The sequence below is a fragment of the Gordonia sp. UCD-TK1 genome, from assembly GCF_001691435.1.
Taxonomy (GTDB): domain Bacteria; phylum Actinomycetota; class Actinomycetes; order Mycobacteriales; family Mycobacteriaceae; genus Gordonia; species Gordonia hongkongensis.
This window is the reverse complement of sequence record NZ_LZMP01000005.1, coordinates 1-57,671: the sequence shown is the minus strand read 5'-3', so window position 1 is coordinate 57,671 and position 57,671 is coordinate 1. Positions and strand designations below refer to the sequence as shown.

At 68.3% G+C, this 57,671-nt stretch carries 51 protein-coding genes (1 of these 51 running past the window's edge); 24 read left to right on the top strand and 27 right to left on the bottom strand.

The features are described 5' to 3' along the window. Positions 1 to 107, top strand: the end of a protein-coding gene (locus A9310_RS04580; protein ID WP_083207257.1) for a hypothetical protein. Its footprint begins 1,687 nt before the window's first position; 107 of the gene's 1,794 nt are visible here — the last part of the coding sequence; the start codon falls outside the window, past its left edge; its stop codon occupies positions 105 to 107. Next, positions 104 to 394, top strand: a complete 291-nt coding sequence (locus tag A9310_RS04575; protein WP_226514028.1) for a hypothetical protein — start codon at positions 104 to 106, stop codon at positions 392 to 394. Before A9310_RS04580 ends, A9310_RS04575 begins: the two co-directional genes overlap by 4 nt. 90 nt (positions 395 to 484) lie before the next feature. Here the strand turns inward: A9310_RS04575 and fbaA are convergent, their stop codons facing one another. Further along, the gene (gene fbaA, locus A9310_RS04570; protein WP_065629627.1) at positions 485 to 1,522 is read right to left on the bottom strand and encodes a class II fructose-bisphosphate aldolase; all 1,038 of its coding nucleotides are present in this window, start codon (positions 1,520 to 1,522) and stop codon (positions 485 to 487) included. Between the two features lie 227 nt (positions 1,523 to 1,749). Here fbaA and A9310_RS04565 point away from each other — a divergent pair, with 227 nt between their 5' ends. Further along, complete coding sequence (locus tag A9310_RS04565; protein ID WP_065629569.1) at positions 1,750 to 2,484, top strand: VTT domain-containing protein; 735 nt, start codon at positions 1,750 to 1,752, stop codon at positions 2,482 to 2,484. Positions 2,485 to 2,490: 6 nt separating this feature from the next. Here the strand turns inward: A9310_RS04565 and A9310_RS04560 are convergent, their stop codons facing one another. The 6 genes from A9310_RS04560 to A9310_RS04535 are packed head-to-tail and all read right to left on the bottom strand — an operon-like array spanning position 2,491 to position 7,414. Continuing rightward, entirely contained in the window at positions 2,491 to 3,204 is a 714-nt protein-coding gene (locus tag A9310_RS04560) for an RNA methyltransferase (RefSeq protein ID WP_254661173.1), read from the bottom strand. Beyond that, positions 3,185 to 3,763: an orotate phosphoribosyltransferase gene (gene pyrE / locus A9310_RS04555; protein WP_065629568.1), complete on the bottom strand. Its 579-nt coding sequence runs from the start codon at positions 3,761 to 3,763 to the stop codon at positions 3,185 to 3,187. Before pyrE ends, A9310_RS04560 begins: the two co-directional genes overlap by 20 nt. 38 nt (positions 3,764 to 3,801) lie before the next feature. Beyond that, positions 3,802 to 4,713: a hypothetical protein gene (locus tag A9310_RS04550; protein ID WP_065629567.1), complete on the bottom strand. Its 912-nt coding sequence runs from the start codon at positions 4,711 to 4,713 to the stop codon at positions 3,802 to 3,804. 37 nt (positions 4,714 to 4,750) lie between these two features. Continuing rightward, a complete protein-coding gene (locus A9310_RS04545) occupies positions 4,751 to 5,752 on the bottom strand; it encodes a D-2-hydroxyacid dehydrogenase (RefSeq protein ID WP_065629566.1) in 1,002 nt (333 codons plus the stop codon). Then, a complete protein-coding gene (locus A9310_RS04540) occupies positions 5,749 to 6,426 on the bottom strand; it encodes a YoaK family protein (protein ID WP_065629565.1) in 678 nt (225 codons plus the stop codon). Before A9310_RS04540 ends, A9310_RS04545 begins: the two co-directional genes overlap by 4 nt. A 1-nt stretch (position 6,427) precedes the next feature. Then, positions 6,428 to 7,414 carry an Lrp/AsnC family transcriptional regulator gene (locus A9310_RS04535; RefSeq protein ID WP_065629564.1) on the bottom strand — a complete coding sequence of 329 codons (987 nt, stop codon included), beginning with the start codon at positions 7,412 to 7,414 and terminating at the stop codon, positions 6,428 to 6,430. A gap of 134 nt (positions 7,415 to 7,548) precedes the next feature. Here A9310_RS04535 and A9310_RS04530 point away from each other — a divergent pair, with 134 nt between their 5' ends. From A9310_RS04530 to A9310_RS04480, 11 genes are all read left to right on the top strand, one after another. Continuing rightward, positions 7,549 to 8,658 carry an NAD/NADP-dependent octopine/nopaline dehydrogenase family protein gene (locus tag A9310_RS04530; protein WP_065629563.1) on the top strand — a complete coding sequence of 370 codons (1,110 nt, stop codon included), beginning with the start codon at positions 7,549 to 7,551 and terminating at the stop codon, positions 8,656 to 8,658. Continuing rightward, positions 8,655 to 9,644 (top strand): 3-hydroxybutyryl-CoA dehydrogenase, encoded by a 990-nt coding sequence (locus tag A9310_RS04525; RefSeq protein WP_065629562.1) that lies wholly within the window; start codon positions 8,655 to 8,657, stop codon positions 9,642 to 9,644. Before A9310_RS04530 ends, A9310_RS04525 begins: the two co-directional genes overlap by 4 nt. 204 nt (positions 9,645 to 9,848) lie before the next feature. After that, complete coding sequence (locus A9310_RS04520; RefSeq protein WP_065629561.1) at positions 9,849 to 11,210, top strand: MFS transporter; 1,362 nt, start codon at positions 9,849 to 9,851, stop codon at positions 11,208 to 11,210. 74 nt (positions 11,211 to 11,284) lie between these two features. Then, a complete protein-coding gene (locus A9310_RS04515) occupies positions 11,285 to 11,890 on the top strand; it encodes a DJ-1/PfpI family protein (RefSeq protein ID WP_065629560.1) in 606 nt (201 codons plus the stop codon). After that, positions 11,887 to 12,333: a MarR family winged helix-turn-helix transcriptional regulator gene (locus tag A9310_RS04510; RefSeq protein ID WP_065629559.1), complete on the top strand. Its 447-nt coding sequence runs from the start codon at positions 11,887 to 11,889 to the stop codon at positions 12,331 to 12,333. Before A9310_RS04515 ends, A9310_RS04510 begins: the two co-directional genes overlap by 4 nt. Positions 12,334 to 12,378: 45 nt before the next feature. Further along, positions 12,379 to 13,701: an aspartate aminotransferase family protein gene (locus tag A9310_RS04505; protein ID WP_065629558.1), complete on the top strand. Its 1,323-nt coding sequence runs from the start codon at positions 12,379 to 12,381 to the stop codon at positions 13,699 to 13,701. 20 nt (positions 13,702 to 13,721) lie between these two features. After that, the gene (locus tag A9310_RS04500) at positions 13,722 to 16,706 is read left to right on the top strand and encodes an FAD-binding and (Fe-S)-binding domain-containing protein (protein WP_065629557.1); all 2,985 of its coding nucleotides are present in this window, start codon (positions 13,722 to 13,724) and stop codon (positions 16,704 to 16,706) included. After that, complete coding sequence (locus A9310_RS04495; RefSeq protein ID WP_065629556.1) at positions 16,703 to 18,211, top strand: NAD-dependent succinate-semialdehyde dehydrogenase; 1,509 nt, start codon at positions 16,703 to 16,705, stop codon at positions 18,209 to 18,211. Before A9310_RS04500 ends, A9310_RS04495 begins: the two co-directional genes overlap by 4 nt. A 45-nt stretch (positions 18,212 to 18,256) precedes the next feature. Further along, a complete protein-coding gene (locus tag A9310_RS04490) occupies positions 18,257 to 19,450 on the top strand; it encodes a M24 family metallopeptidase (RefSeq protein ID WP_058249840.1) in 1,194 nt (397 codons plus the stop codon). 231 nt (positions 19,451 to 19,681) lie between these two features. After that, positions 19,682 to 20,920, top strand: a complete 1,239-nt coding sequence (locus tag A9310_RS04485) for a PLP-dependent aminotransferase family protein (protein ID WP_065629625.1) — start codon at positions 19,682 to 19,684, stop codon at positions 20,918 to 20,920. After that, a complete protein-coding gene (locus A9310_RS04480) occupies positions 20,917 to 22,125 on the top strand; it encodes a M20 family metallopeptidase (protein WP_065629555.1) in 1,209 nt (402 codons plus the stop codon). The genes A9310_RS04485 and A9310_RS04480 overlap by 4 nt, the downstream gene beginning before the upstream one ends. Here the strand turns inward: A9310_RS04480 and A9310_RS04475 are convergent. The 4 genes from A9310_RS04475 to A9310_RS04460 all read right to left on the bottom strand — a co-directional run bounded on the left by A9310_RS04475 (position 22,122) and on the right by A9310_RS04460 (position 26,321). Continuing rightward, the gene (locus tag A9310_RS04475; RefSeq protein WP_065629554.1) at positions 22,122 to 23,507 is read right to left on the bottom strand and encodes an MFS transporter; all 1,386 of its coding nucleotides are present in this window, start codon (positions 23,505 to 23,507) and stop codon (positions 22,122 to 22,124) included. The genes A9310_RS04480 and A9310_RS04475 overlap by 4 nt on opposite strands. Positions 23,508 to 23,582: 75 nt before the next feature. Beyond that, the gene (locus tag A9310_RS04470; RefSeq protein ID WP_065629553.1) at positions 23,583 to 24,371 is read right to left on the bottom strand and encodes a GntR family transcriptional regulator; all 789 of its coding nucleotides are present in this window, start codon (positions 24,369 to 24,371) and stop codon (positions 23,583 to 23,585) included. A gap of 10 nt (positions 24,372 to 24,381) precedes the next feature. Further along, on the bottom strand, positions 24,382 to 24,918 hold the full coding sequence (locus A9310_RS04465) for a DUF3830 family protein (protein WP_065629552.1): 537 nt from the start codon (positions 24,916 to 24,918) through the stop codon (positions 24,382 to 24,384). After that, on the bottom strand, positions 24,915 to 26,321 hold the full coding sequence (locus A9310_RS04460; protein WP_065629551.1) for an amidase: 1,407 nt from the start codon (positions 26,319 to 26,321) through the stop codon (positions 24,915 to 24,917). The genes A9310_RS04465 and A9310_RS04460 overlap by 4 nt, the downstream gene beginning before the upstream one ends. A gap of 54 nt (positions 26,322 to 26,375) precedes the next feature. Here A9310_RS04460 and A9310_RS04455 point away from each other — a divergent pair, with 54 nt between their 5' ends. After that, entirely contained in the window at positions 26,376 to 27,128 is a 753-nt protein-coding gene (locus A9310_RS04455; RefSeq protein ID WP_065629624.1) for a maleate cis-trans isomerase, read from the top strand. Positions 27,129 to 27,848: 720 nt separating this feature from the next. Here A9310_RS04455 and A9310_RS04450 read toward each other — a convergent pair. From A9310_RS04450 to A9310_RS04405, 10 genes are all read right to left on the bottom strand, one after another. Next, entirely contained in the window at positions 27,849 to 28,778 is a 930-nt protein-coding gene (locus A9310_RS04450) for an aminoglycoside phosphotransferase family protein (RefSeq protein WP_065629550.1), read from the bottom strand. Next, positions 28,775 to 29,479, bottom strand: coding sequence for a response regulator (locus tag A9310_RS04445; protein WP_065629549.1), 705 nt, complete (start codon positions 29,477 to 29,479; stop codon positions 28,775 to 28,777). The genes A9310_RS04450 and A9310_RS04445 overlap by 4 nt, the downstream gene beginning before the upstream one ends. Next, a complete protein-coding gene (locus A9310_RS04440; RefSeq protein ID WP_065629548.1) occupies positions 29,476 to 32,025 on the bottom strand; it encodes a sensor histidine kinase KdpD in 2,550 nt (849 codons plus the stop codon). Before A9310_RS04440 ends, A9310_RS04445 begins: the two co-directional genes overlap by 4 nt. A gap of 19 nt (positions 32,026 to 32,044) precedes the next feature. Next, complete coding sequence (locus A9310_RS04435; protein WP_065629547.1) at positions 32,045 to 32,680, bottom strand: potassium-transporting ATPase subunit C; 636 nt, start codon at positions 32,678 to 32,680, stop codon at positions 32,045 to 32,047. Positions 32,681 to 32,684: 4 nt separating this feature from the next. Then, positions 32,685 to 34,799 (bottom strand): potassium-transporting ATPase subunit KdpB, encoded by a 2,115-nt coding sequence (gene kdpB, locus A9310_RS04430; protein WP_065629623.1) that lies wholly within the window; start codon positions 34,797 to 34,799, stop codon positions 32,685 to 32,687. A 44-nt stretch (positions 34,800 to 34,843) separates the two neighbouring features. Next, positions 34,844 to 36,649, bottom strand: coding sequence for a potassium-transporting ATPase subunit KdpA (kdpA, locus tag A9310_RS04425; RefSeq protein ID WP_065629546.1), 1,806 nt, complete (start codon positions 36,647 to 36,649; stop codon positions 34,844 to 34,846). 4 nt (positions 36,650 to 36,653) lie between these two features. Beyond that, positions 36,654 to 36,752 (bottom strand): potassium-transporting ATPase subunit F, encoded by a 99-nt coding sequence (locus A9310_RS04420; protein ID WP_083207256.1) that lies wholly within the window; start codon positions 36,750 to 36,752, stop codon positions 36,654 to 36,656. 241 nt (positions 36,753 to 36,993) lie between these two features. Beyond that, entirely contained in the window at positions 36,994 to 37,389 is a 396-nt protein-coding gene (locus A9310_RS04415) for a PPOX class F420-dependent oxidoreductase (RefSeq protein ID WP_065629544.1), read from the bottom strand. Beyond that, a complete protein-coding gene (locus A9310_RS04410; protein WP_065629543.1) occupies positions 37,386 to 38,132 on the bottom strand; it encodes an Asp/Glu/hydantoin racemase in 747 nt (248 codons plus the stop codon). Before A9310_RS04410 ends, A9310_RS04415 begins: the two co-directional genes overlap by 4 nt. A gap of 29 nt (positions 38,133 to 38,161) precedes the next feature. Then, positions 38,162 to 38,767 carry a DNA-3-methyladenine glycosylase I gene (locus A9310_RS04405; protein ID WP_065629542.1) on the bottom strand — a complete coding sequence of 202 codons (606 nt, stop codon included), beginning with the start codon at positions 38,765 to 38,767 and terminating at the stop codon, positions 38,162 to 38,164. 255 nt (positions 38,768 to 39,022) lie between these two features. On the opposite strand from A9310_RS04405, the gene sigK reads away from it, so the two are divergent. Then, on the top strand, positions 39,023 to 39,577 hold the full coding sequence (sigK, locus tag A9310_RS04400; protein ID WP_065629541.1) for an ECF RNA polymerase sigma factor SigK: 555 nt from the start codon (positions 39,023 to 39,025) through the stop codon (positions 39,575 to 39,577). 328 nt (positions 39,578 to 39,905) lie between these two features. Continuing rightward, positions 39,906 to 42,143 carry an NADP-dependent isocitrate dehydrogenase gene (locus A9310_RS04395; RefSeq protein WP_065629540.1) on the top strand — a complete coding sequence of 746 codons (2,238 nt, stop codon included), beginning with the start codon at positions 39,906 to 39,908 and terminating at the stop codon, positions 42,141 to 42,143. Between the two features lie 326 nt (positions 42,144 to 42,469). On the opposite strand, the gene A9310_RS04390 is transcribed toward A9310_RS04395, so the two are convergent. Further along, positions 42,470 to 43,423: an adenylate/guanylate cyclase domain-containing protein gene (locus A9310_RS04390; protein ID WP_065629539.1), complete on the bottom strand. Its 954-nt coding sequence runs from the start codon at positions 43,421 to 43,423 to the stop codon at positions 42,470 to 42,472. A gap of 131 nt (positions 43,424 to 43,554) precedes the next feature. On the opposite strand from A9310_RS04390, the gene A9310_RS25525 reads away from it, so the two are divergent. Beyond that, entirely contained in the window at positions 43,555 to 44,106 is a 552-nt protein-coding gene (locus A9310_RS25525; RefSeq protein ID WP_175401075.1) for a hypothetical protein, read from the top strand. Positions 44,107 to 44,206: 100 nt separating this feature from the next. On the opposite strand, the gene A9310_RS04385 is transcribed toward A9310_RS25525, so the two are convergent. Then, the gene (locus tag A9310_RS04385; RefSeq protein ID WP_223258926.1) at positions 44,207 to 44,710 is read right to left on the bottom strand and encodes a hypothetical protein; all 504 of its coding nucleotides are present in this window, start codon (positions 44,708 to 44,710) and stop codon (positions 44,207 to 44,209) included. Positions 44,711 to 44,728: 18 nt separating this feature from the next. Continuing rightward, complete coding sequence (locus tag A9310_RS04380; RefSeq protein WP_139104537.1) at positions 44,729 to 45,262, bottom strand: hypothetical protein; 534 nt, start codon at positions 45,260 to 45,262, stop codon at positions 44,729 to 44,731. Positions 45,263 to 45,646: 384 nt separating this feature from the next. Between A9310_RS04380 and A9310_RS04375 the strand changes: the two genes are divergently transcribed. Further along, on the top strand, positions 45,647 to 46,369 hold the full coding sequence (locus A9310_RS04375; protein ID WP_065629537.1) for a hypothetical protein: 723 nt from the start codon (positions 45,647 to 45,649) through the stop codon (positions 46,367 to 46,369). Positions 46,370 to 46,382: 13 nt separating this feature from the next. Here A9310_RS04375 and A9310_RS04370 read toward each other — a convergent pair whose 3' ends face one another. Both A9310_RS04370 and A9310_RS04365 read right to left on the bottom strand, forming a co-directional pair. Next, on the bottom strand, positions 46,383 to 47,198 hold the full coding sequence (locus A9310_RS04370; RefSeq protein WP_065629536.1) for an SDR family oxidoreductase: 816 nt from the start codon (positions 47,196 to 47,198) through the stop codon (positions 46,383 to 46,385). A 96-nt stretch (positions 47,199 to 47,294) separates the two neighbouring features. Next, positions 47,295 to 48,392 carry a GIY-YIG nuclease family protein gene (locus tag A9310_RS04365; RefSeq protein WP_065629621.1) on the bottom strand — a complete coding sequence of 366 codons (1,098 nt, stop codon included), beginning with the start codon at positions 48,390 to 48,392 and terminating at the stop codon, positions 47,295 to 47,297. A 108-nt stretch (positions 48,393 to 48,500) separates the two neighbouring features. Between A9310_RS04365 and A9310_RS04360 the strand changes: the two genes are divergently transcribed. Both A9310_RS04360 and A9310_RS04355 read left to right on the top strand, forming a co-directional pair. Then, complete coding sequence (locus A9310_RS04360) at positions 48,501 to 49,085, top strand: TetR/AcrR family transcriptional regulator (RefSeq protein WP_065629535.1); 585 nt, start codon at positions 48,501 to 48,503, stop codon at positions 49,083 to 49,085. Next, positions 49,082 to 50,629: an MFS transporter gene (locus A9310_RS04355; protein WP_065629534.1), complete on the top strand. Its 1,548-nt coding sequence runs from the start codon at positions 49,082 to 49,084 to the stop codon at positions 50,627 to 50,629. The genes A9310_RS04360 and A9310_RS04355 overlap by 4 nt, the downstream gene beginning before the upstream one ends. A gap of 14 nt (positions 50,630 to 50,643) precedes the next feature. On the opposite strand, the gene A9310_RS04350 is transcribed toward A9310_RS04355, so the two are convergent. Further along, on the bottom strand, positions 50,644 to 51,531 hold the full coding sequence (locus A9310_RS04350) for an alpha/beta fold hydrolase (protein WP_065629620.1): 888 nt from the start codon (positions 51,529 to 51,531) through the stop codon (positions 50,644 to 50,646). Between the two features lie 165 nt (positions 51,532 to 51,696). Between A9310_RS04350 and fdh the strand changes: the two genes are divergently transcribed. From fdh to nrfD, 3 genes are read left to right on the top strand one after another with little or no spacing between them, the layout of a single operon-like run. Then, on the top strand, positions 51,697 to 55,026 hold the full coding sequence (fdh, locus tag A9310_RS04340; protein ID WP_175401074.1) for a formate dehydrogenase: 3,330 nt from the start codon (positions 51,697 to 51,699) through the stop codon (positions 55,024 to 55,026). After that, complete coding sequence (locus tag A9310_RS04335) at positions 55,027 to 56,076, top strand: 4Fe-4S dicluster domain-containing protein (protein ID WP_065629531.1); 1,050 nt, start codon at positions 55,027 to 55,029, stop codon at positions 56,074 to 56,076. It begins immediately after the preceding gene. Next, a complete protein-coding gene (nrfD, locus tag A9310_RS04330; RefSeq protein ID WP_065629530.1) occupies positions 56,073 to 57,185 on the top strand; it encodes an NrfD/PsrC family molybdoenzyme membrane anchor subunit in 1,113 nt (370 codons plus the stop codon). The genes A9310_RS04335 and nrfD overlap by 4 nt, the downstream gene beginning before the upstream one ends. The last annotated feature ends 486 nt before the right edge of the window (positions 57,186 to 57,671 follow it).

Genomic DNA, 57,671 nt, shown 5'->3' with positions numbered 1-57,671 from the left:
TCGTCGAAGTCGTCGCGGTGCACACCAACGCCCCGGACCAGCCCGAAACCGTCACGCTGAACCTGCAGCGCGACGGCGACGACTGGAAGGTGTGCAACCCCACGTGACGAGCGGACACCGGCCGGGCCCGCCGCCCGGACCGGGTGGCCGCTCCACGCCGGGTTTCTACACCCCGCCGTCCCGTCCGGTGGCACCCGCCGCATCGGCGCCGCGGCCGCGTCCCGCCGCGGACAACCGTCTCGGGGAGAACCGGGTACCGAGCACCCGGATCCGGCCCTATCCGGTCGAACCGCCGCGGCGATCGCGGTCGCGTGTCGACCCGGCCGTCGTGATCGCGGCGCTCGTGATGATCGCTCTCGCGGGTGCGGTCGTCGTCGGACTCGCCATCACCTGAACCCGGCCGCCGCGGGGACCGGGCCTTCCAAGTCTGAAAACAGTTCTGCCCGCACCCTTTTCAGGGTGCGGGCAGAATGCTGTGCGTCCGTCAAGCGGTCAGGGACTTGCCGTTGGACTTGAGGTCGTTGCACGCCTCGACGACGCGCTCGCTCATGCTGGTCTCGGCCTTCTTGGACCAGCTACGCGGGTCGTAGACCTTCTTGTTGCCGACGTCGCCGTCGACCTTCAGCACACCGTCGTAGTTGCTGAACATGTGGCCGGCGACCGGGCGACTGTAGGCGTACTGCGTGTCGGTGTCGACGTTCATCTTCACGACGCCGTAGCTCAGGGCCTCGTCGATCTCGCTCTTCAGCGAGCCCGAACCGCCGTGGAACACGAAGTCGAAGGGCTTGGCGGCGTCGCCGAGGCCGAGCTTCTTGGCCGCGACCTCCTGGCCGGTGTTGAGGACGTCGGGACGCAGCTTGACGTTGCCCGGCTTGTAGACGCCGTGCACGTTGCCGAAGGTTGCCGCGAGCAGGTAGCGGTTGCCGGAGTCGCTGGCACCGAGCGCCTCGATCGTCTTCTCGAAGTCCTCGGGGGTGGTGAACAACTTGTCGTTGATCTCGTTCTCGACGCCGTCTTCCTCGCCGCCGACCACGCCGATCTCGATCTCCAGGATGATGTTGGCCGCTCCCGCCTTGGCCAGCAGTTCTTTGGCGATCTCCAGGTTCTCGTCGAGCGGTACGGCGCTGCCGTCCCACATGTGCGACTGGAAAAGCGGGTTGCGACCGGCGTCGACGCGCTCCTGTGAGATCTGCAGCAGCGGCCGGACGTAGGTGTCGAGCTTGTCCTTGGGGCAGTGATCGGTGTGCAGACCGATCAGGACGTCGTATTTGGCCGCGACGACGTGCGCGAACTCGGCGAGGGCGACCGCTCCGGTCACCATGTCCTTGACACCCTGGCCGGACCCGAACTCGGCGCCACCGGTCGAGAACTGGATGATCCCGTCACTGCCGGCATCGGCGAAACCCTTGATCGCGGCGTTGATCGTCGACGACGAGGTGCAGTTGATCGCGGGGAATGCGTAACCGCCCTTCTTCGCCTTGTCGAACATCTCGGCGTACTGCTCCGGGGTTGCAATGGGCATCGACGAATCCTCCAGGGTGTTGATGTGCTCTGGTGTTCGGGTTCTCTCGCCGTCGACTGATGTTTCGGTGGCGAGCAGCCGGACTTCCCGCGGCCGGACTTCTCCCAGTATGGCAGGTGCCACATCGCCCGGCGCGGGCACCATTCGTGCCCGGACCTGCTGGAAAACGGCGGTGGCGGACCCGTGAGATTCTGTCCTCGACGGACGCGCAGGTACTCTGGCTCCCCGTGATCGACTCCGCGCTTGCCACCACGACCACCAACCTGGCGCTGCTACCGGGATTCCTGGATCCGGTGAACCTGCTGAATTCGTTCGGCACGTGGATGCTGGCCGGTCTGCTGCTGGTCGTGTTCATCGAGTCGGGTCTGCTCTTCCCGCTGCTCCCCGGCGACTCGCTGCTCTTCACCGCGGGCCTCATCGTCGCGGCGAAGTCGGCGGAGATCGAGCCCTTCGCCCCGCTGTGGGTGCTGCTCGTCCTGATCCCCATCGCGGCGTTCCTGGGCGACCAGGTCGGCTACTGGATCGGTAAGAAGGCGGGGTACTCGCTGTTCCGGCCGGACGCGAAGGTCCTGAAGCAGGTCTACATCGAGGAAGCGCACGAGTTCTTCGAGAAGCACGGCCCGGTGACGATCATCCTTGCGCGTTTCGTCCCGATCGTGCGCACCTATGCGCCGCTCGTCGCCGGCGCCGCGAAGATGCGGTACCCGATCTTCCTCACGTACAACATCGTCGGCGCGATCGCCTGGGGTGCGGGTGTCACCCTGCTCGGCTACTTCCTGGGCCAGATCGAGTTCATCCGCGACAACATCGACTACATCTTCCTGTTCATCGTCTTCATCTCGGTGCTGCCGATCATCTCCGAGATCGTCAAGCGCATCCTGCGCTCGCGGAAGAAGGTCGTCGAGGAGGAGCCCCTCCCCGCCTCCGACGAGGCCAACAACTCCGCCCCTCCCGCCAACTGAGTCCCGTCACCACGCGTCGTCGAGGTCCGCGTGCTGACGGACCCACGCGTGCATGGCGATCCCGGCCGCGACTCCCGCGTTGATACTGCGCGTCGAGCCGAATTGCGCAATCGACACGGTGAGGTCGGCCGCGCGCTGCGCGTCGTCACTGACCCCCGGACCCTCCTGCCCGAAGACCAGCACGCAGTCGCGCGGTAGATCCGCCGTCTCGAGCGGCAGGGCTCCCGGCGTGTTGTCGACCGCCACCACGGTCAGACCGGCCTCGCGGGCCCAGGCGAGGAGATCGAAGACCGTGTCGTGGTGCATCAGATGCTGGTAGCGGTCGGTCACCATCGCTCCGCGGCGATTCCAGCGGCGTCGCCCGACGATGTGGACGGCGGCCACCGCGAAGGCGTTGGCGGTGCGCACCACGGTGCCGATGTTGGCGTCGTGGGCGAAGTTCTCGATGGCGACGTGCAGCGGATGTCGTCGGGCATCGATGTCGGCGACGATCGCCTCGCGCGACCAGTACCGATAGGCGTCGGCGACGTTGCGGGTGTCGCCGTGGGCGAGCAACTCGGCGTCGAGGCGCGGGTCGGCGGGTACGGGTTGATCGGGATGTTCGTCGGCCCAGGGCCCGACTCCCACGGCCGGCCCGGTCTGCCATTCGGTGGGACCGGGTACCGCGCCGGTCTCGTCGGCGGAGCCCGCCGGGCCGGCCTCAGGCAAGCCCGAGGTCACCGAGATCGAGGAGCGAGCGGTACGGCACGCCCAGACCGGTGATGACCGCGTCCGCGCCGGTCGCGCGGTCGACGACAGTGGCCACCCCGACGACGTTGCCGCCGATACCGCGGACGGCTTCGACAGCCGTGGACGGTGAGGCGCCGGTCGTGCTGGTGTCCTCGACGACGAGCACGTCGCGGCCGACGATGTCGGGACCCTCGATCTGGCGTTGCATGCCGTGTGCCTTGGCGGCCTTCCGGACGACGAAGGCGTCGATCGGCCTCCCGTCGGCGTGCATGATCGACGTCGCCACCGGGTCCGCGCCGAGGGTGAGGCCGCCCACGGCGACGTAGTCCCAGTCCGCGGTCAGTTCCCGCATCAACCGGCCGATGAGGCGGGAGGCCTCGTGGTGCAGCGTCGCGCGGCGCAGGTCGACGTAGTAATCGGCCTCCTTGCCCGACGACAGCGTCACCTTGCCGTGGACCACGGCGAGGTCGCGGACGAGCGCGGCGAGCCGCGCCTTCGCGGTCGGGTCGACCTGCGGGGTCTCGGCGGGAACCGGGGCGGACGAGGACATGCGGCTTCCCTCTCGGTCGAACATGGAGCGTTTCGCGATCAGTTGCGGTGCCGGTTGGGCCGCTCGCCGGTGTCGCGGCGGGGTGCGCCGTCGGAGGTCCCGGCGGACCCGCGGACGGGCATCGGCGACATCCGGCGGCCCCCGGTTGAAGGGGCCGGGGGCTTGCGGGCCGCAGCCGGGCTCTCGGGATCTCCGGACGCGCCGGTCTGGGACGCCGCTGCCGTCGAGGTGCCGGCGGCCTGTCGACGGCGCTTGTCGCGGAGGGATTCGGTCTTCTCGTCGGCGAGCTCGGCCCGCGTGGGTCCGTGCGGGTCGCGCGGATCGGGTGAATCCTCCGGCTCTCGCATCGGCGGCAGCACCCGAAGCAGATCGGCGAACCGGCGGACGACCTCCAGGCCGGTGTTCAGCTTGGCCGGGTCGTTGGTCACCGGCATCGAGCCGAGCGCCCAGTTGCCCTCGTTCCACAGGACCTCGACGAACGCGGGCGCCTTGTTGGCGAGGGCCACCATGCGGCGGTCGCAGACCCGGCGGGCGACGTCGAGGTTGTTGGAGAACATGACGCGCGGGCCCATCGCGCCCAGCAGTTCCACGTCTTCCTCCGCGGGCGCGAGGACGTCCTCGTGCCGGAGGTCGACGACGACGTGCGAGGGCGAGGAGCGTCGGACGGCGATCACGGTCGCGGTCTCGGACAGGTCGAAGACCACGGCCTCCACCCCGGCGTAGTGGCCGTAGGCGACGTCCTGGACCGGGATGTGGTCGCCGACGTTCATCGTGGCGCGCCGAAAGACCTTGCGCAGCTTGGTGTCCGACTCGCGGAACTTGAACTCGTGCTCATCGCCCCAGACCGCACGCTGGTGCCGTGCGACGCTCGACCGCTGGCGGTCGAGCCACAACAGGACACCCGCACCCAGTAGGGCCACGGCGGCGATCAGGAAATAGACGGTGGTCATCGCGCTACAGCCTACTATCGGCGGGCCCGCGGTGAGGTCATCCGCCTACCCGGATGTACCCGCGTTCCTTGTCGACGACGTTGACCAGCATCTCGGCCGGGTCCGCGGTACCCGCCGCAAAGTAGCGCCGCAGGTTGTCGAGGACCTGCTCGGCCAGCGCCTCGCGCCATCCGACGGCATCTCCGCTCATGTGCGCCGAGATCGCGACCCCGGGCAGATCCCAGAGCGCGCTGTCGGCGGGCAGCGGCTCGGTCACGAAGACGTCGAGGGTGGCCGCGCCGAGGTGGCCCGAGCGGAGCGACTCGACGAGGGCCGCCTCGTCGACGAGTTCGCCGCGGCCGACGTTGACGAGGTGGGCGCCGGGTTTCATCGCCGCCAGCACCGTCGCGTCGATCATCCCGGCGGTCTGCTCGGTCAGCGGCGCGATTGCGACTACGGTGTCGAATCCGCCGACCTGTGCGGCGAGATCGTCGGTGGCCACGACATGCCCGAAGTCCGGATCCGAGTCGCGAGCGGTCCGGCCGGCCCCGACCACCCGGACACCCACCGCGCGAAGCAGTTTCGCGATCGCGCGGCCGATCCCGCCGGTCCCGATCACCAGAGCGGAGGTGCGGTGGGTCGCCACGGTCTCGCGGTGTCGCCATTCATGATCGCGCTGCAGCGCCATCGATTCGTGTAAACCCTTGTGCCGCGCGAGGACTGCGGCGAGGACGAACTCCGCGATCGGCCGGTCGAAGACGCCGTGGGCGTTGGTCACCACGACGTCGGAGGCCCGTAGCCCGTCGAAGAGCAACGAGTCGACGCCCGCCGCACACACATGAACCCAGCGCAACGATGCCGTGGCCTCGCCCCAGTGGTCGGCGAGGCCACGGGAGAAGAAGTCCCACAACACGAGAACGTCCGCACCCGGCAGGGCCGCGCCGAGATCGTCGGCCGTGCAGAGCCGTACCGTCGCGAGCTCCTCGAGCTCGGCGAGGTTGCCCGGCGGGGGATCGTCGGGCGAGATCAGCAGGGCGACCACGGGCGCGTGTGGGGTCATGACCCCACCGTAGGTGACGGGTCGGTGCGTTCGTCGATGACGAAGAGCAGCAGCGTCACCGCGAGGAAACCCGCCGGCACCCAGGCGGCGCGGCCACCCATCACCTGGGTGCAGACCGCCCCGACGAGTGCGCCGCCGGCGAACACCCCGACCACGCGGCTGTAGACCGTGAGGGCCTTGCGCGCGTCCGGGGCCCGGTCGACGGTGACGCCGTACCCGGCCTCCACGAGGCGCATCAGATTCCCGGTCGTGGCCACCGCGATGTAGTTGAGATCGCCGATGTTGCGGAACAACTCGATCTGCATGGCGGTGATGAACGAGATGGGGATGGTGACGAACGAGTGCGGGACGGAGGTGGGGACGAAGCCGATCACGACGAGGATGGACACCTGCAGCGCCATCGTCACGCGGATCGGGTACACGAGGAGATGGTCGAAGCGGCCGGCCTTCACGTGCACCGCCAGCACGACGCCGACGAGGAACGCGAGGATCGGCCAGAGATGACCCGAGGCCTGATACCAGTGCTGCTCCGACAGATTCAACGCGAGCAGGATGACGTTCCCGGTCTGGGCGTTGGCGAACACCCCGCCCCGGGACAGATACGTGTAGCTGTCGAGGAAGCCACAGGCCGCGGTGATCAGCAGGGCGAAGCGCAGCGAGGTCGACGTGGTCATCTCACAGCACCACCGGAACCGAGCCCGTGCGACAGCCCGACCGGTCCAGCAGTGAGCCGAGGCGCTTCGGGGTCTCCAGGGTGACCGACCGGTCGGCGACGACGAGTCCCGGCACCCGGCTCTCGAGCTGCTGCTCGAACTCGGACAGTTCGCCGACGGTGTGCAACCAGACAGCCATCAGGATGTTCGCGGTACCGGTGACCTCACAGCAGACCCGTACCTGGGGCAGTTCGTCGAGCGCGTCGACGAGCGCCGCGATCGACCTCGACGACGCCCGCGCCCACACGTTCGCCGTGACGGGCCATCCGCTGATCACGTGCGACACCTCGCATCTGATCGACAGGACGCGTTCGGCGACGAGTGCGGTCAGCCGACGCCGAACGGTCGGTGCGCTCAGACCACTCGCGGCGGCCAGGTCGACCGCCGAGCGTCGACCGTCCTCGGCCAGGGCGGCGATGAGTCGCAGATCCATCTCATCGGGTTCGTGCGCCAGCGGGCGGTGCTCGGGTCGGTGCTCGGCGAGTACCGACTCGTCGGCGTCGGACAGCGTGTGCACCCGCCAGCGTTCGCTCTCGCCGAAGACACGCATCACCACCCTCGTCCGGGTCCGGGCGACCCCCTCGAGGTCGGCGAGTCGCTGCACCCAGTCGCCGAGGAAGCCGAGATCCGGGACCATCACGGTCAGCAGCAGGTCGCCGTCGCCCGCGGTGCGCTGGATGGTGGCCACGTGCCGGTCCGCCGACAACCGCTCGACGAGCGCCGCACGCCGTGACGAGGCCTGGACCTCGACGAACGCGCTGCAGCGGGTGTTCAGGTACGCGGCCCCGGGATAGGTCACGATCCAGGCGAGACCGCTGTCGACGAGCCGCTCCCAGCGTCGGGCCGCGGTCGCCGCGCTCACGCCCACGACGTCGCCGACGACGCCCCACGGCGCCCTCGGCGCGACCTGCAGAGCGTGAACGATCTGATAATCGAGGTCGTCCGGCACGCAACAATCCTGCATCACGAGGTGAACTTTTTTCGGTTTCGGCAGACGCCGGGACAGTCCGCGGCAGCGCTCCTACGTTTCCTCCCAACACCCCAGTGGCCGCTCGAGCGGCCCGAGATCGAGGAGGACGATTCGTGAAGGTCTGCGTCATCGGCGGAGGTCACGGCTCTTATGCGGCCGCGGCCGAGCTCAGCGAGAAGGACCACCATGTCACCTGGTGGCGACGGGACGGCGCAGCGTTCTCGTCCCTGGTCGAGCGCGGCACGCTCGAGATCGACGACCACCGCGGCCGGCGGCAGATCGGCGTCGACGGCGGAGCGGGCGGCGGGATCTCGATCGTCGCCGACCTCGCCGAGGCGGTGTCCAACGCCGAGGTCATCGTCGCGCCGGTCCCGGCGTTCGCCCACGAGTCGCTCGCTCGGCAGCTCGCCCCGCACCTGCGCGACGGCCAGGTCGTCTACCTGCCGCCGGGCAGCTTCGGGTCGTTCGTGTTCGCGCGGGCGGTGCGCGCGGCCGGCAATCCCGCGGACGTCGCGTTCGCCGAGACCGGGACCCTGCCCTACCTCGCACGCAAGCACGGCGACACCCGGGTCGTCGTCAGCGGGTACGCCACCCGTCTGCCCACCGGAGTGTTCCCGGCCCGGCACACCGATCGGGCGCTGGCGGTCCTCGGTGAGGTCTATCCCGCCGTCGAACGCAGCGAGGACGCCCTCAGCGGCGCGCTCATGAACGCCGGCCCGATCATCCACCCGCCGCTGATCCTGATGAATGCCGGTCCGCTGGAACACTTCCCGTCGTGGGACATCCACAACGAGGGCACCCAGGACGCCATCCGGCGGGTCACCTCCGCGCTCGACGCCGAGCGCATCGCGGTCCGGGAGGCGCTCGGCTACGGCGCACCGCACTTCCCGCTCGCCGACCACTACACCGCCGACGGCGACGAGTGGATGTACGGCAACGCCGCCCACGAGAAGCTCACCGACAGCGGCGACTGGCGCGAGAACATCGACCTGCACACCCACCGCTACATGACCGAGGACGTCGAGATCGGGCTGGCGCTGCTGAGCTCGGTGGGGCGGTGGGCGTCGGTACCGACGCCGGTGGCCGACGGCCTGCTCGCCCTCGCCGGCGCGGTCACCGGACGTCCGGCCGCAACCGGCGGCCGGACCCTGGAGAATCTGGGACTGGCCGACCTCGACCGGTCCGGCATGCAGGCACTGCTCCACGACGGACCGGCGCAGTGACGGGTCGCCACGTCGCCGTCGTCGGCGCCGGCCGGATGGGTCAGGGCATCGCCGCCGCGCTGGCCTTCGGGAACGTGTCGGTCACCGTCGTCGACCTCCGCGACCGCGGTGCCGACGCCGCGGCCTACCTCGACGGGGTTCGCACCGCGGTCCGTCAGGCACTGGCGCACAAGGTCACGCTCGGCCTGCTGGCGATCGAGGACCTCGACGACGTCGCGGCGCTGGTCACCGTCGTCGGCGAGGTCGACGCCCTGGGTCCGATGGCCGGCGCCGATCTGGTGTTCGAGGCGGTACCCGAGGTCGCCGAGATCAAGCGCGACGCGCTCGCGTGGATCGAGGCGATGGTCGGCGACACCGTCCCCATCGCGTCGACCACCTCGAGCTTCCTCGTCGACGAGCTCGCCGGGGCGTTGTCGGCCCCGGAGCGATTCCTCAACGCGCACTGGCTGAATCCGGCTGACCTCATGCCGCTCGTCGAGGTCGCGCCGGGCACCGCCACCGGCCGCGGGGTCGTCGACGCCACCCGCGACCTGCTCGTCGCGGTCGGCAAGGTACCCGTCGTGTGCGCCCCGTCGCCCGGGTACATCGTGCCCCGGCTGCAGGCGCTCGTGATGAACGAGGCGGCCCGGATGGTCGACGAGGGGGTGGCCAGCGCCGAGGACATCGACACCGCGGTGCGCATCGGGTTCGGCTCGCGCTTCGCGGTTCTCGGCCTGCTCGAGTTCATCGACTGGGGTGGTTGCGACACCTTGTTCCACGCGTCGAACTACCTGCGTGGTGAACTCGGCGAGCGGTTCGCGCCCGCCCCGCTGGTCGAGTCCAACATGACCTCCGGGCGTCGTGGGATTTCCGACGGCGCAGGCTTTTACGAGTTCGACCCGGCCACCGTGGCCGACTACCGCGCCCAGCGGATCGCCGACTTCGCCCGCGTACTCGACGCGGTCGGGCGTCTCGCCCGCCACGAGGAATTCAGCACGGCCGACTGACGGATCGGGCGACGACCTCACCCGCCACCGGACCCGGTTCCGGTGGCGCGGTGAAGCGTGCCCGAACGCGGCCAATAGCTCGGCGCGGTAAAGCTTTTCCCGATTCCCCCCGCCTCGCGGGTTCGACACAATCGATCCATCCACGAGTACAGCCAACGAACGACGGCCTCGAGGGTCCGTTCGCCCACCGATGAGGAGTGATCCGTGGTAACTCTCGACAATTCTGCACCACCCGACCCCTCGGCCACCGGCACCGGCCGGCCGCGCCGGGAACGGACCACCCGCGTCGCCGTCGCGTCCGGTGTCGGCACGATCATGGAGTTCTACGACTTCGCGATCTACGGCACCGCGACGGCACTGGTCTTCAACAAGATCTTCTTCAACGTCGACGATCCCTGGTTCGGCACCTTCCTGGGCTTCGCGACCTTCGCGGTCGGTTTCGTGATGGCGCCGATCGGCGCCCTGATCTTCGGACACTTCGGGGACAAATTCGGTCGACGCAAGGCGCTGACCGCCGCCTTCCTGCTCATGGGCGGATCGACCCTGGCCATGGGCGTCCTCCCCGACTACCAGGCCATCGGGATCGTGGCACCGATCATCCTGGTCTTCCTGCGCATGGTGCACGGCATCTCGCGCGGCGGTGAGATCGGCGGCGCCGCCCTGCTCGCCGCCGAACACGCGCCGACGCACCGGCGCGGTCTGTACGGCTGCTTCGTCACCCTCGGTTCGCCGGTCGGCGGCATCCTGGCCAACCTGTCGTTCGCCCTCGTCCTGCTGATGCCGATGGAACAGGTCCTGGCCTGGGGCTGGCGGATCCCGTTCCTCATCGGCGGTGTCGTGCTGGCGATCGGGGTGTGGACCCGGTCCCGCGTCAGCGAGACTCCGGACTTCGTCGAGTCCAAGCAGGCCGAGGAGAAGTCGCCGCCGGCCTTCGCCGTGCTCCGCCAGAACTGGCGTCGCGTCGCGCTGGCCGCCGGTATCAACGTCGGACAGAACTGTTACGCCTTCCTGCTGTTCACGTTCATGCTCTCCTTCCTGACCGAGACCGATCCGGGACGCGGCTTCGACCGGTCCCCGGTGGTCTTCGGCAGCACGCTGGCGCTCGCCTGCCACGCCGCGACGGTCGTGCTGGGCAGCTACCTGTCCGACCGACTGGGCCGCAAGACGGTGATCGGCTTCGGGATGATCACGTCGCTGCTGTTCGCTCCGATCCTGTTCTCCGTCACCGCATCCGGGTCGTTGGCCGCCTGCATCACGGTCATCTCCATCGGCTTCGCACTGACCGGGTTCGTCTATGGTCCGATGCTCACCACCTTCGCCGAGCTGTTCCCGATCACGCAGCGCTACAGCGGCATCGGGATCGGTTTCCAGGTCGGCGCGGTGCTGGGCGGCGGCCTGGCGCCGATGATCGCGAACCGGATCGTCAGCGCCACCGGCAGCGTGATCCCCGTCGGCTTCTATGCGGCGGCCCTGATGGCGATCAGCCTCTGCTGCCTGATGGTCATCCGCGAGACGGCTCCCGCGCTCGCCGGGCGACCCACGTTGCGACAACGTCTGCGCAGCTGACCTCGCGGGCCAACCATTGACAGCATCCTGTCATTAATGACAGGATGCTGTCATAGTCGTCCGAAGGAGGCACCATGAAGACCGTCCATCTCGCCCTGTACCCGACGCTCGCCGATTGGGAGTTCGGGTACGTCGCGTCCGGCATCAACAATCCCGAGTACCAGGCCGAGCCGGGAACGTTCCGGATCGTGACCGTCGGCGCGACGACCGAGCCGGTCCGCACCATCGGCGGGGTCACGATGGTGCCCGACACGACGCTCGACGCGATCACGCCTGAGGACAGCGCGATGCTCGTCCTGCCCGGCGCCCAGATCTGGGAGACCAACGACGCCTTCGTCGACGCCGCGCGGCGCTGGTCCGAAGCCGGCACCCCGGTTGCCGGGATCTGTGGCGCGACAATGGGTCTCGCGCGGGCCGGACTACTCGACGACCGACGCCACACCAGCAACGCGCCGGAGCAGTTGTCGCCCACCGGTTATGCCGGGGCCGCCCACTACGTCGACGCCCCCGCCGTCACCGATCGCGGTGTCATCACCGCAGCGGCGATCGCCCCGGTCGACTTCGCACGGGAGGTCTTCGCGTTGCTCGGCGTCTACACGCCGCCGGTGCTCGACGCCTGGTATCAGCTCTACGGCCTCCAGGATCCCAGCGGCTTCTACGCGCTGGCCGGCGAGCAGTGAGAGACCCGCAGGACCTGCTGTCAGCCTCCGCGCTGACAGCGTTCCGGCTGAACGGGCAGTTTCTCGCACTCGCCGAGCGTCTCGCCGAACCCGCCGGGCTGACCGCCACGCGGTGGCAGGTGCTCGGCGCGGTGCTCGACGAACCGCTGCCGGTCGCGGGCATCGCACGGGCGATGGGGATCACGCGCCAGAGCGTGCAGCGCACCGCCGACCTCCTCGTCGCCGACGGACTGGCCGAGTACCGCGACAATCCGGCCCACCGTCGCGCCAAGCTCGTCGCCCCCACCGCGGCCGGCCTCGCGGCCGTCCGGGCGATCAACCCGGGCCATCGCACGGCGGCCATCCGGTTGGCGGCCGCACTCGACCCGGCCCGGTGGGAGCACGCCTTGACCGCACTCCGCGATCTCAGCGCTGCCCTCGACGAACTCGACGACCAGCGTTGATGTCTAATTGTTGACAATCGTACGATCGAGCGTCACCGTGTAGCCATGACTGCCGGCGTCGAGTCCCAGATCCACAGTTCCCAGGTCCGCACCGACCGGACCGCGTCGTTGAGCCCCGCCCTGAAACAGGCGACTCCCGTCGTCGTCGACACTGCGGCCGGTTCGTGGATTCGGGGCACCGACGGTCGCGACTACCTCGACTTCACCACCGGTATCGGCGTGACCAGTACCGGCCATTGCCACCCGCACGTCGTCGCGGCCGCGCAGGCGCAGTGCGCGAAGATCATCCACGCGCAGTACACCACCGTGATGCACACCCCGCTCCTCGAGCTCACCGCCCGACTCGGGGCGGTACTGCCCACGGGCCTCGACTCCGTCTTCTACGCGAACTCCGGTTCCGAAGCCGTGGAGGCCGCCGTCCGTCTCGCCCGGATGGCCACCGCGAAGCCCAACATCATCGTGTTCCAGGGCGGCTTCCACGGCCGGACCGTCGCCGCGGCCAGCCTGACGACGGCCGGCACCCGCTTCTCCGCCGGCTTCTCGCCCCTGATGAGTGGCGTGCACATGGCTCCGTTCCCCTACGCCTACCGCTATGGCTGGGACACCGACACCGCGGTCGACTTCGCACTCCGTGAACTCGACTACCTGCTGCAGTCGCGCGTCGCACCCAACGACACCGCGGCCTTCCTCATCGAGCCGGTGCTGGGCGACGGCGGCTACCTGCCCACCCCGCCGCGCTTCCTGCAGGGCCTGCGCGAGCGCGCCGACCGCCACGGCATCCTCCTCGTCCTCGACGAGGTACAGGCGGGGTTCGGTCGCACCGGCAGGTTCTGGGGTCACCAGCACGCGGCGGGCCTGACCCCCGACATCCTGATCACCGCCAAGGGCCTGGCGTCGGGATTCCCGATCTCGGCGATCGCGGCGCCGACGGAACTGATGAGCAAGGCGTGGCCGGGGTCGCAGGGCGGCACGTACGGCGGCAACGCCGTCGCGGCCGCCGCCGCGATCGCGACCCTCGATGTGATCGAGTCAGAGGGCCTCGTCGAGAACGCGCGCGTCCGCGGTGAGCAGCTGCTCGCCGGTCTGCGGCAGGTATGTGCACCGTTCCCGGGCGTCGGCGACGTCCGCGGGCTGGGGCTGATGGCCGGCATCGAGTTCATCACGACCGATGCCGCCGGGAACACGACGCCCGACGCGGCGGCCGCGCTCGCCGTTCAGCAGGCCACCACCACCCAGGGGTTGCTCTCGCTCACGTGCGGGCCGTCGGCCAACGTCGTGCGCCTCATCCCCGCCCTGGTCGTCACCGCCGAGGAGATCGACCTCGGCGTCGCCCGCTTCGGTGCCGCGCTCGCCGCGGCCCTGGGCTAGACCTGACAGCCCGGTCTCACATGCCACGGGTGGACATCGCAGCCGAACTCACCGCTCTCGGTGTCGATGCGGACGCCTCGACACGTCGCCTGGCCGAATACTCCTACGACGCCTCGAATTACCGTGTCCCGCCCCTGGCGGTCACCTTCCCGCGCAGCGCCCGCGACGTCGCGACGGTGGTCGGGTGGTGTCATGACCACCGCGTCCCGGTGATTCCCCGCGGCGGTGGGACCTCCATGGGCGGCAACGCGATCGGACCCGGCGTCGTGCTCGACCTGTCCCGGCATCTCGACCACGTCCTGTCCGTCGACGCCGAATCCGCGACCGCGGTCGCGGGCGCCGGGATCGTCCTGACCACACTGGCCGCCGACACACGAGCCGCCACCGGCGGCAGGCTCACCTTTGCGCCGGACCCGTCCTCGGCCTCGCGCGCGACCCTCGGCGGCGCGATCGGCAACGACGCCTGCGGCAATCACTCGGTTCGGTACGGCCGTACCAGCGACCACATCGTCGAACTGCACCTCGTCACCGCCGACGGCCTGATGCTCACCGCAACTCGTGACGGGCTCCGCGCCACCGAGGCCGCCGATGCCGCGGCAGCGGAGCGCGCGGCCGAGATCACCGCGTCGCTGCGGGAGCTGACCACCGCGAACCTGGCGATCCTGCGCACCCAGCTCGAGACCATCCCGCGTCAGGTGTCCGGTTATCATCTCGCGAAGCTGCTCCCGGAGAACGGTTTCGATGTGGCACGCGCTCTCGTAGGCAGTGAGGGAACGTGCGCGATCGTCGTGTCGGCGACAGTGGCGTTGGTGCCGGTCCCGACCTCGCAGCTGCTGCTGTGCGTCGGCTACCACTCACCCGCCGACGCCGCCCGGGACGTGCCCGCGATCCTTCCGTTCGCGCCGTCGGCCATCGAGGGCATCGACCGCAAGATCGTCGCCACGATGGCGGCGCGGCGTGGCCACGACGCCGTCGCCGGCCTGCCCGACGGATCCGCGTGGTTGTTCATCGACGTCGACGAGGACAGCGCTGCCGCGCAATCCGAGTCGGATGTGCCGGCGACCGCCAAGCGGTTGCTCGACCACCTGCGTGCGCAGGGACGGATGACCGACGCCACGGTGGTCGACGACCCCGCCCGCCGCCGGGCGCTGTGGCGGGTCCGCGAGGACGGCGCGGGTCTGTCGTCGCGCCTCGCCGACCCCGACGACGAGAGCATCGGCGCGGGTTACGAGTCTTGGCCCGGATGGGAGGACGCGGCCGTCGCACCCGAGCGGCTCGCCGACTACCTCGACGAGTTCGCCGGCCTGCTCGACCGGCACGGCCTCACCGGGGTCATGTACGGCCACTTCGGCGCCGGGTGCATGCACGTGCGCATCACGTTCGACCTGCGCTCCGCCGAGGGGCGCGCGGTGATGGCACGCTTCTGCACCGAGGCCGCCGAACTCGTGGTGCGGCACGGTGGTTCACTGTCCGGTGAACACGGCGACGGGCGAGCCCGGTCGGCGCTGCTGCCGCTCATGTACAGCCCGGCGATGATGTCGGCCTTCACCCGCTTCAAGGCGATCTGGGACCCGCACGGAATCCTCAACCCGGGCAGCATCGTCGATCCGCCCCCGATCACCGCCGACCTCGCCCTCGCCGACGTGCCGCGTCGCCACTGGCCCACCGCTTTCGACCTGGGGCACGAACTCCCGCTCGTCGACCCGTTCGTCCACGCGGTACAGGGATGCATCGGCGTCGGACGGTGCCGGGCGGACTCCGGCGGAGTGATGTGTCCGAGCTACAAGGCCACCCGCGACGAGAAGGACTCCACCCGCGGGCGCGCCCGTGTGCTGCAGGACATGGTCCGCACCGCGCCGAGCGTCGACGAGGGATGGCGGTCCACCGATGTCGCCGAGGCGCTCGAACTGTGCCTGTCATGCAAGGCGTGTTCCACCGATTGCCCAACCGGCGTCGACATGGCCACCTACAAGTCGGAGTTCCTCGACCACCACTATCGACGTCGGCTCCGCCCGCTGTCGCACTACTCCCTCGGCTGGATGCCCGCGTGGTTGTCGGCGGCGGGGCTCGCGGCACCGGTGCTCAACCGAGCACTGCGATCCAGGCTGAGCGGTTTCGCCGCGCGCGCCGGCGGACTCGACCCCCGGCGGACGATCCCCGCCTTTGCGACACAGCGTGCGCGGCGCACCCATCTCGGTGCACTCTCACCGGTCGACGCGTCGTCCACGGTCGTGCTGTTCGTCGACTCCTTCACCCGCGCCTTCCGGCCGCAGGTGGCCACCGCGGTCGCCGAGATCCTCCGAGCCGCCGACCCCGTCGACCGTGCGTCGGATCCCGTCGACCGTGCATCAGCTTCCGTCGGCTGTGCGGCCGACAACTGCTGCGGTCTCACGTGGATCTCGACGGGACAGCTTGACCGCGCCCGAAAGGTGCTGCGCCGTACCGTCGCCGACCTCGACGACGGTACGGACCGGCCGATCGTCGTTGTCGAACCCAGTTGCGCCGCGGCGCTCGCGAAGGACCTGCCCGAACTCGTGCCGACCGACGCCGCCCGTCGCGTGGCTGCACGCGTGCGAAGTTTCGCCGCATATGTGCCCACTCTGCTCGATGCCGGCTGGCGACCACCACCACTGCCCGACGAGGTGACGTTGCAGACCCATTGCCACGAGTACGCGGTGTTCGGCGCCCGGGTCGGCATCACCGCCCTGGAGGCCCTGGGGGTCACCGTGCACACCGCGGACGGTTGTTGCGGCGTGGCAGGCAACTTCGGTTTCGAGAAGGGTCACTACGAGGTGAGCATGGCCGTCGCCGAGAACGGACTCGCACCGGCGCTGCGGAACGCGCCGCAGCGGGCCGTCGTCACCGACGGGTTCAGCTGCGCGATGGCCGTCGAACACCTCGCCGCCGTCGACGACGCCCTCGCCCCCGCGCGGGTACGCGGACTCCATCTCGCCGAACTGCTCAGGGCATCACCCGATACCGATACTCCAGGAGTACAACCATGACGACCATCGCGCCCCAGACCGCTCCCGAAGCAGTGTCCCGCGTCCACACCGACCTGTTCGTCGACGGCGAGTGGGCTCCGGCCGCGTCGGGCAAGCGCTTCGACGTCGTGAACCCGGCCACGGAAGAGGTACTCGCCCAGGTGGCCGACGCCGACGCCGTCGACGCTCGGCGCGCGCTCGAGACCGCGGCCGCGCACCAGGCCGAGTGGGCCACGACCTCACCGCGGTTCCGCAGTGAGATCCTCTATCGCGCACATCAACTCATCATGACGCGCGCGGACGAGATCGCCGCGGTGATGACCGCGGAGATGGGCAAGCCCCTCGCTGAGGCCAAGGGCGAGGTCGCCTACGGCGCCGAGTTCTTCCGCTGGTTCGCCGAGGAAGCCGTGCGCATCGGTGGCGACTCCACCACCACCGGCGACGGATCGCACCGGGTCGTGGTGACCAGGCAGCCCGTCGGCCCGTGCATCCTCATCACGCCGTGGAACTTCCCGCTGGCCATGGCGACCCGCAAGATCGGGCCGGCCGTCGCAGCCGGTTGCACCATGGTCTTCAAGCCCGCCGAACTCACCCCGCTCACCTCCCTGCTGCTGGCCGACATCCTCGTCGAGGCCGGTCTGCCCGCGGGGGTGCTGAACATCGTCACGACCAGCGACCCGTCGACCGTCGTCACCGAGTGGATGGAGAGCGGACTCGCCCGCAAGGTCAGCTTCACCGGGTCGACCGAGGTCGGGAAACTACTCCTGCGTCAGGCGGCGGGCACGGTCATGCGGACGTCGATGGAGCTGGGCGGCAACGCGCCGTTCATCGTCTGCGCCGACGCGGACATCCCGCGGGCCGTCGACGGCCTGATGTTCGCCAAGATGCGCAACATCGGTCAGGCCTGCACGGCCGCCAATCGAGTCTTCGTGCACCGCAGCGTGATCGACGAATTCACCGACGCCTTCGCCGCGAGAATGTCCAGTTTGCGCGTCGGTGACGGTGCGGCCGAGGGCGTCCAGGTCGGGCCCCTCGTCGAACGCAAGGCCGTCGAGAAGGTCTCGGCGCTCGTCTCCGATGCCGTGGCCAAAGGCGCCACGGTCGTCTGCGGGGGCGAGAACCCGGACGGCCCGGGCTTCTTCTATCCGCCGACCGTCCTGACCGACGTCGGGCTCGACGCGGATCTCACTCGTACCGAGATCTTTGGGCCCGTCGCCGCGATCATCCCGTTCGGAAACGCCGACGACGCGGACGATCCCGCGGCCGACGACGAGGTCATCGCACTGGCCAACGACACCCCGTGGGGGTTGGTCAGCTACTTGTTCAGCCAGGACGTCGACCGCTGCGCCAGACTGTCGGCCGCGCTGGAAACCGGTATGGTCGGGGTCAACACCGGCGCCGTGTCCAATCCCGCAGCCCCGTTCGGGGGCGTCAAGGAATCGGGACTCGGCCGCGAGGGCGGACGCGTGGGTATCGAGGAATTCCTCGACATGAAGTACACCGCCACGCCGATTCCCCGTCGCTGACAGGGGTTCCGTTATCCATCCCGTTCAGACAGGAGCGAGAAGACCATGTACCTGGGTGCTCAGCTGTTCACCGACAGCGAGTACGAACAGCGCCTGACACGGGTCCGCGAACTCATGGACCGTCAGGGGCTCTCGGCCATCATCGTCACCGATCCAGCGAACATCTTCTATCTGATCGGCTACAACGCGTGGTCGTTCTACACCCCGCAGATGCTGTTCGTGCCGATCGACGGCGAGATGATCTTCTACGCCCGGGAGATGGATGCGCATGGCGCACATCGCACGTCGTGGTTGCCTGCCGACCAGATCGTCGGCTACCCGGAGAGTTACGTGCAGCGCCCACATCTGCACCCGTTCGACTGGGTCGCCTGGTCACTGCGACAGCGCCACCAGATCGCACCGGCGTCCAAGGCCGGCTCGGTGGGGCTGGAGATGGACTCGCATTTCTTCTCTCCCAAAGCCTATCGGGCGCTGTTCAACGCGATCCCGGAGTGGAAACTCGTCGACAACTTCGAACTCGTCAACTGGGTGCGGTCGGTGAAGTCCGACGCCGAGATTCAGCTGATGCGGCAAGCCGGGATGGTGTGCTCGGAGGCCATGCGCGCCGCCATCGACACCATCGACATCGGGGTCCGGCAATGCGATGCGGCCGCGGCCATCTCGCAGGCGCAGATCACGGGCACCCCGGAGTACGGCGGCGACTACCCGGCCATCGTCCCGATGATGCCCACCGGCGCGGCGGCCGACACCCCGCACCTCACCTGGCACCAGGGCACTTTCGTCGAGGACGAGGCGGTCGTCATCGAATTGACCGGTGCGCACAACCGATACCACTGTCCGCTTGCCCGGACGGTGTCCCTCGGCACCCCGAGCAAAGACCTGGACTACGTCGCCAAGGCAACCGCCGAGGGCCTGAACAACGTGCTGGAGGCCATCAAGCCGGGCGTGGCCACGCGCGAGCTCGCCTCGACGTGGAACTGGACACTTGCGAAGTACGGCCTCGAGAAACCCTCGCGCCTGGGCTATTCGATCGGCATCGGCTACCCGCCCGACTGGGGCGAGCGCACGATCAGCATCCGCAGCGAGGACGAGTCGGTACTGGAGACCAACATGACCTTCCACATCGTCTGCGGAATGTGGATGGACAACTACGGTTTCGAGCTGTCCGAGTCGGTCCGGGTCAGCCCGACCGGCGTCGAATGCTTCACCGACTTCCCGCGCGAACTGATCCAGAAGTAGCCACACAACCTGATCGACACCAGCACGACGACCACACAATCTGATCCCTTAGGTGCGAAACCAACACGACGACCACACAATCTGATCCCTGAGGTCCGAAACCAACACGAACGACCACACCACCTGATCCCTGAGGTCCGAAACCAACACGACGACCACACAATCTGATCCCTGAGGTGCGAGGAGCGCAAGCGACGAGCCACGAAGGGCTGCCGAGACGAGGTGAAGAAAGTGACCACAACCGAAACCGCCTATCAGACCCGACATTCGGCACCAACACTGCCGTTGGCGGGCCGCGCCAAGGACCTCGTCGGTTCGATGATCGACTCGTCGACCTCGCTGCTCGCCGCGCAGTCCCACGACATCGTGCGGTTCGCGATGGGCTCCCCCGCGGACGAGGCCGTACCGGCCGACGAGTTCCGTCAGATCGCCGGTGAGATCCTCGATCACACCTCATTCACCTACGGGGCCACGGAAGGCGAGCCCCGGCTGCTGCAACTGCTCGTCGACTATCTCGCCACGACCCCCGACCCGTCGTCCCTCGACCGGTTGGTCATCACCACCGGCGGGATGCAGGGACTCGACCTCGCCTGCAAGCTGTTCGTCGATCCCGGGGATCTGGTCATCGTCGAGTCCCCCACGTACACCAATGGCAGTGCGACTGCGCTGTCCTACGGCGCGCAGTTGCTCGAGGTTCCCGTCGACGACGACGGCATGCAGGTCGATCAGCTCGAAGCGCTCGTCGCACGCACCCGTCAGACGCCGAAAGCGATCTACACGATCCCGACATTCCAGAATCCCTCCGGCGTCACCATGTCCGAGGAGCGCCGCCGCGAACTGCTGCGGCTGGCGCACACCTGGGGGTCGGTCATCATCGACGACGACCCGTACGGGCTGTTGCGGTTCGCCGGCACCGACATCCCGACCTTCCAGACGCTCAGCCCCGGCGACCCGCTGATCTTCTCGGTGCGCACGTTCTCCAAGATCCTCGCGCCGGGCTGGCGTGTCGGCTGGGTCGACGCCGATCCCTCCCTACGCCAGCTGCTGATCAACGGCAAGCAGGCGATGGACACCTGCGCCAACGTGCCCAACCAGCACATCGTCGCCGAGTACATCGCCCGCGGCGGACTCGAGGACCATCTCGCCGGGATTCGCCTGCTGTACCGCGAGCGCAAAGAGGCCATGCTCGACGCCATCAGACGTCATCTCGGCGATCGGGTGGTGACCACGGACCCCGAGGGCGGCTTCTTCCTGTGGGTCACGTTGCGCGACGAGTTCGCCGAGATCGACACGCGAGAACTCTTCGAGGTCGCGCTCGCGGACGGGGTGGCGTTCATTCCCGGCCCCGCGCTGTCGCCCGGTGGACGCTTCCGCAACTCGATGCGTCTCTGCTTCGCGTCGAGCACCCCGGAACGGATCGACGAGGGTGTCCGACGTCTCACGGCCAGTCTTGAGAAGATGGCCGGGTGAGTCGTGAACCAGACCTGACCGCCGCCGAGACCGCGGTGCTCGGCTTCATCGACGAGGCCGCGATCACCTCGCTCACCTCGGCACTGGTCGAGACGCCCAGCGAGAACCCGGGCGGTACCGAGGAAGCCGCGGTCGACGTGCTCGAGAGTGCCTGCCGCGCGCTCGGTTTCGACGTCGTGACCCACGAAGTGGCACCGGGGCGGCCCAACCTCGTCGCCACCGTGCCTGCCGGCACCGGACCGGGACTGATGTTCCTCGGACATTCGGACGTGGTCCCGGCCGGTCCCGGCTGGTCAGCGGACCCGTACACGGTCCGCATCCGCGACGGCCGCATCTACGGCCGCGGTGCCACCGACATGAAAGGCGGACTCGCCGCCGTCGTCGCGGCGATGACCGCGCTACGCCGGGCCGCCGAGGTCGGGGTCGAACTCTCCGGACCGGTCCGCCTGGTGTGCACCGTCGACGAGGAGGAACACGGGACCGGGGTGCGGGACTTCGTGGGCCGCCCCGCCGACCTCGAGTTCCGCGGCTGCGTGGTCGCCGAACCCACCGACATGCAGGTGGTCCGGGGTTGCCGCGGTGCGTCGTACATCGAGGTCGAGGTGACCGGTCGCGCGGCTCATTCCGGACGTCCCACCGATGGTCGCAGCGCCATCGACGCCGCGGCCGCCGTCGTCGACATCATCCGCGCCGACGGTGAACGGCTGGCCGAGACGGCCGACGACCTGCTCGGTCACGGCACCTGGAATGTCGGCACCATCACAGGCGGACAGGGCATCTCGGTGGTGGCACCGGGTTGTTCGCTCGGCATCGACCGGCGCCTGATGCCCGATGAGGACCCGCACCGGATCGCCGACGATCTGCGAAGAGCGATCAGCGACAGAGGAATCGACACCGACGGCATCAGCGTCGACGTCCGGGTGACCATGGAGATGCCCGGTTTCGCGACGGAAGCCACGCACCCGCTCGTCACCACAGCGGTCGGTGCGGTCACCGATGCCGGGGCGGACACCTCGGTCGGCGGCTGGACTGCGGCCTGCGACGGTGGCTTCGTCAGCCGCGACCTCGGTGTCCCGTCGATCGTCCTCGGTCCGGGAAACATCAACACCGACGCCCACCAACCGGACGAGTCGGTGGCCATCGCCGACCTGGCCACCGCGGCGAAAGCCTACGCCCTCGCCGCGATGCGGCTGCTGGGCCCCTAGTTCACCTTCTGCTTCTGCAGACTCGTGAAATCGTTTTCCAGACTCGGGATCTCGGTACCGCGCAGCGAGGCGCCCGCGGTCTCCTTCAGGAAGACCAGGGCGACCATGCCGATGGCGCAGGCACCCATCATGTAGACCGCGGGGAACAGGCTCCAGTCGGTGCTCTCGACCACCGCATCGTTGACCAGCGGCGCGGTTCCGCCGAATGCCGCGGTCGCGACGTTGTAGGAGATCGCGAAACCGGCATAGCGGACCTGGGTCGGGAACATCGCCGGGAAGGTGGCCGAGATGGTCGCCAGCTGGGGGATGTACAGCACACCCAGGATGACGAATGCCACTATGGCCCAGGCGAATCCCTGCCCCATCAGCCAGTAGAGCGGCAGCGCGAGGACGAACAGGCCGATCAGCGAACCCCACCACATGGGTTTGCGGCCGGTCGAGTCCGACCACCATCCGAAGAACGGGATCAGCAGCATCATCACGAGCTGGCCGATGAGGTTGACGACGCTGGCCGAGGTCTCGGACAGATCGATGGTGTTCTGCAGGTAGGTCGGCTGGTAGGCCAGCAGGGTGTAGTTGGCCACGTTGAGCGCGATCACCAGACCGAACATGGTGATGATCGGACGCCGGTAGTTGACCAGCAGATCCTTGAACCGGGTCCAGGCCGAGCCCTTGATCTCGTTGTCCTGCTCGAGTTCCTGGAACACCGGCGTGTCTTCCATCTGCGACCGCAGGTACAGCCCGATCAGGCCCATCGGCAGCGCGAGCAGGAACGGGAYGCGCCATCCCCACTGATCCATCTGGCTGTCGGACAACGCCAATTGCAGCAGGAGGACGAAGAGTGTGCCGCCGCAGAAACCGGCCAGGGTGCCGAATTCGAGGAACGAGCCGTACTTTCCGCGCTTGTTGTCGGGCGCGTACTCGGCCATGAACGTTGCGGCACCACCGTATTCGCCGCCGGTCGAGAAACCCTGGATGACACGGAGCAGGATGAGCAGGACGGGCGCCCAGAACCCGATCGACGCATGCGTCGGCAACAGGCCGATCAGTGCGGTCGCGCCGGAGATGAGCAGGATCGTCATCGCCAGAACCGATTTGCGGCCGATGCGGTCGCCGATCGGTCCCCAGACCATACCGCCGAGGGGCCGCAAGACGAAGGAGATCGCGAAACCCAGCATGGTGCCGACGGTTCCGAACTCCCCCGGGAAAAACGCCTGCGTCAGGTAGACCGAGGCCGCGGCGTAGACGCCGTAGTCATACCACTCGGTCGCGTTGCCGATCGCCGAGGCGCCGATGGCCTTGCGGAGAAGTCTCTTGCCCTCTGGTGAGTTCGGGTCTGGTGCGAGCTGCTCGTAACTGTCTGCTGTCGTCGTGTCGCTCATCTGCGCTTCCTGAGTCGTGGGGCCGCTGAGGGTCGATCTTGTAGCTGCGATCGGTGGACCCGGGGCCGCGGGCGATCAGCCCCTCGCCACCTGCAGGTTCGCGGCGTCCTCGCCGTCCCCGAGCAGGCGACGCAACCCGTCGGCCATGTGCTCGATCATCAGAGCATCGGCCGCCGCGGCGTCTCCCGCGGCAATGGCGTCCACCAACGCCTGGTGTTCGTCGATCCGGTCCTTTCCCGAGGAGTACGTCCCTCGCATGGCTCGCAGACACATTCGCGTCTCCACGAGGATCGTCTCGTGCAACCGCGAAAGTCGTTGACTTCCGGCATATTCCACCAAGGTCTGGTGGAAGGCCATGTCGGCCTCGGCCATCCCCGCGCCGTTCGGCTCGTCGACGAACACGCGCATCGCGTCGACCGCGCCGCCCAGTGCCTCCACCGCCTCCTGCTCGCGGTGCGCGATCACCTGTTGCACAGCAGCGCGTTCCACCGCAGTGCGCGCGACGTACATGTCCCGGATGTCGTCCTCTTCCATCGAGACGACGAACAAGCCGCGGTTACGGTGGCTGACCAGCAGTCCTTCCGCGGTCAGGCGCTGCATGGCCTCGCGCAGCGGACCACGACTGACGCCCAGATCGGCCGCCAGCCCCGACTCCGTCAACTGCGAGCCGGGCGCGAAGTCCCCGTTTGCGATCGCATCGTGCAACTTACGCGCGATGATCGCCGGTGTCGATTCCTGAACCAGCGGCGACAGCACCCGCCGACGTGGCGATTTATCCTGTATCGCCTGGTCGACGACGGTTCGATTCGTCCCCGGGTCCTGTGGACCCGGCGTCTTCGCCCCCACCTTCATGGTCACCGTCATTCCCTCTTTCTTACCGTGAATGGCGCGCGTAAGTCAGTGTTTCCCCGCGCGCGCCGCCCATCCAGACGTCATTGCAGGCTGCGGCGAAGTCGTCCAGACCCTCGATGATCGTGGCGAACACATTGCCCGGCACCCATCCGACGTCACCGTTGACCAGCAGATTGTTGCGGCCGTAGAACACTGCGAGGTCGATGAGGAGCCGGTGCTCGGCGGGGGCCGAGCCGAGCTCGTAGCCATACGCCGGGTTCTCGAGCACCCCGTCGAAGGTGAAGTAACACAGGTCGCCCGGGATGGGCGTGATGGTGGTGTTCTCCATGCCCGGTTCGGCCGTGGAGAAGGCCGGCAGTAGGGTGTAGATCTCGTTGCGGGCGAACTTTCCGTGAAACACCTGACCGCCCAGCGGCAATGCGTCCCAGACCGCAGCTGCGGTGCGAGGCGCCTCGGCATCGAGCATCCGGGCGACCGCCGTGACCCCGCGCTTCTCCAATGTCACGGTGATGAACCGGTCATGTCGGGCCGCGGGGCCGGTTCGCTGTTCGTCGGTCACGCGCGGTCTCCCAACATCGTGAAGCCGGCGGCCGCCTCGTACGCTGCCGCGACGCGCAACACCGTCGCGTCGTGATGCCGGGCGCCGACGAACTGTGCGCCGGTCGGCAGACCATCGGCGAATCCACTCGGCACGGTGATCGCCGGCTGACCGGTGAGATTGAACGGGTAGCTGTAGGGAGTCCAGGATGTCCAGTCGGGCGACCCCACCCCGTCCGGGACGATACGACCGGCCTCGAACGCCACCGTCGGCATCGACGGCGTCAGCAGGACGTCGAATTCCTCATGGAGCAGGCTCATCTGGGTACCCATCTCCATCCGTAGCGCGGTTGCGCTGACGAAATCGGTTGCAGTGAAACCGGAATGCCGTTCCACCGCGTCGATCAGCAGCGGGTCCACGTGTTCGGCCGCGTGCGGTCCGAGCCCGCGGACAACGACGTCGGCACCCGCGAACCAGATGACGTGGTAGGCCCAGGCCGGGTCCTCCCATCCGAGATCGACCTTCTCCACGGTCGCCCCGAGCTGTTCCAGTACCGACGCCACCCGGTCGGTGTTGGCCTGTACGCCTGGGTCGTTGGTGCCGAAGCCGAGATCGGCGCTGTAGCCGACACGCAGATCGGCGAGGTCGCGAACGTCGGCGACCGCGGTGACCGCACTGGTTGTCGGCGACGGCAGTGCGGACCAGTCACGGGGATCGAACCCGCTCAGGACATCCAGCAGCGCAGCGCAATCCGACACCGTCCGCGTCATCGGACCGACGTGGGCCACCGGCGCGAACGGGCTCGGCGGATACATGGGCACCCGGCCGAGTGTCGGCTTGAACCCGACGACGCCGCAGTAGGCGGCCGGTATCCGGATGGAACCGCCACCATCGGTGCCGACCGACAGCGGACCCAAGCCGGCCGCGAGCGCCGCGGCACTGCCTCCGCTCGACCCGCCCGACGTACGCGAGGTGTCCCACGGATTGCGGGTGACGCCCGTGCGCGGACTGTCGGTGACGCCTTTCCATCCGAATTCCGGTGTGGTGACCTTTCCGAGCAGGACCGCACCAGCCTCACGCAGACGTGCCACCGCGGGAGCGTCGATGTCCCACACCATCTGATCGGGCTCGATCATCAGCGAGCCGCGCAACGTCGGCCATCCGGCGGTCAGCAACAGGTCCTTGATCGAGACCGGAACGCCGTCGAGCGGGCCACGGGGTGTCCCGGCGGCGAATCGCTCAGTGGACTCCCGGGCCTCGGCGCACGTGCGTTCGCGGTCGATGAGGCAGAACGCATTGATGGACGGGTCGACTTCGTCAATGGCGTCGAGCAGTTCCGCCGCCACCGAATCCGGCGTCAGCTCGCCGGTACGGTAGGCCTCGGCCAGTTCCGTGGCGCTGAGCCACCGCGTGGCGTCCGTCATGCGCCCCCTCGGAAGATTGGTAGATTGTTGACAATCTACCTTGGAGGTGTGGGCGTGACAACCACCGTCGCAATGCTCTACCCCGGCCACGCAGCCGAGGACGATTTCGAACTGATCGAGGCCGCGATCGGCGCTGCCGAGCCCCACTCCGAGGTCCGATTGCCGGTCGTGATCACCGAGGTGGACTCCGACGACCACACCGTCGAGGCCATGGCTGCGGTCGGCGAGCAGGACCGCCTCTTCGACGGCGTGCGGCGAGCGCAGGCCCACCACCCATCGGCGCTGATGTGGGCGTGCACCTCGGGCAGCTTCGTCTACGGTTTCGACGGTGCCCGACGCCAGGCCGCCGAGGTCGCCGACAAGTCCGGCCGTCCGTCGTCGTCGACGTCACTGGCCTTCGTCGCGGCCTGCCGGCATCTCGGTCTGTCACGGGTCGCGATCGCCGCCACCTATCCGGAACCACTGGCTAGTCGCTTCACCGGGTTCCTCGCCGACGCGGGTGTCGAGGTGGTGGCCCTGCGCGCCAACGACATCGGGACGGCGACCGAGGCCGGGATGTTCGACGGCGACGGACTGTTCGAGATGCTGTCGGTCGCCGATTCCGACTCGGCACAGGCAATCCTGGTCCCCGACACCGCGTTACACACCGCGATGTGGGTCGTCGACCTCGAGGCCAAGTTCGGCAAACCCGTGCTGACCGCGAATCAGGTCACCGCGTGGGAGGGGCTCCGACTCACCGGGCTCACGGTCGACGTTCCCCGACTCGGGAGCTTGTTCACCTCTCCGCCCGGCCCACTCGCTGGTTGAGGGGTGTCCCCACCCGCTGGTTGAGGGTGTCCCCACCCGCTGGTTGAGCCGGCCCCGAGCGGAGCGAAGCGCCGAGTCGAAACCACTCACCGGTCTCGTCAGAGTGTGTCCCCTACCCCTTGGTTGAGGGATGCCCCTACCCGCTGGTTGAGGGGTGTCCCCGCCCGCTGGTTGAGCCGGCCCCGAGCGGAGCGAGGCGCCGTGTCGAAACCACCTGGTAACCAGACAAACCCATATGGATCTCGGCCCTTATTCGACCAACCCGATAGCGCCGCAAGTGCGTACGTCGAGTCGATGTCGTCGCGGAGGCGTAGCCAGGCGTGCTGGCGTGTCACGCCGGCAGGCCGAAATCCTGAGACAGTCCGGAATGACGCCGGCCTGATTGTCGGCAGTTGAGTTTCTCGGGTCACCAGGTGGTTTCGACACGGCGACTCGCCTAGCGGCTCGTTGCCGGCTCAACCAGCGGAGGGGGGGTGCCGCCTCAACCAGCGGAGGGGGGGTGCCGGCTCAACCAGCGGAGGGAGGTGCCGGCTCAACCAGCGGAGGGAGGTGCCGGCTCAACCAGCGGAGGGAGGTGCCGGCTCAACCAGCGGAGGGAGCTGCCGGCTCAACCAGCGGAGGGGGGTGCCGCCTCAACCAGCGGGACGTGCCGGCTCAACCAGCGGAGGGAGGGCTCCTCGACCTCGACGCGCTGTCAACAATCGGCGCACGGTCGACGGGTCAGTCGATGACCGCTTTCGCGACGGTGATGCAGGTGGTGATCCACTCCCGGTCGGCCGGTCGGAGCGGGCGCGATGCGCGGTCGGCGTCCTCGATCGCCCAGTGCGCGTTGAGGATCATCCGGACGATGACCCAGTCGCGGGCCCGGTCCGGATCGAGGTCCGCCGCATCGGTGATGGAGTAGAAGCGGCGGCGGATGTCGTACCGGACGTCGGACACGCGCGGGCCGAGGCGATTCCACAGCATGGGGGCGAGTTCGTAGTGCGCATCCCCCGACATCGGGCTGGGGTCGATGGCGACCCATCGGCCGTCGGCATCGGCGAGGACGTTCTCGTGGTGCAGGTCGCCGTGCACGATGACACCCACGGTGGCCGTGTCGGCCAGGAAGTCCCGGCCGACCGACAGCGCCTGCTCGACGAACCGTCGCGGTACCGGGGCGTCCCCCGGGATGCCGGCCAGGTTGTCCAGCCAGCGCTCGAGGTGGGTGGTGAGGAGCGCCAGCCGCCCCGGCGCGGGGACGTGCAACCGGCCGTAGATCCCGGCAACCACCCGGCATGCTTCGTCATCGTCGACGGTGGTCAGATCGCGTCGCGTCAGTCGTTCGAGGAGGATCGCGCGACGACGCGGATCGGCGCGCAACATGCGTACCGCTCCGCGACCGTGCCAATGTTGCAGTCCCAGTGCCTCTTGCGCACCTTCGTCGTCACCGTCGAACGCCACCTTGAGGACCGCCCGCGCACCCTGCCGATCGAGCACGGGAACGACGAGTGACTCGAACCCGTGCCACAACTCGTCGCCGTCACGACGCAATCCCCGCTCGTCCAGGAGCGCCGAGACCGCGCCCGGTAGACGCGACAGCCAGTCCACCCACAGCGGACCGAGCGCGGCCTGCTCCGACAGACCGACCGGGATCTCCGACGCCGTGATCACAGTGCGCCGCGGACGAACCGGTAGCCCATTCCGGCCTCGGTCAGGAGGTGCTGCGGGTGCGCCGGGTCCTCCTCGAGTTTGCGTCGAAGACTCGCCAGGTAGACGCGCAGGTAGTTGCTCTGCCCCAGGTACCCCGGGCCCCACACCGTGGTCAGGATGTCACTCTGCGACACCAGTTTTCCCTCTTGACGCACCAGCATCTCCAGGATGCCCCACTCGGTCGGCGTCAGGTGGACCGGAACCTCCCCGCGCGTCACCTGTTTGGCGGCCAGATCCACGACGAAGGCACCCGCGTCCACGACCGGTGCTTCCGACGTCGCGTTCGACACGGCTCCGCGCCGTAGCGCAGCTCGCAGCCGGGCCAGGAACTCCTCCATGCCAAAGGGTTTGGTGACGTAGTCGTCGGCCCCCGAGTCCAGCGCGACGACCTTGTCGGCAGCGTCGGTGCGCGCCGACAGGACGATGACGGGCACCGTCGTCCATCCGCGCAGTCCCTCGAGAACCGTCAGACCGTCGATGTCGGGCAGGCCGAGATCGAGCACCACGACGTGCGGGTTCTCCCGCGCGGCCGCTGTCAGCGCGGCGGCCCCGGTCGCCGCGGTCGTCACCGCGAAGCCACGCGCGTTGAGGTTGATCCGTAAGGCTCGCAACAACTGCGGTTCGTCGTCGACGACCAGGACCCGCGTCTTCTCGGCGCTCATCGAGTCGGCACTTCGGTCTCGGCGTGCGTATCCTCGTCGGTCGCGGGCAGGTCGACGACCGTCGTGGCGCCACCGCCCGGCGTGTCCTCGACGCTCAGCACGCCCCCGATTGCCGTGACGAATCCCCGCGCCACCGACAGCCCCAGGCCCACCCCCGACGACGCGCCGCTGGTGTCGCCATTCTGGTGGAAGGGTACGAAGATCTGGTCTCGATCCACCATCGGGAGACCGGTTCCGTGGTCAACGACCCGGATCACGCATCGGGGCGGGTCGGCGGGGGTCAACCGGGCGGTGATCTCGACCTGCCCGCCGCCGTGTCGGCGCGCGTTGTCGATGAGGTTCGCCAGCGCACGCTCCAGCAGTCCGGGATCGGTATACGCCCAAGCATGTTCGAGATCGAAGACCGGGCCCGGTTGTCGGTCGGGTCGCCCCGCCGTCACCGCGGCGCGATGCACGACCTCGGGGAGGAAGGTCCGCTGCCGCTGCGGCCGGACCGCCCCTGCCGCGAGCCGCGAGGAGTCCAGCAGGTTCCCCACCAGCGAGGTGAGGTGGTCGACCGACTCGTCGACGGTCGCCAGCAGTTCCGCGGTGTCCTCGTCGCTGAAGGTGACGTCGTCACTGCGCAGGCTCGACACCGCCGCCTTCGCCGCGGCCAACGGCGTCCGCAGGTCGTGTCCGACCGCCGACAGCAGGGCCCGCCGTAGCTCGTCGGTGCGCGCGAGCGCGTCGGCCGTCGCCGCCTCGGCTTCGAGGGCGTGACGCTGCACGGCGCCCGCCGCCTGCCCGGCCACGGCCGACAGGACGCGACGATCCCGCGCCCCGAGCTTCGGCCCGCGCAGGAGCAGTTCGAACTCGTCACCCGGCACGACGCAGACGGTGTCGGCGTCCTCCGGGGTCGTCGGCGGTGAGTCGCCCACCGCGGCCTCGACCGTCCGGCCGACCCGCGAGGTCCGCCGCACCACCGACACGGCCGACTGATCGTAGGTCTCCCGGAACCGATCCAGCAGCACCGGGACGTCGGCGCCGCCGAGCACGACGCTGGAGAACAGCGCGAGCAGTTCGGCCTCGCGGGCGGCGTCCTGCGCCTGAGCACGTCGAACGGTAGCCGAATCCACCAGCGCGGCAACCGCGACCGCGATCAACAACATCACCAGGATGGTGATCAGATTGTCGGGTTGGCTGATCGTGAACGTGAATCTCGGATCGGTGAAGAAGTAGTTCAGGAGCAGCCCCGAGATGACCGCCGACAACGCGGCCGGCAGGATGCCACCGAGCATCGACACCGCCAGCACCGCAACGAAGTACAGCGCCGATTGGCTCGCGAAACCGAGCCACGGGTCGAGCAGCTGGAGCACCCCGGTCACGAGGGCCGGAACCAGCACCGCGAAGACCCAGCTCAGCGGCCGATGGAAGCGGGTGTCCCGAATGTCGAGTCGAGACCGGCGCGAGGTCTCGTCGTGGGTCACCATGTGCACGTCGATGCGCCCGCTCTCGCTCACCACGGCGGCGCCGACGCCCTCGTCGAAGATCCGCTGCCATCGCGGTCGGCGCGAGGTGCCGAGTACGAGCTGGGTGGCGTTGACGCCACGTGCGAAGTCCAGCAGCGTGTCCGGGATGTCGTCGCCGACGACGGTGTGGATTCGCGCCCCGAATCCCGTCGCGAGCTCCTTGAGTGCGGCGAGGTCCACGCCCGCACCGGTCAGCCCATCGCCCCGGACCACATGGACGGCCAGCAGTTCGGCGCTCGACCGCGATGCGATCCGGCTCGCGCGTCGGAGCAGGGTAGGCGATTCGGCGCCACCGGTGACGGCCACCACGACCCGTTCACGCGCTTCCCAGGTCTCGGTGATGGAGTGCGCCGCACGATAATCCGCGAGCTTGTCGTCGACCTGGTCGGCGAGCCACAACAGCGCGAGCTCGCGCAGCGCGGTGAGGTTGCCCTGCCGGAAGTAGTTGGCCAGGGCACCGTCGACCCGCCCGTTCGGATAGACCTTGCCCGCGGACAGGCGCTGGAGCAACGCTTGCGGATCGATGTCGACGAGTTCGATCTCGTCGGCACCGCGCACGATGTCGTCGGGCACGGTCTCCCGTTGCACCACTCCGGTGATCTGGGCGACGACGTCGTTCAGACTCTCCAGATGCTGGATGTTGATCGTCGAGTAGACGTCGATCCCCGCGGCGAGCAACTCTTCGATGTCCTCCCACCGCTTGCGGTTTCGGAGCCCGGGGACATTCGTGTGGGCGAGCTCGTCGACCAGCACCACCTGCGGCCGGCGAGCCAGCACCGCGTCGAGGTCCATGTCCTCCAACGGTGTCCCGCGGTAGGGGCGCCTGGTGCGCGGGACGACTTCCACACCTTCCGCGAGAGCGGCAGTCGCGACCCGACCGTGGGATTCGACGACCCCGATCACGACGTCCGTGCCCTCGTCGACAAGGGTTCTGGCCTGCGCGAGCATCTCGTAGGTCTTGCCGACGCCGGGCGCACAACCGAGGAACACCCGCAGTTTGCCGCGACCATCGTGGTGCCCGGTCGCCGCTGACGTCATCGGCCGAGTCTAACCGCGCTCACGGGGCGCGACAGCCGGGCGGCGCGTGCCCCAGCGCGAGGTTCACCTCGAGGACGTTCACGCGGGGCTCACCGAGGAATCCGAACTGTCTGCCCTCGGTGTGCGCGTCGATGACCGCCTCGATCTCCGCGGGTGACCGACGGTTCTCGCGCGCGAGCCGGGCGACCTGTAGCCCGGCATAGGCGGGACTGATGTGCGGGTCGAGTCCCGACGCCGACCCGGTCACCGCGTCGGCGGGCACCTGCGCGGGTGTCACTCCCTCCCGTGCGGCGATCAGCGCGCGACGCGCGGTGACGTTGGTCAGCAGGGCCTCGCTGTTGGGCCCCTGATTGGTCGCCGCGGACGCTGCCGGGTCCCCGGTCGCCATCGGCTCACCCGGGGCGCCCACGACCCGAGCATGCAGATACGGATCGGGCGCACCCGCTTCGACCTGCGGGTCGACACCGATCAGCGTCGAGCCGACCGCACATCCCGCGGTATCGAACACCCGCGAGCCCTCCGCCCCGTCGGTGTTCACCCGCGAGATCGCCCACACGGCAGCCGGATAGGCGAGGCCCAGGATCAGCGTGAGACCGAGGATCATGCCCGCGGCGGCGACGCATTGCCGGACGAAGCCGGACCAGACTGTGTTCATGACGTCATCCCATTCCCGGAAGAAGACGAACGAGGAGATCGATCAGCCAGATGCCGACGAACGGCGTGACCACCCCACCGATTCCGTAGACGAGTAGGTTGCGGCCCAACAACTTCGACGCCGAGTCCGGCCGGTAGCGCACGCCGCGCAACGACAGCGGGATGAGCGCCACGATGATCAGTGCGTTGAAGATCACCGCGGACACGATCGCCGACTGCGCCGAATGCAGGCCCATGATGTTCAGGGCGTCGAGTTGTGGATAGACGGCGGTGAACATCGCGGGCAGGATCGCGAAGTACTTCGCGAGGTCGTTGGCGAGCGAGAACGTCGTCAGGGCACCTCGGGTGATCAGCAACTGCTTGCCGATGCCGACGACCTCGATGAGTTTCGTCGGGTCGGAGTCGAGATCCACCATGTTGCCGGCTTCCTTGGCCGCCGATGTCCCGGTGTTCATCGCCAGCCCCACGTCGGCCTGCGCCAGCGCCGGTGCATCGTTGGTACCGTCGCCGGTCATCGCGACCAGACGCCCGGCGGCCTGCTCCGAGCGGATGAGATCCAGCTTCTGCTCGGGTGTGGCCTCGGCGACGAAGTCGTCGACACCGGCCTCGGTCGCGATGGCCCGGGCGGTGAGCGGGTTGTCGCCGGTGACCATCACGGTGCGGATGCCCATCGCGCGGAGCTGCGCGAACCGCGCTGTCATGCCGGGCTTCACCACGTCGGACAAGGCGATCACGCCCATGACCCGGGCCGGTTGCCCGTGGGCACGGACGCCGACCACCAGGGGTGTGCCACCCGCCGACGAGATCCGTTCCACGTCGGCGGCGACCGTGTCGTCGACAACGCCATTCCCGGCCGTGACCCACCGGGTGACCGCATCGGCGGCGCCCTTGCGGTATTCGACCGTGGCCCCGCCGTTTGTCACACCATCGGCCCGGGAGTCCACGCCGCTCATCCGGGTCTGCGCGGTGAACGGGATGATCGTGTCGCTGACCGGACGGTCTGGGCCCGTCTCCACGTCGGCGGCCACCCCGTACGCGGTCCGGCAGAGGTCGACGATGCTTCGTCCCTCGGGAGTGTCGTCGGCAAGGCTGCACCGGTGGGCGATCCGTGCCAGTTCCTCGACGGACACTCCCGGTGCCGGGAACAGGTCGGTGGCACGACGATTGCCGTAGGTGATCGTCCCGGTCTTGTCCATCAGCAGGGTGTCGATGTCGCCGGCCGCCTCGACCGCGCGCCCCGACATGGCCAGGACGTTGCGCTGCACCAGCCGATCCATGCCGGCGATGCCGATCGAACTGAGCAACGCGCCGATGGTCGTCGGAATCAGGCACACCAGCAACGCGATCAGCTTCACCGGATCGGGCGACTGCCCGGCGTACTCCTGCATCGGCCCGACGGCGACCACCGCGAGCAGGAAGATCACCGTCAGGCTCGTCAGCAGGATGTCCAGCGCGATCTCGTTGGGGGTCTTCTTGCGGGCGGCACCTTCGACGAGCGCGATCATCCGGTCGACGAAGGTCTCGCCCGGCGCCGTGGTGATCCGAACGACGATGCGGTCGGAGAGCACCACGGTTCCGCCGGTGACCGCCGAGCGATCGCCACCGGATTCGCGGACGACCGGCGCCGACTCACCGGTGATCGCCGACTCGTCCACGGTGGCGATCCCGTCGACGACGTCGCCGTCACCGGCGATGACCTCGCCCGCTTCGACCACGACGAGGTCGCCGATCCGCAGGTCGCTGCCGGCGACCTCCTGGGTCGCCCCGACCCCGGCGACGTCGTCGTCGACAATGAGCCGACGGGCGACGGTGTCCCGCTTCACCTTTCGAAGGCTGTCGGCCTGCGCCCGGCCGCGTCCCTCGGCGACGGCTTCGGCGAGGTTGGCGAACAGGACGGTGAACCACAGCCAGGCGGCGACGGTCCAGCTGAACCAGGACGGCCGCAGCACCGCGAGCGCGGTGGTCACCACCGCGCCGAGGAACACGACGAACATCACCGGGTTCCGGGCCTGATCGGGCGGGCTGAGCTTCCGCAGTGCCAGCGGCATCGACGTCACCAGCGAACGCCCGTCGAAGGCGCCGCGCGACACCAGTGTCGGCTCGGGGTCGGTGGGATCCACGACGCTCGTCTTGTCGGGATCGTCGGTGGTGACGAGTTGTGTGGTCACAGCAGTGCCTCGGCAATCGGTCCCAGCGCCATGGCCGGGAAGAAGGTGAGACCGGCGACGAGCACGATGGTCGCGGTCAGGAGGAATCCGAACAGGAGTCCGGAGGTGGGCAGGGTCGAACGCGTCTCCGCCGCAACGTCATCGGTGGCGGTGTCGGCAGGGACGGTGAGAACCGCGGTCGACGCGCCGCCGACTCGGTCCCCGGTGGCGGCCGACGGTCGCGCGGGGTCCCCGGACCGGGCGTCACCACCGCGTGGCGTCTGCCGGGCGAGCAGCCCGGCCAGCGCGAGCACCAGCACGATGGGCAGGAAACGGCCCAAGAGCATGGCCATGCCGAGCGAGGTCTGGAACCAGTCACCGGTCACCGTGAGTCCGCCGAACGCACTGCCGTTGTTGTTCGCCGCCGACGCGTACGCGTACAGGACTTCGCTGAACCCGTGGATCGAGCCCGGAGTGCCCGGCTCTCCGCTGTTGCCCTGCGCCTGCGTCGTCGATCCCAGGATCATGGAGATCCCGGTGCCGATCAGCACGAGCGCCGGCATCACCAGCACGTACAGCGCGGCCATGGTGATCTCGTGCTGTCCGATGCGTTTACCGAGGAAGGTGGGCGAGCGCCCGACGAGCAGACCACCGATGAAGACGGTGATCATCGCCATCACGAGGATGCCGTACAGACCCGATCCCACACCGCCGGGTGCGACCTCACCGAGCAGCATGTTCCACAGGACGGCGCCGCCGCCGACCGCCGAGAAACTGTCGTGCGCGGAGTTCACCGCGCCGGTCGACGTGCCGGTCGTCGACACCGCGAACAGCGCCGATCCGGGGATCCCGAACCGGACCTCCTTGCCTTCCATCATCGCCCCGGCAGCCGCGGAAGCGGCCCCGGCGGTGCGGCTCTCGAAGACCCATACGAGCGTGAGCATCAGCGACCAGATCGCGGCCATCACGGCCAGCAGCGTCAGTCCCTGCCGGCGGTCGCCGACGAGTGTTCCGTAAGTGCGCGTCAGGCAGACCGGGATCAACAGGAGTGCGGCGATCTCCAACAGGTTCGACAGCGGCGTCGGGTTGGAGAACGGGTGTGCCGAGTTCGCCGACAGTGTCCCGCCACCGTTGGTGCCGAGTTCCTTGATGGCCTCCTGCGAGGCGAACGGGCCGAGCATGCTCCGCGCGTCGGCACCGTCGAGGGTGGTCCACCCGAACCCGGTGTGCCAGGACTGCACCAGCCCCTGGGTGATCAGCAGTGTCGCGAGGACGAGGCTGAGCGGCAACAGGATTCGGACCGATCCGCGCACCAGGTCCACCCAGAAGTTCCCGATCTCGCCGGTTCCGCGGCGGCTCACGATCCCGCGGATGACCGCGATCGCGACCGCCAGACCCACCGCTGCCGAGACGAAGTTCTGGACGGCGAGGCCGAGCATCTGTGTCAGGTTGCTCATCACCACTTCGGGCGAGAAGGACTGCCAGTTGGTGTTGCTGACGAAGGAGATCGCGGTGTTGAACGCCATCGACGGGGCCACACCGGACTTTCCGTCGGACCACGGCAACACCCCCTGCAGACGCTGCAGCAGGTAGACGACGAGGAACGAGATCAGCGAAAAGGCCAGCACCGCAAGGGCGTAACCCACCCAGGTCTGCTGGCGGCGCGAATCGACCCGCGCCATCCGGTAGAGGACGCGCTCGACGCGCAGGTCCTTGTCGCTGCTGTACACCCGCGCCATGTGATCGCCCAACGGGATGTAGGCGACGGCGAGGATGACGACGAGCGCGGCCACCTGGAGCAGTCCCGCAACAGTTGGGTTCACGGCGTCAGAACCTCTCCGGGAACATCAGCGCGACGAGCAGGAACACCACGGTCGCGGCTGCGAGCGCCAGCAGCACGACGTTGGTCACCCCGTCGGCGGTCACGACTTGGTCCTGACATCGAGGGCTCGCACCGCCAGCACGCACAGGGCGAACCCCGCGAGGGCCGGCAGCACGTACACGAGGTCCGCCACGCAGTCACTCTCCGATCACATCGACATCCACCACTCGGTGGCCACGTCGAAGGATCACGCAGCCCGACGGGCCGCGAAAGAGTCCTTAACGCATTCCATACGCGGGCCACGCCGTTATTGATGCGGCGTTGACATCCGCGCGGTGCGGACCTCTACGTCGTAGGCGTGATGACGATCCCCACGCTGCCGTGATCGCCCCGGCGGAGCTTGCTGCCCAGGATCGTGATCTTGCCCAGGAGTCCGTACTTGTCCGCGATGGCCTTCTTGACGCGGCCGCTGTCCGCCGCGTCGAGCACTTCGGCGGTACCGCTGACCGGTGCGCCGAAAGACTTGTGGCCCCGCACATCACAGGCCTGCACGACGACGCGCGGATCCCGGCGGAGGCGCTTGACCTTCCACGAATCCGCGACGGTCCACATGACGAGCTGGTCGCCGTCGAGCGCCGCCCACAGCGGCGAGGTCACCGCGGTGCCGTCCTTGCGGTAGGTCGTGAGATTCACGTACTTGGCGGTGCCTGCTTCGCCGAATGTCGCCGCGCTCGAGGTCATGCGGCAATGCTACGGGCAAACAGTGTCTGCGCATGGCCGTCCGACGTGCCCGCGGGCCCGTTGATCTCGCCGAGGACTCCGGCGTCGCACAGGGTCGCCCAGGCGGTGACCTGGTTCGCCGACAGGACGGGCTTGCCGAGTTCGGCTTCGAGGCCGGCGAGGATGTCGTAGGTCCACAGGTTGGTGCAGGACACGAAGATCGCCTCGGCGTCGGGGTGGTCCGCGGCGCGGATGAGGTCAGCGGTCACGTGGTACGGAATGGTCCAGATCTCGGAGTTCCGCCCGAGCCCCGCCTGGGCGACGACGCTCCGGCCGGACTCGGCGAGGAAATCGCACAGCAGGCCGGTGAGGGACGCGGTGTACGGCGTGGCGACCGAGAGCGTGCCGACGTTCAGCGCATCGAGGGCGCGGATCAGGGCCTCGGACGTCGTCACCGCCCGGTCGGCGCCGGCCGCGACCATGCAGTTCGAGATCTCGAGCGCACCGGCCATCCCGTAAACGAAGCTGCCCGACGCGCAGGCGTAACCGAAGGAGCGCGGACCGACCGACGAGACGGCGCGCACGGCGGCGGCGATCTCGGCGTGGTTGTTGAGGTCGCGGCACAGTTCCACGTCCACCGGCGCGTCGATGAAACCGGTGCGGGTGAAGTACAGCGACACCGAATCCGGCATCCACCGCCACAGCTCACGATCGAGAGCCATGTCGAACGGGCACACCATCCCGATACCGATCTGGGCCGTCATGCACGGATGATGGCACATTGTCGGATTGTCTACAATTTGTGCGGGCTCGCCTTGCGCAGCGCCGCATCCACGTCCTCGCGGACCACGCAGCCGTAGGCGTGGTCGTTGACCATGCCCGTCGCCTGCATGAGGGCGAACATCGTGGTCGGACCGACGAACCGCCAGCCGCGCTTCTTCAGGTCCTTGGACAGAGCGAGCGACTCGGGCGAGGTCGTCATCGAACCCGGCACATGGTCCCCGGCGGGGGCATATTTCCAGAAATAGGACTCCAGCGACCCCTGCTCGTCGATCAGTTCGACGGCCCGGCGCGCATTGTTGATCGATGCCTCGATCTTGCCGCGGTGTCGGATGATGCCGGCGTCGGCGAGCAGCCTGGCGACGTCGGCCTCGGTGAAGCGTGCCACGCGCTCGATGTCGAATCCGGCGAACGCGGCCCGGAAATTCTCCCGCTTGATCAGAATCGTCCGCCAGCTCAGCCCGGACTGGAAACCCTCGAGGCAGACGCGCTCGAACAGCGCCGTGTCACCGGCGATCGGGAAACCCCACTCCGTGTCGTGGTAGGTGGTCTCCGGTTCACGCGCCGCCCACAGGCAACGCGCTCGACCGTCGGCGATCGTTATGGTGTCGTCAGGCATGCACGCCCCTCTCGTCGCGAGGAGGCTACTCCGCGACACCGACATCCCAGCTCATCGACGGTTCGGAGGACGCGAGCGCCGCCGTTATCTCCTCGTTACCAAGTATTGCGAAAGCGTCCCGTTGTGTGTCGCGATGATCACTTTGCGCAGCGCGGGGCCTAGCGTTGGACACATCGCAACTCGGCCACCCGGCGCAATGCCGCCCGACGTGAGCCCCGAGAGCGGGACAATCCATCTGCGGCAAGGAGCTTCGTGATGAAAGACACCGAACTGAGCACTCTCCTCGCCCGGGTGGCCACCGGCGACATGGACGCGTTCGCGCAGTTCTACGACGCGACGTGCGACCGGGTCTACGGCATGACGCTGCGGGTCCTCCGCGATCCGGGCTACAGCGAGGAGGCCACCCAGGAGACGTTCCTGGCGGTCTGGCGCAATGCCGACGCCTACGATCCCGCGTCCGGCTCCGCACTGTCGTGGATTCTCACTCTCGCGCATCGTCGCGCGGTCGATCGCGTGCGCTCCGAGTCGGCGGCGACCCGCCGGACCGTCGCCTACGGCATCGCCGACACCGGTCGCGAGGTCGACGAGGTCAGCGAATCGGTGGAGCGACGCGAGATCGCCCGTCTGATCCACACCGGCCTCGAAACCCTCACCCCGCTGCAGCGCCGGGCGATCGAGCTCGCCTACTTCCATGGGCTCACCTACCGCGAGGTCGCCGAGCATCTCGACGTCGCCCTGCCGACCGTCAAGTCCCGCATCCGGGACGGCCTGATCAGACTCCGGCAGACCGTGCCGGTTCGCGTCGCCTGACACCACCCGCGCCAAGCCCCACCGGCCCGACCGACCCCGCTCGACGGCGATCACCCGCCAACCGAGTGGGGTCGACTCATGTCGGCACCCCGGACGAATCGGCTGTGGCGTCGACCACACAAATTTTGGGACGCAGGCCAGGTCACAGCCGTTACCACCTGGCGTTCGACGCGAATCCACCGACCACGTCTCCCGCCGCCCGGCCCGGACAGGCAAAATCATGGGTGGATGTCACGCGAGTCCATCCCCGTCGTGATATCGGTAAAACCGGACCCACAAGGCCGCACACACAAACGCGTCGACCAAGACAGAATCGAGAACACATCGCATGAGTGCCGAACAGCCGACCATCATCTATACGCTGACCGACGAGGCACCCATGCTCGCCACTCACGCGTTTCTACCGGTCGTGCGCACGTTCGCCGGGGCGGCCGGGATCGCCGTCGAGACCAGCGACATCTCCGTCGCGGCTCGCATCCTCGCCGAGTTCTCCGACCTCCTGCCCGATGACCAGAAGGTCACCGACAACCTGGGCGAGCTCGGCAAGCTGACCCAGAAGTCCGACACCAACATCATCAAGCTCCCCAACATCTCCGCGTCGGTCCCCCAGCTGCTCGCCGCCATCAAGGAGCTCCAGGGCAAGGGTTACGACCTGCCCGACTTCCCGGGCAACCCGAAGACCGACGAGGAGCGCGCGATTCGCGACCGGTACACCAAGTGCCTCGGTAGCGCCGTGAACCCCGTTCTGCGCGAAGGCAACTCGGACCGTCGAGCACCGAAGGCGGTCAAGGAGTACGCCAAGAAGCACCCGCACAGCATGGGTGAGTGGTCGATGGCATCGCGCACCCACGTCGCCCACATGCGCGAAGGCGACTTCTACCACGGCGAGAAGTCGATGACCGTCTCCGGCGACCGCAAGGTCAAGATGGAGCTGATCACCGACTCCGGCGAGACCCTCGTGCTCAAGCCCGAGGTGTCGCTGACCGACGGTGACGTCATCGACAGCATGTTCATGAGCAAGAAGGCCCTGATCAAGTTCTACGAGGAACAGATCGACGACGCCTACAAGACCGGCGTGATGTTCTCGCTGCACGTCAAGGCCACCATGATGCGCGTCTCGCACCCCATCGTCTTCGGGCACGCGGTCAAGGTCTTCTACCGCGAGGCCTTCGAGAAGCACGGCGAACTCTTCGACGAGCTCGGCGTCAACGTCAACAACGGGCTGTCGGATCTCTACAGCAAGATCGAGTCGCTGCCCAGCGCGCAGCGCGAGGAGATCATCGACGACCTGCACAAGTGCCACGAGCATCGCCCCGAGCTGGCGATGGTCGACTCGGCCCGCGGCATCACCAACTTCCACTCCCCCAGCGACGTCATCGTCGACGCCTCGATGCCCGCCATGATCCGCGCGGGCGGCAAGATGTACGGCGCCGACGGCCGACTCAAGGACACCAAGGCCGTCAACCCGGAGTCGACCTTCTCCCGCATCTACCAGGAGATGATCAACTTCTGTAAGACCAACGGGCAGTTCGATCCCACGACGATGGGCACGGTGCCCAACGTCGGTCTGATGGCGCAGAAGGCCGAGGAGTACGGCTCGCACGACAAGACCTTCGAGGTTCCCGCGGGCGGCACCGCCAACATCACCGATCTGGAGACCGGCGAGGTGCTGCTCACCCAGACCGTCGAAGAGGGCGACATCTGGCGTCTGTGCATCGTCAAGGACGCGCCCATCCAGGACTGGATCAAGCTGGCCGTGAACCGGTGCCGCGATTCCGGGATGCCGGTGCTCTTCTGGCTCGACCCGTACCGCCCGCACGAGAACGAGCTGATCAAGAAGGTCCACAAGTACCTGCCGGATCACGACACCGAGGGCCTCGACATCCAGGTCATGTCGCAGGTCCGTGCAATGCGGTACACCCTCGAGCGCGTCGTCCGCGGCCTGGACACGATCTCGGCCACGGGCAACATCCTGCGCGACTACCTGACCGACCTGTTCCCGATCCTGGAACTCGGCACCAGCGCCAAGATGCTGTCGATCGTCCCGCTGATGGCCGGCGGCGGACTCTACGAGACCGGCGCGGGCGGCTCGGCACCGAAGCACGTCAAGCAGCTCATCGAGGAGAACCACCTCCGGTGGGATTCGCTCGGCGAGTTCCTCGCGCTCGCGGTGAGCCTCGAGGACGTGGGCAAGAAGTTCGACGACAAGCGCGCCGTCATCCTGGCGAAGGCCCTCGACACCGCCACCGGCAAGTTGCTCGAGAACGACAAGGGACCGTCGCGTAAGACCGGCGAACTCGACAACCGCGGCAGCCAGTTCTACCTGGCGCTCTACTGGGCTCAGGAACTCGCCGCGCAGACCGAGGACGACGAGCTCGCGAAGCACTTCTCGTCGCTGGCCGAAACCCTCGCGGCCAACGAGGACAAGATCGTCGAGGAGCTCAACGCGGTGCAGGGCGAGCAGGTCGACATCGGCGGCTACTACTACCCCGACTGGGACAAGACCGCCGCCGTCATGCGTCCGAGCACGACGTTCAACGAGGCACTCGCGAACGCGCAGCGCTGATTTGGAAGTCGGCGTGGGTCTCGAGTGAGGCCCACGCCGACTCATCAGACCCATTCGAACTGGATCAGACGCTGGCCGCAGATGCCCGTCGCGTCAACAACATTCGGACCGTGGAGTAGTGCGTGCGATCGACAAGACCCTCGAGGGGCGGGAGCCGCAGCCGGGGTTGACCAGTCGTGCGGTGGTCACGGCCCGTCGTGCGCCCATCGTGCGTGTCGGCGGGCACAGGCAACGCGTCATCGGCCCGTAAAGCTCGGCGCGGCCGCACGTAGTCCTCTCGATCTCTTCGGCGTACACACGCTGCTAGCAAACAGGTCGGGGATCGATCAGTCGGAGTAGCGGGGCACGACGGAGAACACCTCGATGTCGTGCGGTACCCCCTTGGCGCGGAATCGCCGACGACGAGTGGCGTACCGATCGGCGCCGGCGGCCTCGACGGTCGCTCCGCTGGCCAACAGCTCACCGGCTCCCGCCGCTGCCGCGACCCGAGCGGCGACGTTCACATCGACACCGAGGAAATCGTCACCGACCGCCCGCGGTTCGCCGGTGTGGAGACCGGCTCGCAGCTGTGGCCGGTAGTCCCCGACCGTCAGGGCACTCACGGCGACGATCACCTCGTGACCGGCCTCGATCGCTTTGACACCGTCGATGAACACGGCCATCGTCCCGTCGCCGAGATGTTTGACGATGCGTCCGCCGCGGCTGCGCACGATGTTCTCGGTGACGCCGTTGACGTCGCGCAGGAGTTGGAGGACCTGGTCGTCTCCGGCATGCAGGGCCCACGTCGAGAATCCGACGAGATCGGTGAACAAGATGGTGGCGGGGACTGGGGTGCGTTCGGATCGATGACGTCGTGTGGTCACCAACGCCTGCCACACCTGGATCGATGCGAGGCCGAGCTCTCGTATGGCACTGGGTTTTTCGGGCCGGGACTCGCTGATGAGGCGTGCCACGCGGTCGGATGCACGGGGCCCGGTGATCGGGCTCTCGTCGTGCGGGATCAGATCTCGTGCGGCGCGAGCCGCCTTGACGACCCCGGCGCTGGAGTCGGTGCGGGCCAGCAGGTCGGCCATCCGGCGCCCGGGTCCGGGACGGTCGGGATCGTCGCGTCGGACGGGAAGCCGGTCGCCCCGATGACGGGTCGACCCACCGGTCCTATCGTTCGCTGCGGAGGGTTCGTCCGGGCCGTCCGCGGCGGATGTCGCATCGTCGTCGGTCGGACCGGGATCCGGGAGACCGTCGCGGTCGCGGTCACGTGTCGAGTCGTCGGCTCCGGTCACGCCTCGAGTCTAGTGGCCCCGCTCATCGCGAAACCGACACCGCCGCGTCCTCGGTGACACCGTTCCGCAAACGCTGATGTAACGGCCTTTGTACCATCCGTAGTGCGTTCTGAGCAGGTAGCGTGCGGCCCATGAAGTTGGTGCGGGCGGCATGGGTGGCCTTGGGGGTGCTTGCCCTGGCGTTCGCGCTGTGGAACGCTTTCGAGCCTGCTGGGTGGTCGTCGATGTCGTGCGGCAAGATCGGCGAATTGGACGAGCCTGGCGTTCGCCCAGGCGCGACCTGCGATGACCCGGTGTGGTCGGCCTACGGCGTGTGGCCCCCTGTGACTCTCGGTGTCTTGCTCAGTGCCGCACCACTTGTCGCCGCGCTGGTGATGCGCTGGTGGGTGTCGTGGATCGCAATAGCGGCATTGGCGGGTTTGACCGTCTACGGGCTTGCGCATTGGACCGGCTTCTGGGGACTGCTGATGGTCGGCGGCGCCCCCATGACGATAGCCGCGATCGTGATCGCGGCATCCCACCTTGGCGTGACCGCGTACCGCGATCATGGCACGCCGGACATCGCCGACCGACCTAGTGGCAGCGCTACAGATGACAAGGGATGCGCTGCTACCGACCATCCTGTATCGCGGCCGGGAGCTGTGAAGCCTAGCTCAGGTGGCAGTCGCTGCACATGTAGATAGCTCCCCGGCGGCGTGGCTGCTCGATCAGAAACGGGAGTGGTACGACCTCGCTGCAGGCGGGCCGCTCGACTGCGAACGGCACGGCGACCACAGACACCCATCACATGAGGTCGCGCATCGGTTCGAACCAGACGGTGAGATGACCGCCCCACTCCCCCGCTGACGCCGGGTCGTTGTAGTCGCCAGCCGGCCGGCCACATGCCATCAGAGTCGGTGAGGGCGGCGGGCCGTGCCTCGACGGTGAGCGCATCGACGCCATATTCGGCGGATCGGTGGTCGCACAGTGCAGCCGTGACTGCCGAATGATCCTGTCGCGCAACATCGCACCGTCCGCTTTCACGACGAGGTAAGCACTCGGTTTGCCTTGCAACTGCGATGTCACTTCCCCGTAGTTGATGGCGCTGTCGTTCAGGTGAACACCCATGGCTTCGGCGATCCGTTCAGCCCCGTCGGCGTCTTCTGTGACCGACACCTTGGACAGGCTGTCCTCGAACCACGACGAGCGAAGAGTGAGCCAACCAGCGGCACCGATGAGCACGATCGCGGCGGCGAAGGCGGTGATGATTCCACCGAGCACCCAGAAAAACAACACCTTGGTACGCACTCATCAACTGTGGCACGCCTACATCTGCCCGCCATCACCTGCACGCGCTGGCCGCGGCGGCGCACCGCGTCTGAGCAGGTCGGGATTGACGACTCGGATGGCCTGGACGAAGGCAACGACGAGCGCTCCGTAGCTGCACACCGAGTACGGCCAGGGGCTGTGGGTGCTCATTGTGATGCGGGGGTCGTCTCGAATCCAGTAGGTGCAGCGCACGCCGAGGGGAAGGAGCTCGAATCGGTGAGACCAGTCGAGGCTGGGATGGAATGTGCTCACCACGTCTGGAGGCGGCGGTGGTAGCTGCTCAGGGGGAAAGCCGACGGGTACAAACCCATCACGCACCGAACACGTGTGACCGGGGTAGTCGTTGTAATCGTCGAGACTGGTCAACGCGAGGAAAGCAATTGCCCCGCAGATCGCCAGCACCGCAGAAACTGCGGCCGAAGATCGTCGGATGTTTCGGCCAGCGGCTCTGAAGGATAGCCAGATGGTCCACGCCCAGAACATGAGCGCGAGGGCGACCGGTGGCGTGAGCAGCACGAAGAACCCTTCCACCGTCACTCCTTCTCTCGCAGACCGCTACTACTCCGCAATCGTTCCACCTGACCCGTACTCCGATTGACCTCGATATCCGCGCCGGCTCCGGTCCTGCCGGAGGTGAACGAATGAGATTGGTCTCGCAGTGGTCCGCCTGAACCATTCTTCTTCAGCTTCGGCTTCGCCCACCCCGGCTGATTACGGGGCGTGTATGACTGGGCACTCGAGCTCTACACCGGTCCACTCGAGCGGCCGTCGCTCGCTACTGTGCAGCACCTCCTCCATCCCAACCAGCCCGTCATAGGCTCACCTGTCACTCAGTCGAGCGGTACCGGTTAGGCGACCAGTTGTTCGCGGCTTCTGCCGACACCTAGGACTGTCCCGTCGTCTACCGTCGAGATCATGGCCGACGTCAACTTCTACTTCGACCCCGTCTGTCCGTTCGCCTGGATGACGAGCAAATGGGTGCGAAAAGTACAGGCCCAGCGGAACTACACGGTGGAATGGCGGTTCATCTCGCTACGTCTGCTGAACGCACACGTCGATTACGACGCGCAGTTCCCGTCGGAGTACGAGGCCGGGCACACCGCCGGACTCCGCCTCCTGCGCGCGGCGGCGAGCATCCGCGGCGAACACGGACCGGCCGCCATCGGCCCGCTCTACGAGGCGCTGGGTACACGAATCTTCGACGCGCACACCGGTTCCTACACCGTCGACGCCACCGACTTCCGCGGTACCGCGGAGTTCCTCGGGCCCGTGCTGGATGAGCTCGGGCTACCCGCGCACCACCCGAACGCCCTCGACGACGCCGAGTTCGACGCGGAGATCCAGGCCGAGACCGACGAGGCCCTGTCGCTGACGGGTCGCGACGTGGGTACGCCGATCATCCACTTCCAGCCGCCCGAGGGAGTTGCCTTCTCCGGGCCCGTCATCAGCCGTCTACCAGGTGACGACGACGCGGTCGTCCTGTGGGACCACGTGATCGGCCTGGCGAGTTTCCCGGGTTTCGCCGAGCTCAAGCGGAGCCTGCGGGAGAAGCCACAACTGCGGGCCTTCGGAGTGACCGACGGCGAGGCGGGTGTCGAGGAGGACTGGCACGGCGGGAGTCGGCGCACCAAAAAGTGAGCCGCCCCGGCGTCTACTTGAACGGATTGAGCGTCCGGCCGAGGAAGTACTGGATACCCGGCGGAATGGGACGCACGGCCGTCGTGACCAGCTTGTTCACCATGCCGGTCACGCACACCGCGTCGCCCTTCATCACCGCGTTCCACCCCTCGCGCACGACGTCCTCGGGCTCCTGCCACAGCACGCCGGGCAGGCGATCGGCGGTCTCGCGGGTCTCCGCACCCATCGCATCGTGGAACTCACTCCTGGTGAAACCGGGACAGAGCGCCGTCACGTGGATGCCGTGCGGTTTCAGTTCCATGTCCAGGGACTGGGACATCAGCAGCACATACGACTTGATCGCGGAGTAGAGCAGGCCCTCCGCGGGAGGCAGCAGAGCCGTGATGGACGAGACGTTCACGATCCGCCCCCACCGGCGCTTCTTCATCCCCGGGAGCACGCGGTGGGACAGCTCGGTCAGCGAGGTCAGCATCAACTGCAGCTGCCCTCCGACCTCCTCCCACGGCGTCTCGGCGAACTTGGTGCTCAGCGACATACCGGCGTTGTTGATCAGCACGTCGATGTCCAGCCCGAGTTCATCGGCGCGCTCGACGATCGCGGCCGGCGTGCCGGGTTCGGACAGATCCCCGGCGAACACCTCACAGCGAACGCCGTGCTCGCGATGTAGTCGCTCGGACAACTCGTCGAGCCGTTCGGCCCGACGGGCGACCAGCAGTAGGTCGTACCCTTCCGCGGCGAGATGTTCCGCGAACGTCTTGCCGATCCCGGCGGAGGCGCCGGTGATCAGGGCGGTGCGGTGGTCGAATGAACTGCGTCGATCCGAGGACATGCGCCGGCTTTCTGTCGATGGACGATGCCGCGAGTACTACCAGACCGCGCGTCCCTCGTCGGATCACGACAGGCGATTTTGTTCCAACGAACAGGCTCAGGGAACGTGTCCGTACGGGTGCCAGCCGGACGGATTCCACTTGCCGCCGCGTTCCTGCCGGACCTCGCGCAGGCTGGTGCCCACATATCGGGCCTCGAGTTCGGCGTCGGGTCTCCCGGTGTACACCCACCGCTTCGGATCGAGATTGCCATCGTCGTCGCGGTAGGACTCCCAGTAGTCGACACGATGGACGGCCCGGACGAGATCGTCGGCGAACACCAGCACCGGTAGATCGGGGACGGTCCGGTGCGGCCCCGCACGCCAAGCGCTGCGAGCGGATTCGTAGATCACCTCGGCAGTGGCGTCGCTGCGGGCGGACTCGTCGACCTTCACCAGCACGCACACGTCGGGCAACGGCGGCGACACCAGCGCCGCATGTCGCAGGATCAGCTCCTCGATGCGCCACGGCCCCTGCGCATCCGGCGTCTCCGGAAGTGCCGATCCGGCCAGAGCGACGACGTCGACTACCGTGCGCCGTAGCGAAAGCGCGTGCGCTGCAGCTGAATCGAGGGAATCTACGTCGTACCGCAGAATCCAGTGTTCGACGCCGAACCCGTCGGCGTCGATGTCGCGGATGCGCTCGGAGATGGCGGCCGCGACCTCGGCCGGATCGTCGTCGCCGACGATGTCGGCAGGGTCGGGTGCGTCGCCCGCCAGCGCGGCGGCGGTATGGCGGTACACGCGGTTCCCGCGGCCGGCGTCGACGTGGAACACCGTGGCGTCACGCGGATCGACCAGTGCATAGACGTAACTACCGAGCACCGTTTGCGCTTCGTGGGGAACAGGTTTCGGGGCGCCGGGCGCGGGGACCCCGACCGGCCGCAGCAGGGCGAGGACCTCGTCGACCACCGAAGGACGGACCCCGAGCCCCCCGGCGGTGATCCCGCCGAAGACGACCTCGCCGGCGCGCTCCCGGTCGACGAATCGCCGGCCGGCGAAACGGTCGACGGCGCGCACCACATCGGCGACCTCGGCGCGCCGGGCCGCCGCACCGCGGGAGGACGTGCGCTCGTCGTCCGGGTCGAGCATCTCCGCGAAGGCCGACGACGACAAGAAGTCGCCGAGCGCCGTCCGGGGCAGCTCGACCGCATCGATCCTGTTCACCGCCATGGTCGCATGATGCCAGCACTCGACAGGCGAACCCACAAAGCGCTAGTGTACGTTTGTACATGTACATCCGTACATTAGCTTGAGAGGACAGTTATGACGGAGGCAGCGCCCCGCCGCCGACGAGATCCCGAGGAACGGCGACGCACCATTGTCGAGGCCGCCGCCACGCTCATCACCGAGGTGGGCTCCGAGGGGCTCACCCACCGGCTTGTCGCGAAACGTGCCGGTGTGCCGCTCGGTTCGACGACGCAGTACTTCGCCACGCTCGACGATCTGCGCGAGGCAGCGCTCGCCCGCCTGGCCGACGACATCGACTCCGGCCTGGCCGAGGTGGCCGAGACCCTCGCCGAACACGGCCCAGCCGCGGCGGTCTTCGCCGAGACGCTCCACGACTATCTGTCCGACGAGCGGTTGATCCGCGCCGACCTCGCGCTCGTGTCGGCCGCCGTCCTCGATCCCGCGCTCCGCCCGCTCGCGGTTCGCTGGCCCGACGGGCTGGTCGAAATCCTCATCCCGCACGTCGGGCAGACGGCCGCTCGCGCGATCGCCGCGTACACCGACGGCGTGGCCATGCACGCACTCCTCTACGGGACGCCGCTGTCTTTCGACGACCTGACCGCCACCCTCACGGCCCTGACCGGGCTGCCCTCCCCCGAGCACGACCGGAGCCGACGATGACCCAGCGATCCGCCACCGAGACCACCAGCGCAGACGGCCTGTCCTTCCGGCGCCGATGGGCGTCGGCCGCCGTGTTGTCGGCCAGCCTGCTGGTCATCACCGTCGACCTCACGATCCTCAACGTCGCACTCCCCGACCTGGCCGGCGACCTGCGCCCGACCGCCGATCAGCAGCTGTGGATCATCGACGCCTACTCGCTCGTCCTGGCCGGCCTGCTGCTCTCCATGAGTTCACTGGCCGACCGGTGGGGCCGAAAACGGATGCTGGTCACCGGCTTCGCGGTGTTCGGTGGGGCCTCGGCACTGGTCCTGCTGGCCGAGTCACCCGAGGCGGTGATCGCGGTCCGGGTGCTGCTGGGCGTCGGCGGCGCGATGATCATGCCGACCACGTTGTCCCTGCTGCGCAGCATCTTCACCGACCCCGCCGAGCGTGCGACCGCCCTCGGGCTCTGGGCCGCGGTGTCGGGCCTCGGTGCGGCCGTCGGCCCGATCGTCGGCGGGGTTCTGCTCGAGTACTTCTCGTGGCGCGCCGCGTTCCTCGTCAACGTCCCGCTGATGGCGGTCGCCATCGTGGCCGCCGTGCTGATCCTGCCGGAGTCGAAGCACCCGCAGCCGGGCCGGTGGGACGCCGTCGGTGCGCTGATGTCGATCGCCGGCATGGTCGCCCTGGTCTGGGCCATCAAGCGGTTCGCCAAGGAGGAGAGCCTCCTCGCACCGGCCGCCTGGGTGGCCCTGATCGGCGCGGTCCTCATCCTGGCCCTGTTCGTCCGACGCTGCATGCGACGCACCGAGCCGCTGCTCGACGTCTCGTTGTTCCGCAGCCGGCCGTTCAGTGCGGGTGTTCTCGCCGCGCTCGGCTCGATGTTCGGACTCGCGGCGGCGCTGTTGCTGCTGGCCCAGTGGCTCCAGTTGGTCGAGGGCCACTCCCCGATCGCGGCCGGTGTGCGGCTGTTGCCGGTGGCGGGAGCGGCGATCGTGTCCTCGATGATCGCCGCCCCGCTCTCCCGGATGATCGGCGCCCGAGCCGTCGTGGCCGGCGGCATCGGCATCGCCGGCGTCGGGATGGCGCTGATGTTCCTCGGTTCCGACGGGCTCTCCTACAGCACCGTCGCCACCGCTCAGGTGCTTGTCGGATTCGGCATCGGATCACTGGCCATCGCATCGGCGATGATCATGGCCGGCACCCCGGATGCCAAGGCGGGCAACGCCGCCGCGCTGGAAGAGACCGCCTACGACCTGGGCAATGTGCTCGGTGTCGCGATCCTCGGCAGCGTGGCGTCGATCCTCTATCGGACCACGCTGACCGCCGAGCCCGTCCCCGGCGTGCCCGCCGAGGTGACCGACGCGGCCGCCGAATCCCTCGGCGCCGCCATGGGTCTCGCCGAAGCCGCCGGGGCACCGGGCCTCGCGGAGCGGGCGGCGGCCGCGTTCACCGACGCCATGCAGCAGACGAGCCTGGTCGGCGGGGTCACGCTCGTCGCCGTCGCCGTGGCCGTCTTCGCGCTCGTGCCGCGCGGCACGGATGTCACGGCCGCGCAGCACTGACGTAGTCGTGCCTGTCATCCGGGCGGGGTGACGAGCTCCCGGTTGAGACGGTCGAGAAGTTCTGCGATCCGCTTCGGCTGATCGTGCGGAGCCAGGTGGCCGCAGTCGTCCAGGACTTTCAGCTCGACGTCGAGCCGCGCATGTACCACCTCAGCCAGCCGCAGTGTCGGCAGGAAGACGTCATGGTCGCCGGAGACCACCATCAAGGGGCGGTCCGTCGGCAATTCATCAGACGGCCCCGGCGCCAGACTCGTACGGCAGTGTCCGGCAACCAGATCCATCCATGCGATCAGCGCGGGATCGACGTTTCTGTCCGGCGCCGTCATCATTCGCAGCAGATCATACGAGCGTTCCGGCCGAGGCGAGGCCAGCCATGAGACGGTTGTGCGCAATGTCCGAGGCGAGACCGCCAAACGGGTGATGCCCGCAGGTGACACGAGTAGGCGTCCGGCGATCAGCGATGAGGCACCGGCCAACGCGATCGCAGCCCCGAGCGAGTGACCCAGCACGATCACCGGATGGGCGACCGTCGCGCCGAGCACCTCGTCGAGCCACCGCCCGTAGGCAGGGATCCGACCGCGTCGCCGCGGACGTTCCGGTGCACTTGTCCCCGGCTGGCCGGGCACGTCCAGACTGATGACGTCGTTGTTCCGCGCGAGTTCGGACAGCAGCGGGATCATCGTCGCCGAGTTCATGTTCGTACCCGGCACCACGACGACAGTGCGCCGGTCGGCGGGTGCCGCCGTCCCGGGGTCGGGAGACCGGGATGCAACGATCCTGGTCCGCCCCGCCGACGTCTGGACTTTCCATTGCGCGGCAACACAATCTGCTGCCGACAACCGGATCTCGCACCATCGTCGGATTACGTCGCGGCCGGATTCGGTCTTGTATGCGGTGGTCATCAGGAAATCCCATCGGCGCGTCTTCACGGCACACGGCATCGATGATCAGCCCGGCAAGGGATGACAACGACACACGTGCAGCCGACCAAACTTCCCGGCACTCCACCCGCCACGATAGCAACGGTCGAGACGCAACCGCAGACGACGAGGTCTAGACTCGGACGGGTGCCAGCCTTCAGCCCCCTCGAATGGCCGGTGTTCCGCCAGTTGCGGTCGGGCGACGTCTTCGGGCGCGGACCGGCGGTCACCTCGGCGAGGACACGCGGCATCGAACCGCGCACCGCCACCGCGGACCGTGTGGTCCAGAGCGTGTGCCCGTTCTGCGCGGTGGGTTGCGGGCAGAAGGTGTACGTCAAGGACGAGCGGGTGGTCCAGATCGAGGGCGACCCGGACTCCCCGATCTCCCGCGGGCGCCTGTGTCCCAAGGGCGCGTCGAGCGAGCAGCTGGTCAACAACCCGATGCGGCAGACCTCGATCCGCTACCGGGCCGCGTACGCGACCGAGTGGCAGGACCTGGATCGCGACACCGCGATCGACATGATCGCCGACCGTTTCCTCGAGGCCCGACGCCGTGGCTGGCAGGACCGCGACGACGAGGGCCGACTGCTCCGGCGGACCACCGGTGTCGCCTCGCTCGGCGGTGCCACCCTCGACAACGAAGAGAACTATCTGATCAAGAAGCTCTTCACCGCGGCGGGCGCGATCCAGATCGAGAACCAGGCCCGCATATGACACTCCGCCACGGTTCCCGGTCTGGGGGCCTCGTTCGGACGCGGCGGCGCCACGCAATCACTGCAGGACATGGCCAACGCCGATTGCATCGTTCTCATGGGCGGCAACATGGCCGAGGCGCACCCGGTGGGTTTCCAGTGGGTGTCGGAGGCGAAGGCCAAGGGCGCGACGATCATTCACGTCGATCCGCGTTTCACCCGTACCTCTGCGGTGGCCGACCGGCACATCTCCATCCGGGCCGGCTCTGACGTCGTCCTGCTCGGTGCACTCATCAACTACGCCATCACGCACGAGAAGTACTTCCGCGAGTACGTCGTCGCCTACACGAACGCCGCCACCCTGATCGCCGCGGATTTCCGCGACACCGAGGATCTCGACGGCCTGTTCTCCGGCTTCGACGCGGAGACCGGCGAATACGACGCCACCAGTTGGGCTTACGAGGAACCGTCCGCCCACTCCGACGACGGTGGCCGCGACAGCGAGGACGGCAAGGTCGAGTCGCCCGGCCACCCGGACGACGGGCCGCGGGTGACGGACCGCGCGGTGGGGCACGAGCACGGCTCCGGCGGGCCGCCGCTGGAGCACGGGGCGACCCTGCGCGACGACACCCTGGAACACCCGCGCAGCGTGTTCCAGATCGTCAAGCGTCACTACTCGCGCTACACACCCGAGATGGTGCGCGACATGTGCGGGATCTCGGTGCGCGACTTCGAGTATCTGGCCCGGGCCGTCACCGACAACTCCGGCCGCGAGCGCACCACGTGCTTCGGGTACGCGACCGGCTGGACCCAGCACACTTTCGGCGCGCAGTTCATCCGCGCCGCGTCGGTCCTGCAGCTCCTGCTCGGCAACGTCGGGCGCCCCGGCGGCGGCATCATGGCCCTCCGCGGACACGCGAGCATCCAGGGGTCCACCGACATCCCGACGCTGTTCAACCTGCTGCCCGGGTACCTGCCGATGCCCTCGGCGGGCAAGCATGACAGTTTCGCCGACTACATCGGCGCGATCACGTCGAAGGCCGAGAAGGGTTTCTGGGCCAACGCCGAGGACTACATGGTGAGTCTTCTCAAGGCGTGGTTCGGCGACGCCGCGACCGCCGAGAACGACTGGTGTTACGACTACCTGCCCCGGCTCACCGGGCCCGCCGGGACCTTCCAGACGACGGTCGACATGCTCGCCGACAAGGTCGACGGTTACTTCGTCCTCGGCCAGAACCCAGCGGTCGGATCGGCCAACGGGCGCCAGGCGCGGATGGCGATGTCGCACCTCAAATGGCTCGTCGTCCGCGACCTCAACATGATCGAGACGGCCACCTGGTGGAAGGAGGGCCCGGAGATCGAGTCCGGCGAGCTGCGCACCGAGGACATCGCCACCGAGGTGTTCTTCCTGCCCGCGGCCACGCATGTGGAGAAGGCCGGCTCGTTCACGCAGACCCAGCGCATGGTGCAGTGGCGCCACCAGGCGGTCGAGCCACCAGGTCAGTGCCAGAGCGAGATGGACTTCTTCTACGAACTCGGGCGGCGGATCCGCGAACGCCTCGCCGGGTCGACCGACGAACGCGATCGCCCACTGCTCGACGTCACCTGGGACTATCCCCTCGACGACCACGGCAACCCCGACCCCGAGGCGGTGCTGTCGGAGATCAACGGCTACCACGTGACCGGCGAAGACGCCGGCACGAACCTCACGTCCTACACCCAGATGAAGCGCGACGGCTCGACTGCGGGCGGCTGCTGGATCTACACCGGGGTCTACACCGGCGCGGACACCGTCGGGCCGTCGAACCTGGCCGCACGCCGGGTCCCGCAGGGCGGTGGCGGGGTCACCCAGCACGAGTGGGGCTGGGTGTGGCCGGCGGATCGTCGAATCCTCTACAACCGTGCGTCGGCCGACCCCGACGGCCGGCCGTGGAGCGAACGCAAGCGGTACATGGAATGGGACGCCGACGCCGGGCGGTGGGTCGGTCCCGACGTGCCCGACTTCCCGGTCGACCTGGCTCCCGATGCCCGTCCCGACCCGTCGGTCGGCGGCGTCGAAGCCCTCTGCGGCGACGACCCGTTCGTCATGCAGGCCGACGGGAAGGGCTGGCTCTACGCCCCGCGCGGGCTGGTCGACGGCCCGTTGCCGACGCACTACGAACCGCAGGAATCCCCGGTGGTCAACGCGCTGTACCCCCAGCAGCAGTCGCCATCGCGAGTCCTGTTCCCCCGCACGGACAATCTCGACGCACCCAGCGGCGAGAGCCCCGGTTCCGAGGTGTACCCGTTCGTGTTCACGACGTACCGACTCACCGAGCACCACACCGCGGGTGGCATGAGCCGATGGACGCCGTACCTGTCGGAACTGCAGCCGGAGATGTTCTGCGAGATCTCACCCGAACTCGCCGAAGAGCGGGGCCTCACCAACGAGGGCTGGGCGACGATCGTGTCGCCGCGCGCCGCGATCGAGGCGCGGGTGCTGGTGACCGACCGCATGATGCCGCTGACCATCAACGGCCGGCAGGTGCATCAGGTGGGTCTCCCCTATCACTGGGGCGTGGGTTCCGACGCCGTGGTCAGCGGCGACGCCGCCAACGACCTGATCGGGGTCACACTGGATCCGAACGTGCAGATCCAGGAGTCCAAGGTGGGCTCGTGCGACGTCATCGCCGGGCGCCGGCCGCAAGGCCGGGCACTGCTCGACCTGGTGCGTGCCTACCAGGAGCGGGCCGGGGTCACCGTCGAGACCGACAACCAGCATATCACCGGGAAGGCGGAGGAGTAGATGGGACAGCTGTCCGGGCCATCCGATCCCAGCGCCGACGCGCACTGGAGCACCCACGAGAAGCGCAAGGGGTTCTTCACCGACACCTCGATCTGCATCGGCTGCAAGGCCTGCGAGGTGGCGTGCAAGGAATGGAACGGCAACCCGCGCGACGGCGACCTCGCCCTCACCGGGATGTCGTACGACAACACCGTCGCCCTCGGCGCGAGCACCTGGCGCCACGTCGCCTTCATCGAGCAGAATTCCGACCGCATCGCCGAGGCGCGCGAGTCCGGGCGTGCGCTCGTCGGACTGGGCATGCCCGCGATGCCCGGCTCCTCGCCTGAAGATCGTTCGTCTCTGCCGACCAGGCCCTCTCCCCTGCCGGCTGAGCCGGCGAGGAGCGAAGCGACGAGCCGAGTCGAAGTCCCCGACACCCCCGAGTTCCGCTGGCTGATGTCGTCCGACGTCTGCAAGCACTGCACGCACGCCGGGTGCCTCGACGTCTGTCCGACCGGCGCGCTGTTCCGCACCGAGTTCGGCACCGTCGTGATCCAGGACGACGTCTGCAACGGCTGCGGGACGTGCGTGGCCGGGTGCCCGTTCGGCGTCGTCGAGCGCCGGGCCGATGGCACCGCCGCGCCGACGACCCGCTCCGGCGAACGCAAGGGCGAGCAGCCCGAAGTGCCCAAACGCGGTGTCGCGCAGAAGTGCACGCTCTGCTACGACCGGTTGCTCGACGACGAGACACCGGCTTGCGCGAAGACCTGCCCGACCACGTCGATCAAGTTCGGCGACCACGACGACCTCGTCGACGACGCGCACGCCCGCGTCCGCGCGCTGCACGAGCAGGGCATGACCGAGGCGCGGCTCTACGGCGCCAACCCGAACGACGGTGTCGGCGGCACCGGATCGGTGTTCCTGCTGCTCGACGAGCCCGAGGTCTACGGGCTGCCGCCGGACCCGCGGGTGTGCACCGCGGACCTGCCGGCCATGTACAAGCGAGCCGGGATCGCGGCGGCCGGAATGCTGGCCGCCGCCGCACTCTCGTTCCTGCGGGGCGGCCGATGACCTCGTCGGAGTTCGACTCCTTCCGTCCGCCGGAGCCGGCCCGGCGGCGCGGCCGGGGTTTCGGCCGTGGCGGAAAACGAAGGCCGGGTATAGGTTTCGGTCAGGGCGACGGCAACCGCGAGATGTCGATGGTGCCCGATGCCGAATTCACCTCGTATTACGGGCATCCCGTCGTCAAGCCACCACCCTGGGACGAGAAGGTGGCCGCCTACCTGTTTCTCGGCGGTGTCGCCGGCGGCTCCGGCGTCCTGGCCGCCGGGGCCCAGCTCACCGGGCGGGACGCGTTGCGCCGCAACGCCCGCCTCGGTGGTCTGGGTGCCGTGGGTCTGGGCGGGATCGCGCTCGTCGCCGACCTCGGACGGCCGGACCGGTTCTACAACATGTTGCGCACGTTCAAGGTGACGTCGCCGATGAGCGTCGGTTCCTGGATCCTGTCGGCGTTCAGCGGCGCACTCGGCGTCGCGGCGGTCGCCGAGGTCGACCGGATGACCGGTGCGCGGCTGCCGCTCGGGCCGCTTCGTGCGGTGTTGCGCGCCGTCGAGGCCCCCGCCGGGTTGGCCGCCGGTCTGGCTGGTCCGCCGCTCGCGGTGTACACCGCGGTGCTGCTCTCCGATACCGCCGTGCCGACCTGGAACGCCATGCACCGGGACCTGCCGTTCGTGTTCGTCAGTTCCGCGAGCCTGGCGTCGAGCGGGCTGGCGCTGGTCACCACGCCGGTCGGTCAGGCCGGGCCGGCACGGACGCTCGCGGCGCTGGGCGTGGTCGGCGACCTCGTGGCGATGCGACTCACGGAGCGACGGATGGACCCGGTCGCCGCCGAACCGCTCCACCACGGCAAGGCCGGCACCCTGCTGCGCTGGAGCGAGCGACTGGCCGTCGCCGGCGGAGTGGGCGCGTTGCTCAGCGGTCGCTCCCGCCCCCTGGCGGTCGCTTCGGGAGTCGCACTGCTCGCCGCGTCGGCCTGCACGCGATTCGGCGTCTTCGACGCCGGCATCGAGTCGGCCAAGAACCCCCGCTACACGATCGAACCGCAGAAGCGCCGCCTCGCGGCTCGTCGTGCCGCCGGAATCACCGACGACTCGATCACCACCGGGCCGCCCGCGCCCTGAGCGCTGCCCCCTGAGGAGCGCCGCCCCCTGCTGCTCCCTGAGCGCCAGCGCCGCACTCCGCTCCCGAGCGCAAGCGCCACCCCCTCCGCTCTCTATCCGAAAAAGGCGGTCCCCATTGCTCCCTGAGGTGCGAGGAGCGCAAGCGACGAGCCACGAAGGGCCTGGTGAGACACGTTGCGTGACCCTAATGGGGGTGGATCGGCGTCCTGCAGGGGATGCTGGTTTGTGTGAGCCTTCCCGGCCGGTGACCACTCCGAGACCCTGAAACGGTGTCGGATTTCTACACGAAGACCGTGGCCCGGCCGGGTAAGGATCACCCGCTAGAACGCTTCTGGGATGTCGTGCCCCCTGAACCATGTGGGGTGAGCACTGATCCATTAGGCCGCGTCAAGGGTGATCACCCCAAGGTTCACACCGACGATCGATCGAGACGACCGAAGACGAGGTGAACGACCGACATGATCTGTGTGGGCAACGAGGCAACGA

What these genes read in the sequence shown, in the direction of transcription:
- fbaA (WP_065629627.1), bottom strand. Translation starts at nt 1,522, where the DNA reads ATGCCCATTGCAACCCCGGAGCAGTACGCCGAGATGTTCGACAAGGCG.
- pyrE (WP_065629568.1), bottom strand. Translation starts at nt 3,763, where the DNA reads ATGTCCTCGTCCGCCCCGGTTCCCGCCGAGACCCCGCAGGTCGACCCG.
- A9310_RS04550 (WP_065629567.1), bottom strand. Translation starts at nt 4,713, where the DNA reads ATGACCACCGTCTATTTCCTGATCGCCGCCGTGGCCCTACTGGGTGCG.
- A9310_RS04545 (WP_065629566.1), bottom strand. Translation starts at nt 5,752, where the DNA reads ATGACCCCACACGCGCCCGTGGTCGCCCTGCTGATCTCGCCCGACGAT.
- A9310_RS04540 (WP_065629565.1), bottom strand. Translation starts at nt 6,426, where the DNA reads ATGACCACGTCGACCTCGCTGCGCTTCGCCCTGCTGATCACCGCGGCC.
- A9310_RS04515 (WP_065629560.1), top strand. Translation starts at nt 11,285, where the DNA reads ATGAAGACCGTCCATCTCGCCCTGTACCCGACGCTCGCCGATTGGGAG.
- A9310_RS04505 (WP_065629558.1), top strand. Translation starts at nt 12,379, where the DNA reads ATGACTGCCGGCGTCGAGTCCCAGATCCACAGTTCCCAGGTCCGCACC.
- A9310_RS04500 (WP_065629557.1), top strand. Translation starts at nt 13,722, where the DNA reads ATGCCACGGGTGGACATCGCAGCCGAACTCACCGCTCTCGGTGTCGAT.
- A9310_RS04495 (WP_065629556.1), top strand. Translation starts at nt 16,703, where the DNA reads ATGACGACCATCGCGCCCCAGACCGCTCCCGAAGCAGTGTCCCGCGTC.
- A9310_RS04490 (WP_058249840.1), top strand. Translation starts at nt 18,257, where the DNA reads ATGTACCTGGGTGCTCAGCTGTTCACCGACAGCGAGTACGAACAGCGC.
- A9310_RS04470 (WP_065629553.1), bottom strand. Translation starts at nt 24,371, where the DNA reads ATGACGGTGACCATGAAGGTGGGGGCGAAGACGCCGGGTCCACAGGAC.
- A9310_RS04460 (WP_065629551.1), bottom strand. Translation starts at nt 26,321, where the DNA reads ATGACGGACGCCACGCGGTGGCTCAGCGCCACGGAACTGGCCGAGGCC.
- A9310_RS04445 (WP_065629549.1), bottom strand. Translation starts at nt 29,479, where the DNA reads ATGAGCGCCGAGAAGACGCGGGTCCTGGTCGTCGACGACGAACCGCAG.
- A9310_RS04440 (WP_065629548.1), bottom strand. Translation starts at nt 32,025, where the DNA reads ATGACGTCAGCGGCGACCGGGCACCACGATGGTCGCGGCAAACTGCGG.
- A9310_RS04435 (WP_065629547.1), bottom strand. Translation starts at nt 32,680, where the DNA reads ATGAACACAGTCTGGTCCGGCTTCGTCCGGCAATGCGTCGCCGCCGCG.
- A9310_RS04415 (WP_065629544.1), bottom strand. Translation starts at nt 37,389, where the DNA reads ATGACCTCGAGCGCGGCGACATTCGGCGAAGCAGGCACCGCCAAGTAC.
- A9310_RS04410 (WP_065629543.1), bottom strand. Translation starts at nt 38,132, where the DNA reads ATGACGGCCCAGATCGGTATCGGGATGGTGTGCCCGTTCGACATGGCT.
- A9310_RS04405 (WP_065629542.1), bottom strand. Translation starts at nt 38,767, where the DNA reads ATGCCTGACGACACCATAACGATCGCCGACGGTCGAGCGCGTTGCCTG.
- sigK (WP_065629541.1), top strand. Translation starts at nt 39,023, where the DNA reads ATGAAAGACACCGAACTGAGCACTCTCCTCGCCCGGGTGGCCACCGGC.
- A9310_RS04395 (WP_065629540.1), top strand. Translation starts at nt 39,906, where the DNA reads ATGAGTGCCGAACAGCCGACCATCATCTATACGCTGACCGACGAGGCA.
- A9310_RS25525 (WP_175401075.1), top strand. Translation starts at nt 43,555, where the DNA reads ATGAAGTTGGTGCGGGCGGCATGGGTGGCCTTGGGGGTGCTTGCCCTG.
- A9310_RS04375 (WP_065629537.1), top strand. Translation starts at nt 45,647, where the DNA reads ATGGCCGACGTCAACTTCTACTTCGACCCCGTCTGTCCGTTCGCCTGG.
- A9310_RS04370 (WP_065629536.1), bottom strand. Translation starts at nt 47,198, where the DNA reads ATGTCCTCGGATCGACGCAGTTCATTCGACCACCGCACCGCCCTGATC.
- A9310_RS04360 (WP_065629535.1), top strand. Translation starts at nt 48,501, where the DNA reads ATGACGGAGGCAGCGCCCCGCCGCCGACGAGATCCCGAGGAACGGCGA.
- A9310_RS04355 (WP_065629534.1), top strand. Translation starts at nt 49,082, where the DNA reads ATGACCCAGCGATCCGCCACCGAGACCACCAGCGCAGACGGCCTGTCC.
- A9310_RS04350 (WP_065629620.1), bottom strand. Translation starts at nt 51,531, where the DNA reads ATGACCACCGCATACAAGACCGAATCCGGCCGCGACGTAATCCGACGA.
- A9310_RS04335 (WP_065629531.1), top strand. Translation starts at nt 55,027, where the DNA reads ATGGGACAGCTGTCCGGGCCATCCGATCCCAGCGCCGACGCGCACTGG.
- nrfD (WP_065629530.1), top strand. Translation starts at nt 56,073, where the DNA reads ATGACCTCGTCGGAGTTCGACTCCTTCCGTCCGCCGGAGCCGGCCCGG.